General features: G+C 71.7%; 44 protein-coding genes, 1 tRNA gene, 3 pseudogenes and 1 riboswitch (2 of these 49 only partly in view). Of the genes and pseudogenes, 29 read left to right on the top strand and 19 right to left on the bottom strand.

Annotated features, from left to right (window positions below):
• On the bottom strand, positions 1–772 hold the beginning of the coding sequence (gene sftH, locus IE177_RS21345) for a DEAD/DEAH box helicase (protein ID WP_229816194.1). It extends 1,745 nt beyond the left edge of the window; the window shows 772 of its 2,517 coding nt (coding positions 1–772); the start codon lies at positions 770–772; the stop codon falls past the left edge of the window.
• A 79-nt stretch (positions 773–851) separates the two neighbouring features.
• Between sftH and bldG the strand changes: the two genes are divergently transcribed.
• From bldG to IE177_RS21290, 11 genes are all read left to right on the top strand, one after another.
• The gene (bldG, locus tag IE177_RS21340) at positions 852–1,193 is read left to right on the top strand and encodes an anti-sigma factor antagonist BldG (RefSeq protein WP_010986038.1); all 342 of its coding nucleotides are present in this window, start codon (positions 852–854) and stop codon (positions 1,191–1,193) included.
• Between the two features lie 166 nt (positions 1,194–1,359).
• Complete coding sequence (locus IE177_RS21335) at positions 1,360–1,791, top strand: ATP-binding protein (protein WP_190016968.1); 432 nt, start codon at positions 1,360–1,362, stop codon at positions 1,789–1,791.
• Between the two features lie 396 nt (positions 1,792–2,187).
• Complete coding sequence (locus tag IE177_RS21330; protein WP_190016967.1) at positions 2,188–4,593, top strand: sodium-translocating pyrophosphatase; 2,406 nt, start codon at positions 2,188–2,190, stop codon at positions 4,591–4,593.
• Between the two features lie 240 nt (positions 4,594–4,833).
• The gene (locus IE177_RS21325) at positions 4,834–5,472 is read left to right on the top strand and encodes a small secreted protein (RefSeq protein ID WP_190016966.1); all 639 of its coding nucleotides are present in this window, start codon (positions 4,834–4,836) and stop codon (positions 5,470–5,472) included.
• A 60-nt stretch (positions 5,473–5,532) separates the two neighbouring features.
• Positions 5,533–7,053 carry a DUF7059 domain-containing protein gene (locus IE177_RS21320; RefSeq protein WP_190016965.1) on the top strand — a complete coding sequence of 507 codons (1,521 nt, stop codon included), beginning with the start codon at positions 5,533–5,535 and terminating at the stop codon, positions 7,051–7,053.
• Between the two features lie 339 nt (positions 7,054–7,392).
• Complete coding sequence (locus IE177_RS21315) at positions 7,393–7,590, top strand: hypothetical protein (RefSeq protein ID WP_190016964.1); 198 nt, start codon at positions 7,393–7,395, stop codon at positions 7,588–7,590.
• Between the two features lie 267 nt (positions 7,591–7,857).
• Positions 7,858–10,725, top strand: a complete 2,868-nt coding sequence (topA, locus tag IE177_RS21310; RefSeq protein WP_190016963.1) for a type I DNA topoisomerase — start codon at positions 7,858–7,860, stop codon at positions 10,723–10,725.
• A 197-nt stretch (positions 10,726–10,922) separates the two neighbouring features.
• Complete coding sequence (tmk, locus tag IE177_RS21305; protein WP_190016962.1) at positions 10,923–14,276, top strand: dTMP kinase; 3,354 nt, start codon at positions 10,923–10,925, stop codon at positions 14,274–14,276.
• Positions 14,277–14,365: 89 nt separating this feature from the next.
• The gene (locus IE177_RS21300) at positions 14,366–15,571 is read left to right on the top strand and encodes a DNA polymerase III subunit delta' (protein WP_190016961.1); all 1,206 of its coding nucleotides are present in this window, start codon (positions 14,366–14,368) and stop codon (positions 15,569–15,571) included.
• A 149-nt stretch (positions 15,572–15,720) separates the two neighbouring features.
• Positions 15,721–17,334 carry an alpha/beta hydrolase gene (locus IE177_RS21295; RefSeq protein WP_190016960.1) on the top strand — a complete coding sequence of 538 codons (1,614 nt, stop codon included), beginning with the start codon at positions 15,721–15,723 and terminating at the stop codon, positions 17,332–17,334.
• A 108-nt stretch (positions 17,335–17,442) separates the two neighbouring features.
• Positions 17,443–17,516, top strand: a tRNA-Thr gene (locus IE177_RS21290).
• 45 nt (positions 17,517–17,561) lie between these two features.
• On the opposite strand, the pseudogene IE177_RS21285 reads toward IE177_RS21290, so the two are convergent.
• The 3 genes and pseudogenes from IE177_RS21285 to fxsT all read right to left on the bottom strand — a co-directional run.
• Positions 17,562–18,232, bottom strand: a pseudogene (locus IE177_RS21285) (tyrosine-type recombinase/integrase); the annotation flags it as partial.
• A 750-nt stretch (positions 18,233–18,982) separates the two neighbouring features.
• Positions 18,983–19,213, bottom strand: a complete 231-nt coding sequence (locus IE177_RS35810) for a toll/interleukin-1 receptor domain-containing protein (protein ID WP_190016959.1) — start codon at positions 19,211–19,213, stop codon at positions 18,983–18,985.
• A 351-nt stretch (positions 19,214–19,564) separates the two neighbouring features.
• Positions 19,565–22,255, bottom strand: a complete 2,691-nt coding sequence (gene fxsT / locus IE177_RS21275; protein ID WP_190016958.1) for an FxSxx-COOH system tetratricopeptide repeat protein — start codon at positions 22,253–22,255, stop codon at positions 19,565–19,567.
• 969 nt (positions 22,256–23,224) lie between these two features.
• Between fxsT and IE177_RS35105 the strand changes: the two genes are divergently transcribed.
• A complete protein-coding gene (locus IE177_RS35105; protein WP_229816193.1) occupies positions 23,225–23,515 on the top strand; it encodes a hypothetical protein in 291 nt (96 codons plus the stop codon).
• A gap of 44 nt (positions 23,516–23,559) precedes the next feature.
• Here the strand turns inward: IE177_RS35105 and IE177_RS21265 are convergent, their stop codons facing one another.
• Together IE177_RS21265 and IE177_RS21260 are read right to left on the bottom strand one after the other, a co-directional pair.
• Entirely contained in the window at positions 23,560–24,540 is a 981-nt protein-coding gene (locus tag IE177_RS21265; protein WP_190016957.1) for a GlxA family transcriptional regulator, read from the bottom strand.
• Entirely contained in the window at positions 24,537–25,076 is a 540-nt protein-coding gene (locus IE177_RS21260; RefSeq protein WP_190016956.1) for a cysteine hydrolase family protein, read from the bottom strand. The genes IE177_RS21265 and IE177_RS21260 overlap by 4 nt, the downstream gene beginning before the upstream one ends.
• 199 nt (positions 25,077–25,275) lie before the next feature.
• Between IE177_RS21260 and IE177_RS21255 the strand changes: the two genes are divergently transcribed.
• Positions 25,276–26,484, top strand: coding sequence for a phospholipase D-like domain-containing protein (locus IE177_RS21255; RefSeq protein WP_373305138.1), 1,209 nt, complete (start codon positions 25,276–25,278; stop codon positions 26,482–26,484).
• Between the two features lie 49 nt (positions 26,485–26,533).
• Here the strand turns inward: IE177_RS21255 and IE177_RS21250 are convergent, their stop codons facing one another.
• The gene (locus IE177_RS21250; protein ID WP_190016955.1) at positions 26,534–26,890 is read right to left on the bottom strand and encodes an ArsR/SmtB family transcription factor; all 357 of its coding nucleotides are present in this window, start codon (positions 26,888–26,890) and stop codon (positions 26,534–26,536) included.
• Positions 26,891–26,976: 86 nt separating this feature from the next.
• Positions 26,977–27,165, top strand: a riboswitch (cobalamin riboswitch).
• A gap of 27 nt (positions 27,166–27,192) precedes the next feature.
• On the opposite strand from IE177_RS21250, the gene nicT reads away from it, so the two are divergent.
• Positions 27,193–28,302, top strand: a complete 1,110-nt coding sequence (nicT, locus tag IE177_RS21245) for a Nickel transporter NicT (protein WP_190016954.1) — start codon at positions 27,193–27,195, stop codon at positions 28,300–28,302.
• 13 nt (positions 28,303–28,315) lie between these two features.
• On the opposite strand, the pseudogene IE177_RS35805 reads toward nicT, so the two are convergent.
• A pseudogene (locus tag IE177_RS35805) lies at positions 28,316–28,697 on the bottom strand (hypothetical protein); the annotation flags it as partial.
• A 352-nt stretch (positions 28,698–29,049) separates the two neighbouring features.
• On the opposite strand from IE177_RS35805, the gene IE177_RS21240 reads away from it, so the two are divergent.
• Entirely contained in the window at positions 29,050–32,250 is a 3,201-nt protein-coding gene (locus IE177_RS21240; RefSeq protein WP_190016953.1) for an AfsR/SARP family transcriptional regulator, read from the top strand.
• A gap of 212 nt (positions 32,251–32,462) precedes the next feature.
• On the opposite strand, the gene IE177_RS21235 is transcribed toward IE177_RS21240, so the two are convergent.
• On the bottom strand, positions 32,463–34,160 hold the full coding sequence (locus IE177_RS21235; protein ID WP_190016952.1) for a bifunctional 3'-5' exonuclease/DNA polymerase: 1,698 nt from the start codon (positions 34,158–34,160) through the stop codon (positions 32,463–32,465).
• Between the two features lie 48 nt (positions 34,161–34,208).
• Positions 34,209–34,988: a Clp protease N-terminal domain-containing protein gene (locus IE177_RS21230; protein ID WP_190016951.1), complete on the bottom strand. Its 780-nt coding sequence runs from the start codon at positions 34,986–34,988 to the stop codon at positions 34,209–34,211.
• Positions 34,989–35,139: 151 nt separating this feature from the next.
• On the opposite strand from IE177_RS21230, the gene IE177_RS21225 reads away from it, so the two are divergent.
• Complete coding sequence (locus IE177_RS21225; RefSeq protein WP_190016950.1) at positions 35,140–36,249, top strand: DUF2786 domain-containing protein; 1,110 nt, start codon at positions 35,140–35,142, stop codon at positions 36,247–36,249.
• 12 nt (positions 36,250–36,261) lie between these two features.
• On the opposite strand, the gene IE177_RS21220 is transcribed toward IE177_RS21225, so the two are convergent.
• Positions 36,262–36,771 carry a DUF4232 domain-containing protein gene (locus IE177_RS21220; RefSeq protein ID WP_190016949.1) on the bottom strand — a complete coding sequence of 170 codons (510 nt, stop codon included), beginning with the start codon at positions 36,769–36,771 and terminating at the stop codon, positions 36,262–36,264.
• A gap of 129 nt (positions 36,772–36,900) precedes the next feature.
• Positions 36,901–37,380 carry a hypothetical protein gene (locus tag IE177_RS21215; RefSeq protein ID WP_229816192.1) on the bottom strand — a complete coding sequence of 160 codons (480 nt, stop codon included), beginning with the start codon at positions 37,378–37,380 and terminating at the stop codon, positions 36,901–36,903.
• Positions 37,381–37,697: 317 nt separating this feature from the next.
• On the opposite strand from IE177_RS21215, the gene IE177_RS21210 reads away from it, so the two are divergent.
• Positions 37,698–37,967: a DUF397 domain-containing protein gene (locus tag IE177_RS21210; protein ID WP_190016948.1), complete on the top strand. Its 270-nt coding sequence runs from the start codon at positions 37,698–37,700 to the stop codon at positions 37,965–37,967.
• Between the two features lie 84 nt (positions 37,968–38,051).
• Here IE177_RS21210 and IE177_RS21205 read toward each other — a convergent pair whose 3' ends face one another.
• Positions 38,052–38,549 carry an ATP-binding protein gene (locus tag IE177_RS21205; protein ID WP_190016947.1) on the bottom strand — a complete coding sequence of 166 codons (498 nt, stop codon included), beginning with the start codon at positions 38,547–38,549 and terminating at the stop codon, positions 38,052–38,054.
• Between the two features lie 331 nt (positions 38,550–38,880).
• Here IE177_RS21205 and IE177_RS21200 point away from each other — a divergent pair, with 331 nt between their 5' ends.
• From IE177_RS21200 to IE177_RS21185, 4 genes and pseudogenes are all read left to right on the top strand, one after another.
• Positions 38,881–39,717 (top strand): Sco1979 family transcriptional regulator, encoded by an 837-nt coding sequence (locus tag IE177_RS21200; RefSeq protein ID WP_506005062.1) that lies wholly within the window; start codon positions 38,881–38,883, stop codon positions 39,715–39,717.
• Positions 39,718–39,809: 92 nt separating this feature from the next.
• Positions 39,810–41,270, top strand: coding sequence for an aldehyde dehydrogenase family protein (locus IE177_RS21195; RefSeq protein WP_190016946.1), 1,461 nt, complete (start codon positions 39,810–39,812; stop codon positions 41,268–41,270).
• A gap of 100 nt (positions 41,271–41,370) precedes the next feature.
• Positions 41,371–41,910 carry a DinB family protein gene (locus IE177_RS21190; protein WP_190016945.1) on the top strand — a complete coding sequence of 180 codons (540 nt, stop codon included), beginning with the start codon at positions 41,371–41,373 and terminating at the stop codon, positions 41,908–41,910.
• A gap of 70 nt (positions 41,911–41,980) precedes the next feature.
• Positions 41,981–42,154 (top strand): annotated as a pseudogene (locus IE177_RS21185) (PadR family transcriptional regulator); the annotation flags it as partial.
• Between the two features lie 67 nt (positions 42,155–42,221).
• On the opposite strand, the gene gad reads toward IE177_RS21185, so the two are convergent.
• Positions 42,222–43,625, bottom strand: a complete 1,404-nt coding sequence (gene gad, locus IE177_RS21180) for a glutamate decarboxylase (protein ID WP_190016944.1) — start codon at positions 43,623–43,625, stop codon at positions 42,222–42,224.
• Between the two features lie 26 nt (positions 43,626–43,651).
• Positions 43,652–44,938 (bottom strand): ion channel protein, encoded by a 1,287-nt coding sequence (locus IE177_RS21175; protein WP_190016943.1) that lies wholly within the window; start codon positions 44,936–44,938, stop codon positions 43,652–43,654.
• Between the two features lie 123 nt (positions 44,939–45,061).
• Here IE177_RS21175 and IE177_RS21170 point away from each other — a divergent pair, with 123 nt between their 5' ends.
• Entirely contained in the window at positions 45,062–45,829 is a 768-nt protein-coding gene (locus IE177_RS21170; protein ID WP_190016942.1) for a MerR family transcriptional regulator, read from the top strand.
• Positions 45,830–45,847: 18 nt separating this feature from the next.
• Here IE177_RS21170 and IE177_RS21165 read toward each other — a convergent pair whose 3' ends face one another.
• Positions 45,848–46,213: a YbjQ family protein gene (locus tag IE177_RS21165; RefSeq protein ID WP_073901121.1), complete on the bottom strand. Its 366-nt coding sequence runs from the start codon at positions 46,211–46,213 to the stop codon at positions 45,848–45,850.
• Positions 46,214–46,346: 133 nt separating this feature from the next.
• On the opposite strand from IE177_RS21165, the gene IE177_RS21160 reads away from it, so the two are divergent.
• A complete protein-coding gene (locus IE177_RS21160) occupies positions 46,347–47,441 on the top strand; it encodes a DedA family protein (RefSeq protein WP_190016941.1) in 1,095 nt (364 codons plus the stop codon).
• 30 nt (positions 47,442–47,471) lie between these two features.
• On the opposite strand, the gene IE177_RS21155 is transcribed toward IE177_RS21160, so the two are convergent.
• On the bottom strand, positions 47,472–49,127 hold the full coding sequence (locus IE177_RS21155) for a threonine/serine exporter family protein (protein ID WP_190016940.1): 1,656 nt from the start codon (positions 49,125–49,127) through the stop codon (positions 47,472–47,474).
• Positions 49,128–49,241: 114 nt separating this feature from the next.
• Positions 49,242–49,733 carry an inorganic diphosphatase gene (locus tag IE177_RS21150; RefSeq protein ID WP_055708033.1) on the bottom strand — a complete coding sequence of 164 codons (492 nt, stop codon included), beginning with the start codon at positions 49,731–49,733 and terminating at the stop codon, positions 49,242–49,244.
• Between the two features lie 124 nt (positions 49,734–49,857).
• Between IE177_RS21150 and dacB the strand changes: the two genes are divergently transcribed.
• From dacB to folE, 6 genes are all read left to right on the top strand, one after another.
• Positions 49,858–51,411, top strand: coding sequence for a D-alanyl-D-alanine carboxypeptidase/D-alanyl-D-alanine endopeptidase (gene dacB / locus IE177_RS21145; protein ID WP_229816191.1), 1,554 nt, complete (start codon positions 49,858–49,860; stop codon positions 51,409–51,411).
• A 168-nt stretch (positions 51,412–51,579) separates the two neighbouring features.
• Positions 51,580–52,713, top strand: coding sequence for an Rv3626c family coenzyme F420 biosynthesis-associated protein (locus tag IE177_RS21140; RefSeq protein WP_190016938.1), 1,134 nt, complete (start codon positions 51,580–51,582; stop codon positions 52,711–52,713).
• Between the two features lie 190 nt (positions 52,714–52,903).
• Positions 52,904–53,941, top strand: coding sequence for a tRNA lysidine(34) synthetase TilS (gene tilS / locus IE177_RS21135; RefSeq protein WP_190016937.1), 1,038 nt, complete (start codon positions 52,904–52,906; stop codon positions 53,939–53,941).
• Between the two features lie 77 nt (positions 53,942–54,018).
• Positions 54,019–54,579 (top strand): hypoxanthine phosphoribosyltransferase, encoded by a 561-nt coding sequence (gene hpt, locus IE177_RS21130; RefSeq protein WP_190016936.1) that lies wholly within the window; start codon positions 54,019–54,021, stop codon positions 54,577–54,579.
• A gap of 195 nt (positions 54,580–54,774) precedes the next feature.
• Positions 54,775–56,814 (top strand): ATP-dependent zinc metalloprotease FtsH, encoded by a 2,040-nt coding sequence (ftsH, locus tag IE177_RS21125; RefSeq protein ID WP_190016935.1) that lies wholly within the window; start codon positions 54,775–54,777, stop codon positions 56,812–56,814.
• Positions 56,815–56,924: 110 nt separating this feature from the next.
• Positions 56,925–57,530 (top strand): GTP cyclohydrolase I FolE, encoded by a 606-nt coding sequence (folE, locus tag IE177_RS21120; RefSeq protein ID WP_190016934.1) that lies wholly within the window; start codon positions 56,925–56,927, stop codon positions 57,528–57,530.
• A 56-nt stretch (positions 57,531–57,586) separates the two neighbouring features.
• Here the strand turns inward: folE and IE177_RS21115 are convergent, their stop codons facing one another.
• Positions 57,587–57,671, bottom strand: partial view of a DUF3180 domain-containing protein gene (locus IE177_RS21115; protein ID WP_190016933.1) — the end only. The gene runs 404 nt beyond the window's last position; the window shows 85 of its 489 coding nt (coding positions 405–489); its start codon lies beyond the right edge, outside the window — the gene reads right to left on this strand; its stop codon occupies positions 57,587–57,589.

Raw genomic sequence — 57,671 nt, 5'->3', positions numbered from 1 at the left:
GGCGCAGCCGGCGCAGCACCTGGGCGACGTGCGAGCCGAAGACGCCCCGGTAGGTGTGGCACTCGTCGACGACGACGTACCGGAGCGCTTTGAGGAAGGAGGACCAGCGCGGGTGGGCGGGGAGGATCCCGCGGTGCAGCATGTCGGGGTTGGTGAGGACGTAGTTGCCGTACTGGCGGATCCACTCGCGTTCCTCGAACGCGGTGTCGCCGTCGTACACGGCTGGGCGTACGGCGTTCCCCAAAGCGTGTGAAAGTTCCTTCACCGACCGGCACTGGTCCGCGGCGAGCGCCTTGGTGGGCGCCAGGTACAGGGCGGTGGCGCCACGGCCGTTGGGTGCCTTGGAGCCGGTCAGGAGGTCGGACAGGACGGGTACGAGGTAGGCGAGGGACTTGCCGGACGCGGTGCCGGTGGCGACGACCACGGAGTCGCCGTCGAGGGCGTGCTCGGCGACCAGCGCCTGGTGTGCCCACGGGTGCTCGATTCCGCACGCCTGAACGGCTGCGACCACTTCCGGGTGAATCCGGTGAGGCCAGACGGCATGGCGACCCGCACGCGGGGGCAAGTGCTCCGTATGAGTGATGCGCGCAGCCCGGCTCGGCCCGGAGGCGAGCCGGGCCAGGACCGTGCCCGGAGACGGGCGGGACGCCGGGTCGGCCGGGGGTTCATCGGATCGGTGATTCTTGGCCATCGGCACCGAGTGTGTCACCGGCGTGACGGACAATGGAGCCAAGGCGTCGTGCACGCCTGCCGGTAAGTGATTGAATGCCATGGCGGCTGGCGATGCGTCCGGGGCCCCAAGCTGGGATGCCCGAGGGGCGACCGCTCGATAGCAAGGTGCTGGAGGATCCGTGGACCTGTCCCTGTCGACCCGTACCGTCGGCGATCGTACGGTCGTCGAGGTCGGTGGCGAAATCGATGTATACACCGCGCCCAAGCTGCGCGAGCAGCTGGTCGAGCTGGTGAACGACGGCAATTTCCACCTCGTCGTCGACATGGAGGGCGTGGACTTCCTCGACTCCACCGGTCTCGGCGTGCTGGTCGGCGGCCTGAAGCGAGTGCGTGCCCACGAGGGCTCACTGCGCCTGGTCTGCAACCAGGAGCGCATTCTCAAGATTTTCCGGATCACCGGCCTCACCAAGGTGTTCCCGATTCACACCTCGGTCGAGGAAGCGGTGGCGGCCACCGACTGATTCAGGACCGGTCGCCGGCATCCGGGCTCCCGCAGGGGCCCGGACGTCGGCCGGTCCCGTCCTGGGCCGATGAGGACAAGGCGGCCCGGGGCACAGAAGTACACGAGGGGTCCGGAGTCTTCGCGGCCCCGCCCCGACCGCACGCCCGTAGTAGTCAGGGGGATGCATGGCCACCGTCGAACTCCGCTTCAGCGCGCTGCCCGAGCACGTCCGCACCGCCCGGTTGGTGGCGGCAGCGGTGGCACGCAGGGCCGGAGTGGACGAGGCGGTGCTGGACGAGGTCCGGCTCGCCGTGGGAGAGGCCTGCTCCCGTGCCGTCGGCCTGCATCGCAACCACGACATCACCGCACCGGTGAAGGTGGCGCTGATCGAGGATGAGAAACAGTTCTCCATCGAGGTCGGCGACGAGGCCCCGCACGCGATCGCGGGCGACACGCCCGGCGCCGCGCCGGACGGCGACGCGGACGCCGAGGAGGACGAGATGGGGCTCGCGGTCATCAGCGGCCTCGTCGACGACGTGGAGGTCAGCACGGGGCGGAACGGCGGCCTGATCCGGATGACCTGGCCGACCTCACCGCCGGCCGTCGCACTCGCCTGACGCCTCCCCCCGGGCGCTGACGCCGGACGCCTGGCGCCTGATCCGGGCGCTGACGCCGGACGCACAGTGCAACCCAGAGGGCCCTGCTGAGCAGGGCCCTTCTCGTATTTCCCGACATCTCGCGAGCACCTCACGAGCGCTCCGCCAGCACTCCACCGGCGTCAATCGGAATTCGTGAAGAAATTCACGATCAATAGCCCGATAATTCGATCAAGCGTCAATGCGGCCGTCAATGCTTTTAGGGCGTTACCGCTTTCGGGTTCCCTGATCCCGCCTCGATCATTTGCTGAAGAGCACAAGAAGGCCAATTCCGCTTGCCGTCCCCTGTTTAGATCACTCGGGGGTACCTACAATCCGTCCACATCTTGAGCTCAGCCCAAGCGTCAAGGAGGACGAATGGCGGGGCTTTCTACCCCTCATCAGTTGGGTCACCCCACGAACCTCGCAGCTGCGGTACTGACCGACGACAACCGGATCCTCGTGGCCGTCATCGCGGCGGTCGCCCTGGCCGCACTGGTGGTCGCCGGGATCCTGGTGCGTCAGGTGCTGGCCGCGGGCGAGGGCACCGACAGCATGAAGCGGATCGCCGAGGCGGTCCAGGAAGGCGCCAAGGCGTATCTCGCCCGGCAGCTGCGCACGCTCGGCGCATTCGCCGTGGTCGTCTTCTTCCTGCTCCTGCTGCTGCCCGCGGACGACTGGAATCAGCGTGCCGGCCGCTCGGTGTTCTTCCTGATCGGAGCCGCTTTCTCGGCGGCCACCGGTTATATCGGCATGTGGCTCGCCGTGCGCAGCAATGTGCGCGTCGCCGCCGCGGCCCGGGAAGCCACCCCGGCCGAAGGCGAACCGCAAAAGGATCTCACCACCGTCTCGCACACCGCGATGAAGATCGCATTTCGCACGGGCGGCGTCGTCGGCATGTTCACGGTGGGGCTCGGCCTGCTGGGCGCCTCCTGTGTGGTGCTGGTGTACGCGGCCGACGCGCCGAAGGTGCTGGAGGGCTTCGGCCTCGGCGCCGCCCTGATCGCGATGTTCATGCGAGTGGGCGGCGGCATCTTCACCAAGGCCGCCGACGTCGGCGCCGACCTGGTCGGCAAGGTCGAACAGGGCATTCCGGAGGACGACCCGCGCAATGCCGCGACCATCGCCGACAACGTGGGCGACAACGTCGGCGACTGCGCGGGCATGGCGGCCGACCTGTTCGAGTCGTACGCCGTCACCCTGGTGGCCGCGCTCATCCTCGGCAAGGCCGCCTTCGGCGACTCCGGACTGGCCTTCCCGCTGCTGGTGCCGGCCATCGGTGTGCTCACCGCGATGATCGGCATCTTCGCGGTCGCGCCGCGGCGCGCCGACCGCAGCGGCATGACCGCGATCAACCGCGGCTTCTTCATCTCCGCGGTGATCTCCCTGGTGCTGGTCGCGGTCGCGGTCTTCGTCTACCTGCCCTCGAACTACGCGGACCTGGACGGCGTCACCGACGCGGCGATCAAGGCCAAGGACGGCGACCCCCGGCTCCTCGCGCTGGTCGCGGTGGCCATCGGCATCCTGCTCGCCGCCGTCATCCAGCAGCTGACCGGCTACTTCACCGAGACCAACCGCCGTCCGGTCAGGGACATCGGCAAGACGTCCCTCACGGGCCCGGCCACCGTCATCCTGTCCGGCATCTCGCTGGGCCTGGAGTCGGCCGTGTACACCGCCCTGCTGATCGGGCTCAGCGTGTACGGCGCGTTCCTGCTCGGCGGCACGTCGATCATGCTGGCGCTGTTCGCGGTGGCGCTGGCCGGCACCGGCCTGCTCACCACGGTCGGCGTGATCGTCGCCATGGACACCTTCGGGCCGGTCTCCGACAACGCCCAGGGCATCGCCGAGATGTCCGGTGACGTCGAGGGCGCGGGCGCGCAGGTGCTCACCAACCTGGACGCGGTCGGCAACACGACCAAGGCCATCACCAAGGGCATCGCGATCGCCACCGCCGTACTCGCCGCGTCGGCGCTGTTCGGGTCGTACCGCGACGCGATCACCACCAACGCGCGGGACGTCGGGGCGAAGCTCAGCGGGCCGGGATCGCCGCTCAGCCTGTCACTGGACATCTCCCAGCCCAACAACCTCGTCGGGCTCGTCGCGGGCGCCGCGGTCGTCTTCCTCTTCTCCGGACTGGCCATCAACGCCGTCTCCCGGTCGGCGGGTTCCGTGGTGTTCGAGGTGCGGCGGCAGTTCCGGGAGAAGCCCGGGATCATGGACTACACGGAGAAGCCCGAGTACGGCAAGGTCGTCGACATCTGCACCAGGGACGCCCTGCGCGAGCTGGCCACACCGGGTCTGCTCGCCGTCATGGCGCCGATCTTCATCGGGTTCACCCTCGGAGTCGGCGCGCTCGGCGCCTACCTCGCGGGCGCGATCGGCGCGGGCACGCTGATGGCGGTGTTCCTCGCCAACTCCGGCGGTGCCTGGGACAACGCCAAGAAGCTGGTGGAGGACGGCCATCACGGCGGCAAGGGCAGCGAGGCCCACGCCGCCACGGTGATCGGCGACACGGTCGGTGACCCCTTCAAGGACACGGCCGGGCCGGCGATCAACCCGCTGCTGAAGGTCATGAACCTGGTGTCCCTGCTCATCGCGCCCGCGGTGATCAAGTTCTCGTACGGCGACGACAAGAACGTCGGCGTGCGGATCGGTATCGCGGTGCTCGCGCTCCTTGTGATCACCGTCGCCGTGTACATCTCCAAGCGGCGCGGGATCGCCGTCGGCGAGGACGACTCCGCCGAGCGGGTCGCCAACTCGCCGGACGCGGCGGTCGTTTCGTAGGCCTCCGTCGAGAAGGCCTGTTCACCGGCGGGCGGGTGGCGCGTGCTGACGCGCCGCCCGCCCGCTTTTCGCTGTGGTCAGTCGCGCCGTGAGCCATGCGTGAGCCGTGCGGCGGGCCATGTCATGGATCATGCCGTGAGCCTTCTCTCCAGGGTGCGAAGAGTCACAAAAGATGACGGATGGCCCTTCCGGTAAGGGGAGAGAGACGGTCCGCCGTGTAGATTCCGGGGGCCGAGAGCCATGGAAGGGACCGATCCGGTGAACAAGAAGCTCGCGGCCGCACTGTCCGGCGGTGCGGTACTGGTGGTGGCGCTGTCGGGATGCACCAGCAGCAACGAAGACAAGGGCCCCGACCCCAAGCTGGTCGCCTGGGCCAAGAAGGTGTGCGACGCCATACCCGCGCAGGACGGGAAGATCAGGTCGGCCAACGCCTCGATCGCGTCCATCGCCACGAACAGCAACCTCCCGCCGAAGAGCGCCCAGAAGACCTACGCGCAGGCCTTCCAGGACCTGGCCGACGGCTACAAGGCGCTGGCCGACGCCCTCGGTGACGCCGGGGCTCCCCCCGGCATCGACGACGGCGCCAAGCGCCAGCGCGACGCCGCCAAGAACCTCGACGGCCTGTCCGCGTCGTACGTCGCCCTGAAGAAGAAGGTCGACGGTCTCGACACCAAGGACCAGGGCAAGTTCGCCAAGGGCCTGAAGGACATCGCCGCCACCCAGGCCGAGGAGGTCGGCAAGCAGAGCGACAGCGGCACGGAAGCGCTGAAGCGGCTGGAGAAGGACGACGTCAAGGCGGCGATGGCCGAGCAGCCCAGCTGCAAGGCGGCCGCGGCGTCCGCCACGTCGTCCCCGGCGCCGCAGGGGACGGCCGGCTGACGTCGGCGCACGGGCCGCGCGAGTCGGCCCCGTGCGGCCGCCCCGGGCCACAATGGGGGCGTGACTGACTCCGGACTCGCCTCCCTGCCCGCTGCCGACCGGCCCGAGACCGCCGCGCGGCTGCGGGACGCGCTCCTGGCCGCCTCCTTCACCGCCGACGGGCTGCTCGATCTGCTCGGCGCCCCCGCGTACGCGGCGCTGGCCCGCAGCGAGACCGTGCCCGCCCTGCGGGCGACCCGTGGCGACACGCCGCTGGAGACGCTCGTGCGGCTGTTCCTGCTCCAGCAACCGGTGCCGCACGCGCGCGTGGCGGCCGTGCTGCCGGCCGACGCGGCCCTGGAGGCCGGCTGGCTCACGCGCGTGGGCGGCGACGAGGTGGCCGCGACCGTGGACGTACGGCCCTACGGCGGTCCCGGTGGCGAGGACTGGTTCATCGTCTCCGACCTGGGCTGCGCGGTCGGCGGCGCGGGCGGCATCGGACAGCGCGACGAGGGCGTGGTCCTGGGCGTCGGCGGCGCCTCCACGACGCTGGCCGGCATCACCGTCCGCACGCCCGTGGACTCCGCCCTCGATCTCGGTACCGGCTCCGGCATCCAGGCGCTGCACGCCGCCCAGCACGCCACACGCGTGACCGCGACCGACGTCAACCCGCGCGCCCTGCACATCACCGCGCTCACGCTCGCCCTCTCCGGCGCGCCCACCGCGGACCTGCGCGAGGGCTCGCTGTTCCAGCCGGTCGCGGACGACGAGACGTTCGACCTCATCGTCTCCAACCCGCCCTTCGTGATCTCCCCGGGCGCCCGGCTGACGTACCGGGACGGTGGCATGGGCGGGGACGATCTGTGCCGCTCGCTCGTTCAGCGGGCGGGAGAACGGCTGAACGAGGGCGGGTTCGCGCAGTTCCTCGCCAACTGGCAGCACGTCGCGGGGGAGGACTGGCAGGACAGACTCAGGTCGTGGGTGCCGCGCGGGTGCGATGCCTGGATCGTGCAGCGCGAGGTGCAGGACGTCACGCAGTACGCGGAGCTGTGGCTGAGGGACGCCGGGGACCACCGCGGGGACGCGGCGGACTACCAGGCGCGCTACGACGCCTGGCTCGACGAGTTCGAGGCGCGCAAGGTCAAGGCGGTCGGCTTCGGCTGGATCACCCTGCGCCGGACCGGGTCCGCCGAACCCGTCGTCACCGTGGAGGAGTGGGCGCACCCGGTCGAGCAGCCCCTGGGCGACACGATCCGGGCGCACTTCGAGCGCCTCGACTACCTGCGCGCGCACGACGACGCGGCGCTGCTGGACAGCCACTTCCGGCTCACCGCCGAGGTGGTCCAGGAGCAGGTCGGGCTGCCCGGCGCCGAGGACCCGGAGCACGTGGTGCTCCGCCAGCACCGCGGTATGCGCCGGGCCACCAAGGTGGACACGGTCGGCGCCGGATTCGCGGGCGTGTGCGACGGCACGTTGAGCGCGGGCCGGATCCTGGACGCCATCGCCCAGCTCATGGGCGAGGATCCGGTGGTGCTTCGCGACCGGACCCCGGCCCAGATCCGGCTGCTGGTGGAGCAGGGCTACCTGGAGCCGGCGCGCTGAGACCGGGCGCACCGGCTGGTCCGGCTGCCGTACCCCGGGTACCGGAGCGGTCGTAGACGTCCTCCGGAGGCCGGAGCGGTCCGCCCGGATCATCGTCGTACGCCGGCGGCAGGGGGCGGGGCGCGGCGGCGGTCGCGGGCGGGGCGCGCCGCCGGCGGGAAAACGGCCGGAAAAATACGGGTGCGAAACGCGCCGCAGGTCGTGATCCCGGTCCGGTCGGGCCCTGTGTCCGGCGGCGCGTCAACCTTCCGTTCATCCCGTCGCCGCCCGCCGGCCGTCCGCGCGTGCCACCCTCCCGGCGCTGGGCAGAGCCGGACGGGACGGAAGGGCGGGCGGGGGATGGAGAGCGTCCCGATGATCTTCGCGAGTGTGGTGTTCGCCCTGTTCGGGGGCGCTCTGCTCGCCTGGACCGGCGTCCGCGTGCGGCGCCGTGAGCCGGTGGCCCATGGTGTGAACCGCGTCGCTTCGGCCACCGTCGCGAGTGCGGCCGGCACGGTCGCCCTGGCACTGGGCGCGTACTGCCTGAGCCGCCTCTGACGTCGGCGGGGGCGGCCGGCCGAGGTGCCGCCAGGGTAAGAGGAGCGTCACGCTCCGGACATGGGCCGCGGGACCGCCGGACAGTCCGGGCGGCAGGAATGGCGGTAGTCGGGTTACCGTTCGAGTGGCCGTTGTGGGCTTTTCCCGTTTGACACGGGAGCGGGATGTACCGTCACACTCCGCAGCGTCACACGAGCCAGAAGCACGCCGCGACCCCGGGACGAAGGCCTGGGGAGGCTGAAGCGTCGACCGGAGAGAAGAGCCAAGTTGTCCCCGACCAGCGAGACCGCACAGGGCGGCCGCCGACTCGTCATCGTCGAGTCGCCTGCCAAGGCGAAGACGATCAAGGGCTACCTGGGCCCCGGCTACGTAGTCGAAGCGAGCGTCGGGCACATCCGTGACCTTCCCAACGGCGCCGCAGAGGTGCCCGAGAAGTACACCGGCGAGGTCCGCCGCCTCGGTGTGGACGTCGAGCACGACTTCCAGCCGATCTACGTGGTCAATGCCGACAAGAAGGCGCAGGTCAAGAAGCTCAAGGATCTGCTGAAGGATTCCGACGAGCTCTTCCTCGCCACCGATGAGGACCGGGAGGGCGAGGCGATCGCCTGGCACCTCCAGGAGGTCCTCAAGCCGAAGATCCCCGTCAAGCGGATGGTCTTCCACGAGATCACCAAGGACGCGATCCGCGAGGCCGTCGCGAACCCGCGCCAGCTCAACCAGAAGCTGGTCGACGCCCAGGAGACCCGCCGCATCCTCGACCGCCTCTACGGCTACGAGGTCTCGCCGGTCCTGTGGAAGAAGGTCATGCCGCGCCTGTCGGCCGGCCGTGTCCAGTCCGTCGCGACGCGTCTCGTCGTCGAGCGGGAACGCGAGCGCATCGCCTTCCGCTCCGCCGAGTACTGGGACCTGACGGGCACCTTCGCGACCGGCCGCGCGGGAGACCCGTCGGACCCGTCGTCGCTGGTCGCCCGCCTGCAGACCGTCGACGGCAGGCGGGTCGCGCAGGGTCGCGACTTCGACTCCCTGGGACAGCTCAAGGGCGCGAACACCCTTCACCTCGACGAGGCGAACGCCCGCGCCCTCGCCGCCGCGCTGGAGGACACCCGCTTCTCCGTGCGCTCGGTCGAGTCCAAGCCGTACCGCCGCTCGCCGTATGCCCCGTTCCGTACGACGACGCTGCAGCAGGAGGCCAGCCGCAAGCTCGGCTTCGGCGCGAAGGCGACGATGCAGATCGCACAGAAGCTGTACGAGAACGGCTACATCACGTACATGCGTACGGACTCCACGACGCTGAGCGAAACCGCCATCTCGGCCGCTCGCGCCCAGGTCACGCAGCTGTACGGCGCCGACTACCTGCCGCCGCAGCCGCGTACCTACGCCGCCAAGGTCAAGAACGCCCAGGAGGCGCACGAGGCGATCCGCCCCTCGGGTGATCGTTTCCGCACGCCGGCGGAGACCGGCCTGACCGGCGACCAGTTCCGGCTGTACGAGCTGATCTGGAAGCGGACCGTCGCCTCGCAGATGAAGGACGCGACCGGCAACAGCGTGACCGTGAAGATCGGCGGCACCGCCGCCGACGGCCGGGACGTCGAGTTCAGCGCCTCCGGCAAGACGATCACCTTCCACGGCTTCCTGAAGGCGTACGTCGAGGGTGCCGACGACCCGAACGCCGAGCTGGACGACCGCGAGCGCCGCCTGCCGCAGGTGGGCGAGGGCGACGCGCTGTCCGCCGAGCAGATCACGGTCGACGGCCACGCCACCAAGCCCCCGGCCCGCTACACCGAGGCCTCCCTGGTCAAGGAGCTGGAGGAGCGCGAGATCGGCCGCCCGTCGACGTACGCGTCGATCATCGGCACGATCCTGGACCGCGGCTACGTCTTCAAGAAGGGCACGGCACTCGTCCCGTCCTTCCTGTCCTTCGCCGTGGTCAACCTCCTGGAGAAGCACTTCGGGCGTCTCGTCGACTACGACTTCACCGCGAGGATGGAGGACGACCTCGACCGGATCGCCGCCGGCGAGGCGCAGGCCGTGCCGTGGCTGAAGCGCTTCTACTTCGGCGAGACGGTGCCGGACAGCGGCTTCGCCGCGGGCGCCCCGGGTGGTGCGGCCGACGCCGGCAACGGCGACGGCGACCACCTCGGCGGCCTCAAGGAGCTGGTGACCGACCTGGGCGCGATCGACGCGCGCGAGGTGTCGTCGTTCCCGGTGGGCAACGACATCGTGCTCCGCGTCGGCCGCTACGGCCCCTACATCGAGCGCGGCGAGAAGGACACCGAGCAGCACCAGCGCGCCGACATCCCGGACGACCTCGCGCCGGACGAGCTGACCGTCGAGCTGGCCGAGGAACTGCTGGCCAAGCCGAGCGGCGACTTCGAGCTGGGCGCCGACCCCGTGACCGGCCACCAGATCGTCGCCAAGGACGGCCGCTACGGCCCGTACGTCACGGAGATCCTCCCCGAGGGCACCCCGAAGACGGGCAAGAACGCGGTCAAGCCGCGCACGGCCTCGCTGTTCAAGTCCATGTCGCTCGACACGGTGACCCTCGACGACGCGCTGAAGCTGATGTCGCTGCCGCGGACCGTCGGCACCGACGCCGACGGCGTGGAGATCACCGCGCAGAACGGCCGCTACGGCCCGTACCTGAAGAAGGGCACGGACTCGCGCTCGTTGCAGTCCGAGGACCAGATCTTCACGATCACGCTGGAAGAGGCGCAGGCGATCTACGCCCAGCCCAAGCAGCGGGGGCGCGCCGCCGCCAAGCCGCCGCTGAAGGAGCTGGGCGATGACCCGGTCTCCGGCAAGCCGGTGGTGGTGAAGGACGGCCGCTTCGGCCCGTACGTCACCGACGGCGAGACCAACGCCACCCTGCGCTCCGGCGACAGTGTGGAGTCGATCACCCCGGAGCGCGGCTTCGAGCTGCTCGCCGAGAAGCGCGCGAAGGGGCCCGCCAAGAAGACCGCGAAGAAGGCGGCGGCCAAGAAGACCGCCCCGGCGAAGAAGACCGCGGCCAAGAAGACGGCGGCGAAGAAGACGACCGCCGCGAAGAAGACGGCCACGAAGAAGGCCACCGCCGCGAAGAGCACCGCGAAGAAGGCGACGGCTTCCCGGTCGACGGCCTCCGGCACGGAGGACTGAGCCTCATGCGGTCCGGCACGGAGGACTGAGCCTCATGCGGTCCGGCACGGAGGACTGAGCCTCATGCGGTCCGGCACGGAGGACTGAGCCCCTCGCGCCTTCGCGGAGCGAACGCCCCGGCATCACTTCGATGTCGGGGCGTGCTCATGCCAGGAGAGGCGAGGTGTGGTGTCCGCGGCTGCGGATAGGCTGAACGCATGACGCGAGCCGAGCAGCCAACGGCCCCCACCACAGCACCGGACGACGCACTGGTCGCGGACTCCCGCGAACGCGCCGTCCGTTCCCTGCTGCGCCGACCGCAGCTGCGGCGCCTGTGGAGCGCGCAGCTGGTGAGCGGAGTGGGCGACACCCTCGCCCTCCTGGTCCTGGTCGTCCTCGCCCTCCAGGCGGCGATCGTCGAAGGCACCTTCGGCGGCGGCTACCGGGGCGTGGCGTTCGCAGTGGCGACGGTCTTCGCCGCCCGCGTCCTCGCCACCCTGCTCTTCGGTGCGGTCCTCCTCGGCCCGGTGACCGCGCTCACCGGCCAGGACGGCCCGCTCGACCGTCGCTGGACGATGGTCGGCGCCGACGGCCTGCGCGCCGCGCTGCTGATCGTCGCGCCCCTGTGGATCGACTGGACCCCGGACAACGCGCTCGCCTTCCTGCTGGTCACCGCCTTCGTCACCGGTGTCGCCGAGCGGCTGTGGACGGTGTGCCGGGAGAGCGCGGCCCCGGCCCTGCTGCCCGCACCGCCGCTGGAGGGCGCCACCGTACGGCCGCTGCCGGACCACCTGGACGCCCTGCGCCGTCTCGCGCTGCGCACCAGCTTCCTGGTGGTCCCGCTCGCCGCCGCCGTGCTCGTCGTCGCATCCCTGCTGAACAACCTGCTCGGCACCGTCGTGGCCTGGTTCGACCAGCACCAGGCGGCGCTCGGGGCGTACGTGGCGGCGGGCCTGTTCGCCGGTTCCCTGTCCGTGCTGACCGCCCTGGAGCTGCCCGCCACGCGCACCCCGCGCCCGCGCTCGCCGCTGGAGGGCCTGCGCCGCCCGCGCACCGGCACCGGCGTCGACAAGGGCCGTACGGGTGCCGTTCCGCTGCTCGTCACGGCCTGCGCCGCTGTGGCCGGGGCCATCTCCGCCGCGGTCGGGGTGTGCGTGCTGCACGCCAAGGACCTGGGCGGCGGCCCGGTCCTGTACGGCCTGCTGGTGCTCGGCCTGACCGGCGGCGTCGCCGTCGGCATCCGTACGGCCCCGGCCCTGCTGCCCTCGCTCTCGCGGCGCAGGCTGCTGGCCCTCGCGATCGCCTTCACCGGCGTCGCGCTGCTGGCCGCCGGGCTCGTCCCGGACGTCACCACGGTCCTGCTGATCGTCACGCTGGCGGGCATCGGCGCGGGCGTGGCCGCCAACACCGGGCACGCCCTGCTCGACCAGGAGACGGAGGAGTACCGCCGGGCCCGTACCACCGAACACCTGCACGCGGTCGTACGCGTCTTCACGGCGCTCGGCGTGCTGATCGCCCCCCTGGTCGCGGCGCTGATCGGCCCGCACCGGCTGGAGAACGGCAGGTTCGTCTTCGCGCACGGCGGCGCGGCCTTCACGCTGATGCTGGTCGGGGCGCTGCTGCTGCCGGTGGCGGCGCTGGTGCTGGCCAAGGTCGACGACCGGTCCGGGGTGCCGCTGCGCCACGACCTCAGGGACGCGCTGCTCGGCGGCGACGACCCGGTGCAGGCACCGGCGGCGAACGGCTTCTTCATCGCCCTGGAAGGCGGTGACGGCGCGGGCAAGTCCACCCAGGCCGAGGCCCTCGCCGAGTGGATCCGCGCCAAGGGCCACGAGGTCGTGCTCACCCGCGAGCCGGGGGCCACCCCGGTCGGCAAGCGGCTGCGCTCCATCCTGCTCGACGTGTCCTCGGCGGGCCTCTCGCACCGCGCGGAGGCGCTGCTGTACGCGGCCGACCGCGCCGAGCACGTGGACACCGTCGTACGCCCCGCCCTGGAGCGCGGCGCGGTGGTGATCTCCGACCGCTACACCGACTCGTCCGTGGCCTACCAGGGCGCCGGCCGGGACCTGTCCCCGACCGAGATCGCCCGCATCAACCGCTGGGCTACGAACGGGCTCGTCCCGCACCTGACCGTCCTGCTGGACGTCTCGCCGGAGGCCGCCCGCGAGCGGTTCACCGAGGCGCCGGACCGGCTGGAGTCGGAGCCGGCCGAGTTCCACGCGCGCGTGCGGGCCGGTTTCCTCACGCTGGCCGCCTCCGACCCCGGCCGTTATCTCGTCGTGGACGCGGCCCAGGAGCCCGAGGCCGTCACCACCGTGATCCGGCACCGGCTGGACACCGTCCTGCCGCTGTCCGAGGCCGAGATCAAGGCCCAGGAGGAAGCGCGCAGGAAGGCCGAGGAGGAGGCCCGCCGCAAGGCCGAGGAAGAGGCCGCCCGCAAGGCCGAGGAGGAGCGCCTGGAGCGTGAGCGCCAGGAGCAGCTGGCCCGGCTGCGCGCCGAGGAGGAGGAGCGCAAGCGCCGCGAGCTGGAGGAGGCGCAGCGCCGCGAGGCCGAACGGCAGGCGGAGGAGGCCCGGCTGCGGGCGGAGGAAGCGGCCCGGCGTGCCGAGGAGGAGCGGCAGCGGCTGCTCGCGGAGGAGAAGGCCCGCGCCGAGGAGGAGGCCCGTCGCAGGGCAGAGGAGGAGCGGCGGCGCCGGCAGGCCGAGGAGGAGGCCCGGCTGCGCGCCGAGGAAGAGGCCCGGCAGGCCGCGCTGCGCGCCGAGGAGGAGGCGCGGCGCGTCGAGAAGCAGCGCAAGGCCGAGGAGGCGTTGCTGCGTGCCGAGCGGGCGCGACGGCAGGCGGCCGAGGCCGCCGCGGCCGCCGACGCGGTGGCCCGCAGGCCCAGCGCGCCGCTGCCGCCCGTACCCGGTGTGACCCCGGACGCGGCGACGGTCGCTACGCCGGTGGTCTCCCCGCAGCCGCGCGGCGCCGAGGAAACGGTGCCCACGCCGGTCTTCCCGCCCGGCGCGGGTGAGGCCGGTGCCCGTGACGGGGACGGGCCGGCGCCGGGCACGGACGAGACGGCGGTGCTGCGTCCCGTGCGCGAGGAGCGCGGCGGCTCCGCCGAGGGCGCGCGGGGTTCCCACTCCGACGCCGAGGTGACCACCGAGCTGCCGCAGCCGCCCGTCGCCGCGGGTGCGGCGGACGAGACCGCGGTCCTTCCACCGGTGTCCGCCGAGCGGGCCGAGGAGACCGCGGTACTGCCGCCGGTGCCCGCGGGCGCGGCGGACGAGACGGCCGTCCTGCCGCCCGTGCGGGACGAAGGCCCGGCGGGCCGGGTGCCGTCCGGCTACTTCCGGGACGAGCGGCCCGCCGCGGGTGCGGACGGGTCCGCGGACCGTACGCGCGAGATGCCGCAGATCGGCGCGGACGGCACGCCCCGCCGGCCGCGCCCCGACTGGGCCGAGGAGACTCCGCTGGACGACCTGCCGTCGCTGGCGGACGAGCTGCTGGGCTCGTATGACGGAGCGGCGTACGACGAAGCCGACGAGGACCAGGGCCGCCGGGGCCGGGGGCGGGGCCGCCGCGGCTGAGGCCGCCTCCCCCGCGAGCGCGCGGTGTCAGTGCTCACCCGCACAATGGAGTGCGGAACGCGGAGTGTGACGGAAGGGCGGCGTGACCCATGACCGTGTGGGACGACCTCGTCGGGCAGGACAAGGTGAGCGCGGTGCTCGGTGCGGCCGCGCGGGACGCCGACGCCCTCGTCACCGCCGCCGCGGCCGGCCAGCCGCTGCCCGAGGCGTCGAAGATGACGCACGCGTGGCTGTTCACCGGCCCGCCCGGAGCGGGCCGGAACCAGACGGCCCGGGCCTTCGCTGCGGCCCTGCAGTGCGTGAGCCCCGACCGCGCTCTCGGCGGAACCCCCGGCTGCGGTTTCTGCGACGGCTGCCACACCGCCCTGCTCGGCACCCACGCGGACGTCAACACCGTCGCCGCCGTCGGCTCCGAGATCCTGGTCAAGGACATGCGGGACACGGTCCGCAAGTCGTACACCGCCCCGGCGACCGGCCGCTGGCAGATCATCCTCGTCGAGGACGCCGAGCGGCTGAACGAGAAGTCGGCCAACGCGGTCCTCAAGGCCGTCGAGGAGCCCGCCCCGCGCACCGTCTGGCTGCTGTGCGCCCCCTCCGTCGAGGACGTCCTGCCGACCATCCGCTCCCGCTGCCGCCACCTGAACCTGCGCACGCCCTCCGTGGAGGCGGTCGCCGACACGCTCGTGCGCCGCGACGGCATCGAACCGGACGTCGCCGCGGCGGCCGCCCGCGCCACCCAGGGACACGTCGACCGTGCCCGCCGGCTCGCCACCGACCCGGCCGCCCGTGAACGCCGGGCCGCAGTGCTCAAGCTGCCGCTGCGGCTGGACGAGGTCGGCGCCTGCCTCAGGGCGGCCCAGGAGCTGGTCGACGCGGCCGCCGAGGACGCGAAGCAGCTCGCCGAGGAGATGGACGGCAAGGAGGCCGAGGAACTGAAGGCGGCGCTCGGCGCCGCTCAGGGCGGCCGGCTGCCGCGCGGTACGGCGGGCGTGATGAAGGATCTGGAGGACATGCAGAAGCGCCGCAGAACCAGGACGCAGCGCGACAGCCTCGACGTCGCCCTCGGCGATCTCACCGCCTTCTACCGGGACGTCCTGGCCCTGCAGCTCGGCTCCCGGGTGGCCATCGCAAACGCCGACGCCGGGGACGCCCTGGAGCGGCTGGCCCGGGGCAGCGGCCCGGAGGCCACGCTCCGCCGCATCGAGGCGATCGCCGCGTGCCGGGAGGCACTGGACCGCAACGTGGCCCCGCTGCTGGCCGTGGAGGCGATGACCATGGCCCTGCGAGCGGGATGACGAGCCAGGGGTCCGACCGGGGGGGGCGAGAGCCGACAGGGGGCGAGAGGAGTGAACGGCGCGCTCCGCGTTGACGGCGCGGATCACCCGTAAGAGCCACGGTCGACGCGCTCCGCGTTCGGACGGCCGCACAGCGTTAGGCTCGCACGATGGACAACTGGCCATCCCTTCGCCGCCCACGGAACCGGACCGGGAGCACCCGTCGGAACGAGACGGGCCGGCGTGCCCCCCTCCTCGCGGCAGCCGCCCTGCTCGTGTCCGCGTGCACCGCCGGGAGTCCGACCGCCTCGGCCGGCGGGACGGTGGAGGCGGCCCTGGCCGCGCTGCCGCGTGCGACGCCCTCGGCGCTGGCGCCGTACTACTCGCAGCACCTGCGCTGGCACAGCTGCGGTGCCCCCGGTTTCCAGTGCGCGACGATCAGGGCCCCGCTGGACTACGCCGCGCCGGGTGCGGGTGACGTCCGGCTCGCCGTCGCCCGCAAGAAGGCCACCGGCAAGGGCCGGCCGCTCGGTTCGCTGCTGGTCAACCCGGGCGGCCCGGGCGGCTCGGCGATCGGATACCTCCAGCAGTACGCGGGCGTCGGCTACCCGGCCGCAGTCCGCGCCCGGTACGACATGGTCGCCGTCGACCCGCGGGGCGTCGCCCGCAGCGAGCCCGTGGAGTGCCTCGACGGCCGCCGGATGGACGCGTACACCCAGACGGACCTGACGCCCGACACCCGCAAGGAGGAGGACGCGCTGGTAGCGGCGGACAAGAGGTTCGCGGAGAGCTGCGGAGCGCACTCGGCGCGGCTGCTGCGGCACGTCTCCACCGTCGAGGCGGCACGGGATATGGACATCGTGCGGGCGGCGCTCGGCGACCGGAAGCTGAACTACGTGGGCGCGTCGTACGGCACGTTCCTCGGGGCGACGTACGCCGGTCTGTTCCCGGAGCGGGCCGGCCGGCTGGTCCTGGACGGCGCGATGGACCCCGCCCTCGACGCGCGCCGCCTGAACCTCGACCAGACGGCGGGCTTCGAGACGGCGTTCCAGGCGTTCGCGAAGGACTGCGTACGGCACTCCGACTGCCCGCTCGGCGGCAGGCGCACGACGCCCGCGCAGGTCGGCGACCACCTCAAGGCGTTCTTCCGCAGGCTGGACGCCCATCCCGTCCCGGCGGGCGACAAGGACGGCCGCCGGCTCGGCGAGTCGCTGGCCACCATGGGCGTCATCGCGGCGATGTACGACGAGAGCACGTGGCAGGAGCTGCGCGAGGCGCTGACCTCGGCGATGAGGGAGAACGACGGCGCCCGCCTGCTCGCGCTTGCCGACAGCTACTACGAACGAGACGCGAGCGGCAGCTACAGCAATCTGATGATGGCGAACGCCGCCGTGAACTGCCTGGACCTGCCGCCGGCCTTCACCGGCCCCGAGCAGGTCGAGAAGGCGCTCCCCGCGTTCGAGAAGGCGTCCCCGGTCTTCGGCGCGGGCCTGGCCTGGGCCTCGCTGAACTGCACCTACTGGCCGGTGCGGGCCACGGGCGAACCCCACCGCATCGAGGCGCGGGGCGCGGAACCGATCGTGGTGGTCGGCACCACCCGGGACCCGGCCACCCCGTACCGCTGGGCGCGTTCCCTGGCCGGCCAGCTCGTCTCGGCCCGCCTGCTGACGTACGCCGGCGACGGCCACACCGCCTACGGCCGCGGCAGCGCCTGCATCGACACCGCGATCAACACCTACCTGCTCCACGGCACCCCGCCGGCCGCGGGAAAGCGCTGCTCGTAACCCCTCGCCCCCACCCCGGAGCCCTCCCCTCCGGGGCGGGTACGAAGCACCCCCGGAAACTGTGTAGACTTACCGACGTTGCTGATCGCACCATGGTGCGGACAGCGCGCCGCTTTAGCTCAGATGGCCAGAGCAACGCACTCGTAATGCGTAGGTCTCGGGTTCGAATCCCGAAAGCGGCTCTTTCTAAGCCCAGCCCAGACACTGTCTGAGCTGGGCTTTTTCGTTCAGCGGATAGGGCGGCGGCGCAGGGAGCGTGCCGCACGGGTGTCGGTGGTCTCATTTCTGGTCTCAGTGGGGCCCGGCGCCGGGGCCGACGGAGTTGACTGCGGCGGTACGAAGAACTCGCCCATCCGCCGCATGGCGTCCTTGGACAGGTGGGACCGGCCCTTGACGTACCGCCGGGTCTGACTGATCTGCGTGTGCCGCAGGATTTCCATGATCGTGGGCATGTCGACGCCCAGCTCGTTAAGGATCGTGCCGGCGGTGTGGCGGCTTCCGTCGTACAGGCGGCGGTCATCGATCCCGGCCTCCCTGAGCAGTTCCTTGAACTCCTCGTAGTCGGCGCGCGGATCCAGTGGCCGGCCGTCCGGACGAGAGAACACGACATCGTGCTCCTGCCACAGTTCCCCGGCGGCCTCCCGTGCCGCTTGCTGCTGGGCCCTGTGGTCGTGCAGGAAGGGAACGAAGACGGGCGGGATCGGTACGGCGTTCCGGCTCTTTTTGTTCTTGGGCCGGGTGAAGGGGAGCCCGCCCTCCTTGCGCCCGGGCATGCGCTCGCGTGCTTCGTGCATGTCTTGGCGCACGGCTTAGGACAGCCACGCTTGTAGCCCTTGTGTGCGGTGCAGTGCGGCGGGTACGGCTCAAAGCGGTGCAGACGCATCCCGCAGGCGGGCGGTCGTAGTAGCGGGAGCAGCCGCAGGCGCTGTTTCCCAGGCGTCCACCAGCGGCGCCGGAGCCAATGAAGGCCGCAGGTCACCACAAGTGAATGGGGCCCGCTGTAAAGCTGCCGCAGCGTCATGGCGCCGGTGTCCAATTGCTAGTACCCAGGTCAGTGCGCATGGCTTCCAACAGGCGCTGCTGGCAGGTCCGGAACCTCTCGCGTCGAGCCTCGCAACCCTGTGTGTCCCAGCGGCTCCCGGATGCGACCTCGTTCCGGTAGTCGAGCAAGGCAGCGAGGGCGGTTCGCGTCGCTTCTCGTACGAGATGACTTGCCATCAGCTCCATTTGGTAGCGGCGGGCGTAGACGTCATGCTCACGGACCGCCATGGCTGCCATGTTCCTGCGAGCGGAAGCGCTCCGCGGCCATTGGCTCGCGGCGAAGATCTGCTCTCTTGCGCCGAACAGGGCAGTTAGGAACGCCGCGTAGACAACCTCTTGGCGATCTCTAACACGCGCCTGTTCCTCGCGGCGCCAGCGTCCGCGGTCTGTGAGGTAGGTAGCGGCGACGGCGACCAGGCCGCCGATCACAGCGCTCACTGGTGCAGTCCAGTCGATGCGCCAAGTTTCCGTGTCGGCCTGGCACATGCGGTAGGGGACGTCAGCCTGTGGTGGTTGACCGGCAGTGCTCGCAGCGGGATGCGGTGGGTTGCTGACACCCCATTGGGGCAGGCGTGGGGCAGAGATCCAACCGTGCGGCGAACAGCAGCTAGGAGAATGTCTCCTGCGCGTTCCGTAATGCTGGGCGTGCTGGATGGGGTCGTCTCTGGGCAGTCCGGGCGCGGCTGGGCGGTCTCGAAGGTTCACCCCAGTCCCAGTAGTCCAACTCCACCTGGAAACCGGCATCGACCAACTGCCACGCCGCCCACTCCGCCCAGGCCCGATCCGCCCCCGCATGACTGACGAACCACGCCCCGTCATGCACTTCAACGCCGCCCATCCCCATCCCCCGAGACCAGCCACCGCACTGAACCTCCGAGCCTAGAACCCCCCACCCCCACCCGACCCGCGTTCACCCACACCCACCCACACAGCCATCAAACAGGCCAGCCTCGGGACCGCACCGACCACCGCTGAACGCTCTACTAAGGAGAACCGTGGGTGGCCCGCAAGGGCCCTGAGGTCTCAGTTGCAGTCTCAGTTGGCGCTGAATGCGGGACGGTTCGCTCTCGTCCATGGTCGTCCGGGAAGTTAGCTGACCAGGTGCTCAACTCTCCTAGCTGACACGCGTGGACGCCTCCCGACCAAGATCGGACAACTCGTAATTCGGGGATCTTCGGTGCGCTGCACATCACTGCCCGATGCCAGGGCCCTCTCGCCCTTCATCCAACTGCTCCAAGAACCTCATGGTGATCAGGGTGTCGGGGTGGTCTTTGCCCAGCACCTGCTGCTGCCGGGTCAGGGTGTCCTCGCCTAGGGTGCGGGCCTCCTGCGTGTGCCCTAGTTCCGCCAGCCGGGTGGCCAGGAGGTACGCGGTGATCAGGGTGTCGGGGTGGTCTTTGCCCAGCACCTGCTGCTGCCGGGTCAGGGTGTCCTCCTCCAGGGTGCGGGCCTCCTCTGTTCGTCCCAGTTCCGCCAGCCGGATGGCCAGGTTGGAGGCGGTGATCAGGGTGTCGGGGTGGTCTTTGCCCAGCACCTGCTGCTGCCGGGTCAGGGTGTCCTCCTCCAGGGTGCGGGCCTCCTCTGTTCGCCCCAGATCCGCCAGCCGGACGGCCACGTTGGAGGCGGTGATCAGGGTGTAGGGGTGATCTTCGCTCAGCGCCTGCCGCTGCCGAGTCAGGGTGTCCTCGTCCAGGATGCGGGCCTCCTCGATTTGCCCCAACTCCGCGAGCCGGTTGGCCAGGTTGGAGGCGCTGCGCAGGGTGTCGGGGTGGTCGTCGCCCAGAACGCGGCGGCGGCGCTGGAGGGTGTCCTCGTCCAAGGCGCGGGCCTCCTCTGTTCGCCCCAGTTCCGCCAGCCGAGCGGCCAGGTTGGAGGCGGTGATCAGGGTGTCGGGGTGGTCTTTGCCCAGCACCTGCTGCTGCCGGGTCAGGGTGTCCTCCTCCAGGATGCGGGCCTCCTCTGTTCGCCTCAGCGCTGCCAGCCGGATGGCCAGGTTGGAGGCGCTGTTCAGGGTGTCGGGGTGGTCGTCGCCCAGGAGGCGGCGGTGGCGCTGGAGGGTGTCCTCGTCCAGGGCGCGGGCACTGGCGTGGTCCTGGGTGTCGTCGTGGGCGCGGGCGAGGTATTGGGCGGTCGAGAGGGTGTCTTCGTGGTCCGGGCCGAGTTGCCGTAACCAAGTGTCGTACAGCTGCTGGAGGCGGTCTCGGGCGGTGCGGGCCTGGCCGCGGTCCAGCAGGTACCAGCAGGCGTTGCGGACCACATCCCGTCCCGCCTCGCTGGTGATGAGCGATGGGTCCACCGCGAGGAGGTGGGGAAGCAGCGCACGCCAGCCGGGCCACGTCGAGGGCTGTCCGGTGTCCCCGGGAGTAGCCGCGGTCAGGAGGGCTTCGGCGTCCCGGCCCGCCTGCTGACGCTGGCCGGGAGTGAGTTGGTCGCGCAGCACGGTCTGGGTGAGCCGGTGGAGCTGGATGGTGCCGTCCTGGACCCTCGCCAGGCTGTGCCGGGTGATGGCACGCAGCGCTGCACTGCCGGACAGGCGGGTGGCCAGGGCCTTGGCCAGGGGTGTGGAGGCGGTGTCGGGGAGGTGGCCGGCGCAGGTGGTGACGGGGAAGGGTTCGGGAGCCAGTACGGTCAGAGCGGAGAGCAGGGTGGCTGCGCCGAGGTGATCGGCTTGCAGGCGGGTGGCGGTGAGACGGACCTGCGCAGCCAGGGAGACGGGATAGCTGATGGGGCGGCCCTCTGCAAGAACCTTAGCCGTGCTCCGGGCCAGTTCGGCGGTCAGGTCGGCAGCGGATAGGCCGTAGGTAAGTAGGGCGGCGGCCTGAGCGAGGGCGAGCGGGAGGTCATCGAGAGTCCGGGCAAGGTCGTCGGCGTCGGTGTCGTCCAGGGCTGCGCCGTGGGCGTGGAGCAGGGCGATGGATTCGGCACGGGTGAAGACGTCGACATTCAGCGGGCTGGCGTGGGTTCGCCAGTGCGGGTTGCGGGAGGTGATGAGCACATGGCCGCCACCGCCCGGCAAATAGGGAAGCAGGGCGGCGGGGTCTTCGATGTTGTCGAAGACCAGCAGCCAGCGAGAGCGGGTGCGCAGCTCACCCAACAGCGCGTCCACGACGTCGGCGGAGGGTGCGCCGGCAGGCGCGGCGCCAATACGGGTGGCGAGCTGAGCCAGCTGATCAGGAATGAGGGCGGGGTCCTCGGCGGCGATCCACCAGGCCAGTTCGTACTCGCCGGCGAAGCGGTGCGCGTATTCGACGGCGAGCTGGGTCTTACCGACCCCGCCCCGTCCGTGCAGGGCCTGGACGGCCACGCGACTGCTGGCCGCCAAGGTCTCACGCAACTGGACGAGGAGGGTGTCGCGGCCGGTGAAGGAGGCGTTGCGGGCGGGCAGGTTCCACACTCGCGGCAGCGATCCGGGCAGGCGTGGCCCGCTTCCACCCAGCTGCCGCAACGCCCCGGGAAAGACCGGGGCAGCGGTCGGCCGACGCGGGCCGCTGACCGCGTCCAGCAGCACCCGGCGCGCGGCTTCCTCACTCAAATCGAACAGTTCCGGGGCATGCAGGGGGCGCAGGATCGCGGGCGAGACGACCTCGGCCACACAAACGGGAGTGATCTTCTTCTTCATCGCCACCATCGCGGTCCACTCCGGCGTGGTGAACCGCTCCGGCTCGAAGTAGGCCGGGGAGAACAACGCCAGGAACCGCCCCGCTTCCAAAGCGGCGTTCATCTTCAGGACGAAGTTGTCACCCGCACCCCAGTCCCAGTAGTCCAACTCCACCTGGAAACCGGCATCGACCAACTGCCACGCCGCCCACTCCGCCCAGGCCCGATCCGCCCCCGCATGACTGACGAACCACGCCCCGCCGGACACCCCAACTTCGCCCATCCCCATCCCCCGAGACCAGCCACCGCACTGAACCTCCGAGCCTAGAACCCCCCACCCCCACCCGGCCCGCGTTCACCCACACAAGCCCGGAAACCGGCAAGATTCGGGACCACACCGACCACGGATGACGACGGCAGGGGTTTGTGTCGTTCGCGGCTCCACTCGTCTTGTGGCTCTGCTGGCAGGGCCACACGGCGAGGTGGTGCCTGACGGGAGTGCCGGCGGGCGGCCCAGTCTCAGTTGCGGTCTCAGTTGCCGCTCGTTCCAGGGGTGTCCGCCAACGTCCATCGGGGTTGGGAAGCGCCTCCGACCAGGGGCGAACGTCGATTCGCGGACGCCGATGGACGCTCACGGAGCAAGATCGGACAACTCGTAATGCGTAGGTCTCGGGTTCGAATCCCGAAAGCGGCTCCATCCGAACCCCGGGCCGGGCGTCAGCTGGCCTGGGGTTTTGTTGTTCACCCCATACGGCGGCGACGCTGGGAACGGGCCGCGCCGCGTGGCGTCCTCGAACAGGTGGGACCGGCCCTTGACGGACCGCCGGGTCGCGCTGCCGCACCGGCGGGTACGTGGGATGACGGCTCGGGCGGCGCCACTGTCCGCGGATAGGGTGTCCGCGCATGTCGCACGACGGCCGGGGGGCCGGAGCCTCCGTGCGATGCGGGAGGGGCGCTCATGAGGATCAGGATTGTCGGGGCGGGCTGCGTCGCCCTGGCGCTGGCTGCATGTCTGGGATGTGGGAGCAGGGCGACACAAGAGCAAGCCTCGTCCGGAGACCTGCAGGGCCGGTGGTGGACGTGGGCGTCGACGGAGCCTGAACCGACGAACCCGGTCGCTGATCAGGACGGGAGCGCATGCGAGCGGAACCAGCCGCGAGACGTGTGGTTCCTGGCCGGCACTTTCGGCACCCGGGTCCAGCGGGCGTGCAGCATCCCCGAGGGGAGGCCCCTTGCCTTCCCCCTCGTGAACATGATCGGTTCGACGGCGGACTGCGCGGCCTTCATGGAAACAGCCGGGGGATCCGCCGTCCTGGACGGCACGGAAGTCGACTCGGACGCCCACCAAGCGGAGACGATCGAGATCCGAAGCGCTGCCGGCAACCCGGTCACGGGCACGCGGGGGCACTTCACCGCTACCGGATGCGGACTGTGGGTCCAGCTGCCCGGTTTGGAGGCGGGGGAGCACACCCTGACGATTCGCGGCCAGTCGGACGACTTCTCGGTCGGCGTCGACTACACGCTGACGGTGGAGGCAGCGTAGGTCTCGGGCTCGAATCCCGGAAGCGGCTCTCTGCGAGGACCAGGTCAGAAGTAGCTGGCCTGGGTTTTCTCATGCCGGTCCGGGGCGGTGCCGTGATCGTTCGCCGGGTGCTGGGCCGGGGGCCGGGAGCGCAGGCGGCGGAGCATGCGGGCGTCCTCGAAGCCGACCTCGCGGGCCGCGGACTCCACGGTCGCGCCGTGGCCGAGGAGGTGCTCGGCGCGTTCGAGGCGCAGGGCCTGCTGGTAGCGCAGGGGAGTGAGGCCGCCGGTGGCCCGGGTGAACTGGCGGGTGAGCGTGCGGGCGCTGACGCCGGCGTGCGCTGCCAGGCGGGCGAGGGGCAGGGGCTCGGCGTAGCGGGCTTCGATCAGGTCCTGGACCCGGTGGACCGTGTCGTCCACGTGGGAGCGGTGGCGGAGCATCACGCTGGCCTGGGCTTCGTTGCCGTTGCGGCGGGCGTAGATCACCATCTCCCTCGCCACCCGGGCGGCGAGGGACGGGCCGTGGCGTGCGGCCAGCAGGTGAAGGGCCAGGTCGATGCCGCTGGCGATGCCCGCGGACGTGACCACCCGGTCGTCGGTGGTGAACAGCACGTCGCGGACCACGGTCGCCCGGGGATGGCGGGCGGCCAGCTCGTCCTGGAGCTGGTGGTGCGTGGTGCAGCGGCGGCCGTCGAGCAGGCCGGCCTGGCCCAGGGCCTCCGCCCCGGCGCAGACGCTGGCGACCGTGCCGCCCGCGGCGTGGTGCGCGCGCAGCCGGTCGGCGGTGGCCGGGCTCAGCCTGACGCCGCCGCGCAGGGCGGGCGCCCGCCACCCCGGGACGACGACCAGGTCGTCGCGGCCCAGAGCGGGCCAGTCGGTCCGGGCGGCGAGCGGAAGACCCTGGGCGCTGCGCACCTGCTCCCGCTCGGCGACGTAGTCGAGGGTGTACGACGGCCCGAAGGCCGCCGCCGTGGAGAAGACCTGGGCAGGACCGGCCAGGTCGAGCAGGTGGACCTCGGGCAGCAGGACGAAGACGACGCGGGTCATGCCTCCGATGCTGCCAGCTCGGCCACGGTGGCGATCCGGGCGAAGCGGTCCCGCAGCACGGCCTTCGTGCGCTCGATGATCGCCTCGGCCCCGAGGTCGCCGATCGGGTCGGTCGTGGTCGCGTCCGCCACGAAGACGACTTCGTATCCGAGGTCGCTGCCGACCCGGGCGGTGGTCTCGACGCACTGCTCGGTACGGATGCCGCACACCCACAGTTCGCCGATGCCGGCCTCGGTCAGCCGCTGCTGGAGGTTGGTGGTGGTGAACGCGTTGTGCGAGGTCTTGTGCACCACCGGCTCCCCCGGCAGCGGCTGCTCCAGCTCCTCCAGCAGCCGCACGTGCCCCAGGGCGGGGTCGAAGACGCCCCCGCTGCCGGGCTCGGTGTGCAGCACCCAGATCACCTGGTCACCGTTGTCCCGTGCCAGGCGCACCAGCCGGTTCACCGGCTCGGCGATGTGCGGATTGGCGATCCGGTCCCACAGGGGCCGGGCACGGAACGACTCCTGGACATCTATGACGATCAGTGCTCGCTTCATGTCCCCCATTCTGACCAGCGGTTCCGCCGTCCGACAGGCATGAACGGGGCCGTAGCCGGAACGATCCGGTCAGCTGGTTCGGTGGTCGCCCGGGCGATCCGCCGACGTCCGGGAGTGCGGAAGTGACCGCCGGGCATGTTGCTCCTCGGGGCTCCGACGGCCCGCAACGATCCGTCCTCATGGTCCAACGGGAGACACGGTGATCCTCGACGGCATACCGGCGGCGCCCGGTCGTGGCATCGCACCCGACGCGGCGGCCCGCAAGCAGCGGCTGCGCCGCCGCCTGGAGCGGCTGATCGGCGTGGCCGCTACCGAGGGCAACGAGCTGGTCCCGCTGCGCAACGGCGACGAGATCTTCCCCGCGATGCTCGGGGCCATCCGCTCGGCCCGGTACACGATCGACATGATGACGTTCGTGTACTGGCGGGGTCAGATCGCCCGGGACTTCGCCCACGCCCTCGCGGACCGCGCGCGGGCGGGGGTGCGGGTCCGGCTGCTGCTGGACGGGTTCGGCGCCAAGGAGATCGAGCGGGGGCTGCTGGACGTCATGGACGCCGCGGGTGTGCAGGTGGCCTGGTTCCGCAAGCCCGTCTGGCTGTCGCCGTTCAAGCAGAACCACCGCTGCCACCGCAAGGCCCTCGTCGTCGACGAGCACACCGCGTTCACGGGCGGCGTCGGCATCGCGGAGGAATGGTGCGGCGACGCCCGCAGGCCCGAGGAGTGGCGCGACACCCACGTCCAGGTCCGCGGGCCCGCCGTGGACGGCATAGCCGCCGCGTTCGCCCAGAACTGGGCCGAGTGCCACGACGAACTCTTCGACGACCGCGACCGTTTCACCGAGCACGCGCAGGCCGGTTCGTCGGTCGTCCAGGTCGTGCGCGGCTCGGCCAGCATCGGCTGGCAGGACATGCAGACCCTCATCCGGGTCATGCTCACCTCCGCCGAGGAGCGCTTCCGCCTCGCCACCGCCTACTTCGCCCCCGACGACTACTTCATCGACCTGCTGTGCCGCACCGCCCGGCGAGGGGTGCGCGTGGAGATCCTGCTCCCCGGTCCGCACACCGACCAGCGGGCCTGCCAGCTCGCGGGCCAGCAGCACTACACGCGGCTGCTGGAGGCGGGCGTGCACATCCGCCAGTACCAGCCCACCATGATGCACGCCAAGATCATCACCGTGGACTCGGTCGCCGCCCTGATCGGCTCCACCAACTTCAACCGCCGCTCCATGGACCACGACGAAGAGGTCATGCTCGCCGTCCTGGACGAGGACTTCACCGGCGCCCTCGACCGCGACTACGACGCGGACCTCGAACGCAGCGTGGACATCGACCTCGCCCGCTGGAGACGGCGGGCGCTGTTCCAGCGCGTCAAGGAAGCCGCCGTCACCCCCATCCGGCGGTTCCTGTAGGCGCCGAGCACGGGGAACCGGAACACGGGATGGGGCCGCACGAACCGCGTCAGCGCGGCGGCACGCAGTGTCTCAGCAGCTCGGAGACCGACGCGTCGACGAGCCGGTAGCGCACCACCCGGCCCTCCTTCTCGCCCTCGACGACGCCCGCCGTGCGCAGCAGGCGCAGCGCCTGGGAGACCGCCGTGTCCCGCATCCCGGTGGCCACGGCGAGGTCGGAGACGGCGATGGGTCCGGCCTCGTGGAGGGCCAGCAGCAGTGACAGGCGCCCGGGGTCGGAGAGCAGGGAGAAGCGGTCCGCCCAGGCGCGTACCCGCTCGGGTTCGCCTACGGCGGCGATGGCGTCACACACCCGGTGGCCGTCGATGGTGCGCTGCCCGGCACGTTCCGCGGGAACGAGATGCATGGCCCCATCATCGCAGCCGGCACCCGCGGGCTCCATACCTGTTCAGCTGTGCAGCCTTGCAACCTTGCAGCCGAGGGTCGCGCCTTCTAGGGTGGACGGGCCGTGGTGTTCGGGAAGACCGGTGAAAGCCCTCGAAGGGTTCAGTCCGGAGCGGCCCTCGCCACTGTGATCGGGAAGTTCCCGCCCCCTGAACGCCACTGGCCGCACGGCCGGGAAGGCAGGGGCGGGCGCGTCGACCCGTCAGCCAGGAGACCGGCCACGGCATCACGAAGCTGATCCACGAGGTGCTGGAGCGTGACCGTATGACCGTGTCCGAAGGCGTGCCCGAGACCGCCGCCGCGCCGCCCTTCCGCTGGCGCCGCGAGGACACCGTACGGACCGCCGGTCTCCTGGCCGTGATCGTCGCCCTGCACGTGGTCGCGTTCGGGATCCTCTTCCTGCTGGTGATACCGCGTCACTACGAGGTCGGCACCAAGGCGTTCGGCATCGGCCTCGGGGTCACGGCGTACACGCTCGGCATGCGGCACGCCTTCGACGCGGACCACATAGCGGCGATCGACAACACGACCCGCAAGCTGATGGCCGACGGGCAGCGGCCGGTGTCGGTGGGCTTCTGGTTCGCGCTGGGGCACTCCAGCGTGGTGGTCGTCATGGCCGCGCTGGTCGCCGGCGGCGCGAAGCTCGCCGGCACCCTGATGGACGACGGCTCCCGCACCCACCAGGTCCTGGGCACCGTCGGCACCACGGTCTCCGGCAGCTTCCTGTACCTCATCGCCGCCCTCAACCTCGTCGCGCTCTTCGGCATCCTGCGCGTCTTCAGGGCGATGCGCGCCGGCCGTTTCGACGAGGCGGAGCTGGAGGCCCACCTCGACTCGCGCGGCTTCATGAACCGTGTCCTCGGCCGGCTCACCAGGTCCGTCCGCCGGCCCGGCCAGATGTTCCCCCTCGGATTCCTCTTCGGCATCGGCTTCGACACCACGACGGAGGTCCTGCTCCTCGCCCTGGCCGGCAACGGCGCCGCCGCCGGGCTGCCGTGGTACGCGGTGCTGTGCCTGCCGCTGCTGTTCGCGGCCGGCATGAGCCTGTTCGACACCCTCGACGGCACGTTCATGAACTTCGCCTACCAGTGGGCCTTCTCCAACCCGGTGCGGAAGGTGTTCTACAACCTCACCATCACCGGACTGTCCATCGCCGTCGCGTTCTTCGTCGGCACGATCGAGCTGGTCGGCGTCCTGCACGACAAGCTCGGCCTGCACGACGGGGTCACCGACCGGATCGCGGCCCTGGACCTGGACAACGTCGGTTACGTGATCGTCGGCCTGTTCGTGGTCGTCTGGGCCGTGGCCGTGGGGTACTGGCGCCTCGCCAGGGTCGAGGAGCGCTGGACCGCCCGCGCCGCGGACACCGGATGAGGAAGGCGCGGACCTCGGCGGGCCAGTCACCGGCCTCGGCCAGCATCACCATGCGCAGCGCGTGCCCGCCGCCGAGGAACCCGGTGACCCGTCCGCCGCGCAGGGGATCGGACTTCCCGACCCGGGGCACGCTGCACGACGACGTCCACGTCGCCGTACTCCCGCAGCCGCGCGAGGGCGACGTTCCGGCCGCCCGGGCAGCCCAGGTTCTCGTCGACGTCGACGGTGGTGACCTTGCCGGGCCGTGGGAGGACAGACGTCGAAAGGATGGCGGGACGAAGTGCCGGAAGGTGCGAAGTCGGGAGGGGTTCCCGGAAGGGGGAGGCGTTGAAGGCGGGACGGGACCCCGGCGAGGGAGGTGCCGAAGGAGGCGGGACAGAGCCCCGGTCGTTCACCTCCGCCGACCGGGGCCCCTCTGTGCCCCCGGATCTGGCCTGCGGCGACACTCCCCCGAGTTACGCGACATGCGCGCGCGCCGTCGAGCCAGATCCGATGGAATGATCAGATCAGGATCCGCCAACGAATCGCTAACATGTGGCCAACGGTTCGACGGCGGACCGTGGACCGGTTGGCCGGAAGTCGCCCGGCGGTCACGGGAACAGGCCGCCGCGCGGGCGGGTTCCCGGTCCGGACCGGCAAGCAGAAGGTGGCGGGAAACCGTTGTGTGCAGGGCGGGAATCCGCCAGAGAACGGCGGGTGGACACTCACCGCGGAGCGGGTTCGGCAAGGGAAGGCAGTGGTAGCGGCGTGAAGCAGCGGTACGAGCTGCGGTTCGGACTGCTGGGGCCGCCGGTCCTCTACGATCGACCGCCGTACGGTATTTCGTACGAATCCGGGGGCGACGTTCCCGCGAAGACCTCCGCCGGCACATCCGACGACACCTCCGACGACGGGGTGCACGCCATCGGCAGCCCCAAGGTGCGTGCCCTGCTCGCCGCCCTTCTGCTGGAGCACGGCCGGATCGTGTCGGTGGACTCGCTGAAGGACGCCCTGTGGGGCGGAGCGCCGCCCGTCTCCGCGCAGGCCTCACTGCACAACCATGTCACCCGGCTGCGCCGGCTCCTCGACGACCCCGAGCGGCTCAGGACCGTGCCGCCGGGCTACGCCCTCCGCGTCGACCAGGGCGAGCTGGACGTGCACGTGTTCGACGAGCGGGTGGCCGAGGCGCGCGCCGCGCACGCCCGCGGGGACTGGCCGGACGTCGTACGGGCCTGTACGGCCGCGCTCTCGCTGTGGCGCGGCACGCCGCTCGGCGGGCTCCCGGCCGACTTCGGCGGCTACGCCCTCGTGCAACGGCTGGAGGAGGCGAGGCTGTTCGCGCTGGAGTGGCGATACGACGCCGAACTCGCCCTCGGTGGAGCCCGGGTGGCCGCGCTCGTGCCCGAACTGACGGCCCTTGTCGCCGAGTTCCCGCTGCGGGAGGCCTTCCACCGCCAGCTCATGCTCGCCCTGCACCGCACCGGCCGCCAGGCCGAGGCCCTGGCCGTCCACCGCGACCTGCGCGTCCGCCTGGTCGAGGAACTCGGCATCGAGCCCGGACCCGCGGTCCGGGAAGCGCATGTCGAGGTGCTGCGGGGGAGCGGCGAGGGGCGGCAGCAGGAGGAGGAGACGCACCGCGACCAGCGGCGAGCCGCCGGGGACGAGGCGCCACGACGGCCCGGCGCCGGCGGGCACGGGGACGCCGCCGGTGCGACGGCACCCTCCGCGTCCCCGGAGGACGGCGGGCCGGCTCCGCGGTGGGCCCCGCGCCCTGCCCAGCTCCCCGCTCCTCCGGCCCACTTCACCGGCCGCGCCGACGCACGCCGGGAGCTGCGCGGCGTGCTGACCGAACCGCCCGCACCGGCCCCCGCCGTCGCCGTCATCAGCGGCATGGCGGGTGTCGGCAAGAGCGCGCTGGCCCTGCACGCCGCCCACGAACTGCGGGACCGGTTCCCCGACGGCCAGCTCTACGTCGACCTGCACGGCGCCACCCCCTGCATGGCCCCGCTCACCGCCGCGCAGGCACTGACCGCGCTGCTGCGGGACCTCGGCACCGACGCCCGCAGCATCCCCGAACACCCGGACGCCGCCGCCGCGTTGCTGCGCTCGCTGCTGGCCCCGGCCCGCGTCCTGCTGGTGCTGGACGACGCCGCCAGCGCGGCGCAGGTACGTCCCCTGCTCCCGGCCGGACCCGGCTGCGCGGTGATCGTCACCAGCCGCTCACCGCTGACCGCCCTTGACGGCGCCCGGCGCTTTCCGCTCGACCCGCTGACGAGCGAGGACAGCGCGGCCCTGCTGCGCGCCGTGAGCGGCCGCGAGGGGCTGGACGCCGACCACGCCCTGGTCGAGCTGACCGGCAGGCTCCCGCTCGCCCTGCGCGTCGTCGCCGCCCGGCTGGCGGCCCGCCGCGCGCTCACCCCGGAGGTGCTGGCCGGGCAACTGGCCGACACCGGGAGCCGGCTGCACCACCTGGAGTACGACGACCTGAGCGTCCGGCGCTCCCTGGCCGTCGCCCACGACGCGCTCGCCGCCGCCGACCGCCAGGCCGACCGGGACGCGGCCCTCGCCCTGCGCCGGATCGGCGCGCTCGACCTGCCGACCTACGGGTCCATGCTCATCGCCCGCCTCAGCGGCATCGACGAGCACCGGGCCGAGGCGGCCCTGGACCGCCTGGTCGACGTGGCCCTGCTGGAGGAGACGGCGTACGGCCGGTACGCCCCCCACGACCTGGTCCGCGACTTCGCCCGCGAACTGGCCGAGCGCGCCCCGGGCCCCGCCGCGGGCGAGGACCCCGGCGGCGCCGCCACGGACCGCGGCCAGGCCGCTTCCGCCGCCGGCGTCCCGGAGCTGATCGCCCTGCGCTGGTACGCCGCCGTCGCCGAGCGCGTGATGCTGGCGGTCGTCGAGCCGGGGCTCGACCAGGAGGACCGGCGCCGGCCCACCTCCGCGCAGCCCGCGGAGCACGCCGAGGAGGTGGTGGCCCTGCCGGTCTTCGAGTCCGCCGAGCAGGCCTTCGCGTGGGGCGACATGGAGCTGGAGAACGTCGTCGCCCTGGTGGCCCGGAACGCCGGCACGGACGACATGCGCCGGTCCGCCCATCTCTCGGTGCTCGTACGGCTGCTCTTCCCGTACGCGCAGCGCGGCGGACGGGTCGCCGAGATGGAGGTCCTGGGGCAGGCCGGGCTGCTGGCGGCGCGCCGGCTCGGCGACGCGGCGGCCGAGGCGTACGCGCTCGGCGACCTGGCGGGCCTGCACTTCCTGACCGGCCGGCACAACCACGCGCTGGCCCTGTCCGACCAGGCCCTGGAGATCTGGCGGCGGCTGGACAGGGTGTCCCGGATCCGGCGCTGCCTGAACAACCGCGGGCTGCTGCTGGAAGGGCTGGGCCGGTACGAGGAGTCGGGGGAGGCGCTGCGGCAGAGCCTCGGGTATTCGCGGCAGCTGAACGACCCCTACGGCGAGGCCGTCACCCACAGCCATCTCGGCAACCTGTACGAGCACACCGACCCGCGCGCCGCCATCGAGCAGCACCGGCGTTCGCTGGCGATCGGGGACGCGATCGGCGCCGTCATCGTGCAGCACTCGGCGCACTGCAACATCGGCTACGCCCAGCTCACCCTCGGCGAACCGGCCGCCGCCGCCCGGCACTTCGAGGAGAGCCTGCGGATCCTGGGCGACCACGGCGACTGGCACGGCGAGGCCCAGACCCGGCTCGGTCTGGTCCGCGCGCTGCGGGCCCTCGGGGAGCGGGAGCGAGCGACCGGGGAGTGCGTGGAGCTGCTGCGCCGGGCGGACGCCCGCGCCGACCGGTACATGGGCGGCCTCGCCCGGCACCAGCACGGGCTGCTGCTGCGCGAACAGGGCCGGCCGGCGCAGGCGTACGACACCTGGCGCGCGGCCCTCGCGGCGCTGGACGGCACGGACGCGCAGGTGGTGATGGAGGAGCTGCGGGCCCTCCTGGACAGCTAGTGCTGTGACCGGAAAGGTTCACCGGCTCGCGACGCCCGGCACGGCACCTCGCCGCGTTGTCGCATCACCCGAGTACATCCAGTGCGCGCATGATGCTCCGCCTTGCGACGCTCCCCCACTGCCCGAAAGGCGTGGGAGGTACCCCCAGCACCGGACGCCGCGAGCTTCCCGGCAAACCTTCCCGGCCACAGCACTAGCCGGGCGCCCCCGGCTCACTTGGCGTCGGCGTAGCACTCGACCACGGCCGTCGTGAACGGGAACCGCACCGGAGTGTCGCCGAAGGTCAGCCGTCCGGCGAGGCCGGCGCAGTCGCGGATGGCCTGGACTACGGTGTCGGCCTCCTCGGCGGGACAGTGCACGATCACCTCGTCGTGCTGGAAGAAGACCAGCTCGGCCCTGAGCCCCGCGCAGGCCTGGCGCAGCGCGGCGAGCAGCAGCAGGGCCCAGTCGGCGGCGCTGCCCTGGACGACGAAGTTCCGCGCGAAACGGCCCCGCGCGCGGGAGTCGGTGGAGGCGTAGCCGGGGACCCAGCCCTGGCCGTCGGCCTGCGTGCCGGTGTCGTCCTCGCCGAGGGGGATGCCCGCCTCCTCCGTGGCGTCCTCTGCGGCGCCGGCGGCCGGCGGACAGGTCCGGCCCAGCCAGGTGCGCACCAGGCGCCCCTCCTCACCGGCTCGCGCCGCCTCGTCGACGTAGGCCACCGCCTTGGGGAAGCGGCGGCGCAGTGCCGCGAGGTTCTTCAGGCCGTCGCCGGAGGTCTGGCCGTAGACCGCGCCGAGCACGGCGAGCTTGGCCTGGTCGCGGTCGCCGGAGAAGGCCCGGTCGGAGACGGCCTGGTACAGGTCGCTCGCCCGGCCGGCCACCTCCATCAGGCCGGGATCGCGGGAGATGGCGGCCAGTACGCGGGGCTCCATCTGGTCGGCGTCGGCCACCACCAGCCGCCAGCCGGGGTCGGCGACGACGGCCCGCCGGATCACCTTGGGGATCTGCAGGGCGCCCCCGCCGTTGGTCACCCAGCGGCCGGTGACCGTACCGCCGGCGAGGAACTCGGGCCGGAAGCGGCCGTCGCGCACCCAGTCCTGCAGCCAGGACCAGCCGTGCGCCACCCAGATGCGGTACAGCTTCTTGTACTCGAGCAGCGGCGCGACGGCCGGGTGGTCGACGGACCGGAGCTCCCAGCGGCGGGTCGACCGCACCTTGATGCCGGCCTGCGCGAAGGCCTTGACGACGTCGGCGGGCAGGTCCGGGCGCACCCGGCGGCCGAAGGCGGCGGACACCTCGTCGGCCAGCTCGGCGAGGCGGCGCGGCTCGCCCCCGCCCGCGTACCGCTCGCCGAGCAGGTCGTGCAGCAGCTCGCGGTGGACCCCCGAGCTCCAGGGCAGGCCCGCGCGGTTCATCTCGGCGGCCACCAGCATGCCGGCGGACTCGGCGGCGGTCAGCAGCCGCATGCGGTCCGGGTGCGCGGTCAGCCGGTGCCGTCGCTGCTGGTCGGCGTAGACCTCGAGGAGGTCGCCGAGCGGCACATGGGCGCCGGCCGGTTCGAACAGCGGGGACTGGGCGCCCGGCGCGGCCGGGCGCTGCGGCGGGTCGGGCGGTACGGGGCCGCCGCGGAGGCGGGCCAGGGCGGCGGCGGCCGAGCGCGGCTCGCCGTACCGGCCCTCGTGGCCCAGCAGGAGTGTCTCGGCGTCCTCGATGTCGTAGCACCGCTCCACTCGCACCCCCGTGGCGAGCAGACGCGGATAGACATCGGGGGTCGACCGCCACACCCAGCGCGTCACCTCCGGGCGGCTCCGCACCGCCCCGGCGAGATCGCTCTCCCGCCGCACCGGCCCGGCGGGCAGCCCGTCCGGGCCGAGGGGGGCGACGTCCACGCCACCGTCCTCGGCCGGTGCGAGTGCCCACCGGTCGGTCATGACTGCGAGTGTGGCAGGGGGGTCTGACAATGCGCCCGACCTGCGGATTCACTCTCCGGTGGGCTCGGTGGGGGCCGTCGCCGACTCCGCGGCCGCCGCCGCTTCGCGCTTCTGCTCCAGCAGCAGGGCCAGCACCCTGCCGACGTACTCCTCGGTCGCCGCCTTGGTGATGCCGAGGCCGCTGAGGACGCCCTGGCCGTTCTCGTGCTCCAGCAGGGCCAGCAGGACGTGCTCGGTGCCGATGTAGTTGTGACCGAGCCTGAGGGCCTCGCGGAAGGTGAGCTCCAGGACCTTCTTCGCCTCGGTCCCGTAGGGGATCAGGTCGGGGACGTCGTCGGCCGCGGGCGGGAGCGCGGCGGTGGCGGCCTGCCGGACGGTGTCCAGGACGGTGCCCTGCGCGGTGATCGCCTTCGCCGCCAGTCCCTCCGGCTCGGCCAGCAGCCCGAGGACCAGGTGTTCTGGCCGGCCCTCGGGGTTGCGGGCGGCCACCGCCTCGCTGTGCGCGGCCATGACCACGTTGCGCGCGCGGGGTGTGTAGCGGCTGAAGCCCTGGCTGAGGTCGAGGTCGGCGGACTCCTTCGGCACGAACCGCTTCTGGGCCGCCTGCCGGGTGACGCCCATGCTCCTGCCGATGTCGGTCCAGGAAGCGCCCGACCGGCGGGCCTGGTCCACGAAGTGGCCGATCAGGTGGTCGGCCACGTCTCCGAGGTGGTCGGCCGCGATGACCGCGTCCTGGAGCTGGTCGAGCGGTTCGGTGTGAACCTTCTTGATCGCCTCGATGAGGTCGTCGAGGCGCACGGATGCCGTGATGTTCCCGTTGGTCGCCATGTGTCAACCGTAGGTTGCGCCCTCCCTACTGTCAACCATCGGTTGACAATAGGGAGGGCGCAGCGAGCCCGGGCCCCTGCGGAAGGCTCGTTGTCCACAGCCTGTGGACACCCTTCGCGAGCTGTCAGCGGGTCGTGGCACGATCGACGGCGTGACCAGCACCGCCAGTACCGTCGAGCGGGCCTTCGGGGCCGCCCTCTACGACGACACCGACACCGGCCTCGACACGGGCGCCTCCCTGCTCGCCGCCGACGCCGCGGCGGACGCCGAACTCGCACGGCGCGGGGAGGATTTCATCGCGACGGCGTGGCGGCGCGGCTGGCAGCCGGCGGACGTCGTACGGCTGGTGCGGCGCGAGCTGGACGAGGCGCACGCGTGCCTGGCCGCGGCGCTGATCCGGGCGCAGGCCGGACGGGACCGCGCGCGCGGGCGCCGCTGGGCCGCCCAGCTGGAGGCGCTGCCCCAGGGGGCCGCGCGCGGCGCCGACCGGTTCACGCACGCCACCACCGTCCTGGAGCTGTACCGCCTGCTGCTGCGCCTGCCGGCCCTGGAGCCGCTGGAGGACGAGCCGGGCCGCGCGCCCGCTCCCGCCGCCTCCCGCATGCTCACCCGCATCCGCGCGCTGCTCGCCAAGGCCGAGGCGACCGGCTATCCCGAGGAGGCGGAGGCGCTCAGCGCCAAGGCGCAGGAGCTGATGGCGCGGCACAGCGTCGACGAGGCGCTGCTCGCCGCGCGGGCGCCCGCACCGGACGCCCCCGGCGCCTGCCGGATCGGGATCGAGCCGCCGTACGAACACGCCAAGGCGGTGCTGCTGGACGCCGTGGCGGGCGCCAACCACTGCCGCGCGGTGTGGAACGAAGCGCTCGGCTTCTCCACGGTCGTCGGCTTCGAGGCGGACCTGGAGGCGGTCGAGCTGCTCCACACCTCGCTGCTGGTGCAGGCGACGCACGCGATGACCAGGGCGGAAGCGGCCCAGAGAGCCGGCGGGCGGAAGCGGACCAAGACCTTCCGCCAGTCGTTCCTTGCGGCCTACGCCCACCGCGTGGGCGACCGGCTCGCCACCGCCGCCGGCACCCAGGCCACCGAGGACCTGCTGCCGGTGCTGGCCACCCGGGCCATAGCCGTGACCGGCCGCCTGGAGCGCATGTTCCCGCAGACCACCACCACCCGGCTGCGCGGCGTGACCGACGCGGCGGGGTGGGCGGAGGGCGCGGCGGCGGCCGACCGGGCCCAGGTCGAGAACCGGCACCGGCTGCCCTGAGGCCGCTCCGCCTCAGTCCCCGACCTGCTGGAAGGCGCTGACGGCGGCGTCGGGTCCGGTGCCCTTGAGGGCGACGGGGCCGTACGACCACGGGAAGCTGCGGATGTCGTCCGAGCCGGGCAGGCCGACCTTCACCGTCTTCGCCGCCAGGCTCCCCTTGTCGCCCTCCTTGCCGCGCACGTAGCTGATGGTGAAGGACGCCGAGTCGCCCTTGGCGAGCCTCAGCTTCTGGGCCTTGGCGCCGTGGAGCACGGGCACCTTGTGCGCGCCGCCGCCGTCGTTCATCACGACGCCCGGGAAGTGGTCCAGCGTGCACGGGGCGCTCTGGTTGGTGATGCTGACGGGCACCTCGCCGGTGTCGCCGGCGGCCGGGGCCACGCTCGCCGACCCGATCTGCACCGATACACCGCCGATCTCACAGGCCGAGCTGTTCTTGCCGGTGCTCTTGCCCCCGCCGCCGCCGCAGGCGGCGAGGAGCAGGGTGGCGGCGAGGGCGGTGACGGTGAGCGGAAGAGCGCGCATGAGCTGGTCCCCATCGAGGTCGTGACGGTGCCCCTGCATCATGGCGCGTGCGCGGCGGCCGTGCCCGCGCGGCCCTCCCGGTTCACCGCTTCCGGTGTACCCGTCGTGAGTCCGGCGGCCGCCGGGACGTCACCGCTTCAGCTGTGTGGGCAGTCCCGACGGGACCCTGCCGCCCTCCGCCTTGGTGTACGTCTCCTGGCCGAGCTTGCCCGTCCAGGTCACCTTCAGGGCCTTGGCGCCGACCGAGTCGACCATGCCGGTGGTCCGGTCCTTGCCGCCGCCGGTGCAGGTCAGGTGGATCATCCTCATGCCGGCCTCGGTGCCCGCCGTGCCGCTGCACACGGTTCCGCCGGTCGCGAAGAGCCCGGCTTCCTTCCCGTTGACGACCAGGGCCACGATCTTGCCGTCCGCGGTGGTGACCCAGCTGCCCTGGAGGCCGGCGGAGGCGCCGGTCACCGCCGGGGACGCCGTGGCCGAGGCCGTGTCCTCGCTCCGGGGGGACGGGGAGCCGTCCTCGGAGTCGTCGCCGCCGCACGCGGTCAGCGTCAGCGCGCCCGCCAGTACCGCGACCAGGGCCGCGCTCCGCACTCTCGCCGTCGCAGAAGTCACCGGAAAGCTCCCAAGCTGTAGCGGCCGGCCGTCCTCGGCCGGAGGGCCCGCAGCAAGCTACCAGCAGTTACCGAGCGGACTCCTGAATGCTGGAACAGAAAGCGCACGCTACGCGTCTCAGAAAGGGACATGCCCTGCCCACTCCGGGGCAGGAGCCGGACAGCTCGGGTAAAGCGCACGTCAAAGCTGTAACCGCAGGAGCACCCCGCGTGCACGTGCATCTGCTCATGCATATGCAGGTGAACAGGGTTATGATCCGGGTCAGTTGACCACAGCATCCATGGCCACACAGCCAGTGCACGACCGGGGAGCGACCTGTGGACCGCGACGTTGACGGCGTTTACGGGGGGTTTGACGTGTACAACGGCATGGCTGCCACACAGCTGGACGGTGTGGCGTGGCAGAAGAGCAGGCACAGCAATTCGCAGGGATCCTGCGTGGAGTTCGCCCGGCTGCCGGGCGGCGAGGTCGCCGTACGCAATTCGCGCTTCCCGGACGGCCCCGCGCTCGTCTACACCCGCGCGGAGATCGAGGCCATGCTCCTCGGCGTCAAGGACGGCGAGTTCGACCATCTGATAGCGAGCTGATCGCCCCTCGCACGCCGGGCCCGGTGGCAACGATGTCGGCCCGGCCGGGCGCGCGCCCTGGGCGGGCCCGGCCGCCGCGGTGCGTCAGCCGGCCTGCTTGAGCCGGAACAGCGCCCAGACGACCTTGCCGTCGAGGGCGCCCGCGAGCGGGTGCCAGCCCCAGCTGTCGGCGAAGGAGTCGACCAGGAACAGCCCGCGGCCCGACTCGGCCGAGAAGTCGTCCGAGTCGCCCGGCACCGGCGTCTCGTGGCTCGGGTCGCGTACCGCGCACACCAGCCGCTCGGTCCAGCGCATCAGATGCAGTCGCACGGGCGGACAGCGGTCGTCGCAGCGGCCCTGGTCGGCCGGGAGGGCGTGACGCAGGGCATTGGTGACGAGTTCGGACACGACCAGGCATATGTCGTCGAAGCGGTCGCCCGCGTCCCAGCGGTCGAGGGTGCGGCGGGTGAAGTGCCGGGCCTCGCGCACCGCTTCGTAACGGGCGGGCAGGGCACAGGAGGCTGCGTCGGACACGGCTGCGGGGTCCAGCGGCGGAAGGCCCTGCCGTAACGGCTTGAGCATGGTCGATCCATTCGTCCCCATGCGAGGCACTCCCGGGAATTCGCGGTCATAGCGATGCAGCGGTGGTGCGGCACCATGGTTTCGGAAGCGCAGAGCAGATGCAAGGGCAGATGCACGTGCACGCGACCGAAATGGGCATGCCCGTACCGCTTCTTGGCCATTTTTTCTGCCATCTTCACAGAGCTCCCGTCCGGAACCCCCGCCCGGTCCTGTTCGTGAGCAGGCGGAAACGGCCGACGTCTTTCCGTTTCCGTAACCGTACGAGTACTGCTCGAAGTGTTTTAGTGGCAGACTGCGGCCCCTGAAGACGGTTGGGGAGGCTGGCGAAGTGAGCGCGCAAGAGCCCGGATCGGTGGTGCGGCGGATGCTGCTCGGCTCGCAACTCAGGCGACTGCGTGAGGCACGGGGGATCACGCGTGAGGCGGCGGGGTACTCGATCCGTGCGTCCGAGTCGAAGATCAGCCGGATGGAACTGGGCCGGGTCAGCTTCAAGACCAGGGACGTCGAGGACCTGCTGACGCTGTACGGCATCACGGACGAGGCCGAGCGCGAGTCGCTGCTCTCCCTCGCCCGGGAGGCCAACGTCGCGGGCTGGTGGCACAGCTACAGCGACGTCCTGCCCAGCTGGTTCCCCACCTACGTGGGCCTGGAGGGCGCCGCCTCCCTGATCCGCGCCTACGAGGTGCAGTTCGTGCACGGCCTGCTGCAGACCGAGGAGTACGCCCGCGCGGTGGTCCGGCGCGGCATGAAGGGCGCGAGCGCCGCCGACGTGGAGCGGCGGGTCGCGCTGCGCCTGGAACGGCAGAAGTGCCTGCTCTCCGAGAACGCCCCCGAGTTCCACATCGTCCTGGACGAGGCCGCACTGCGCCGGCCCTACGGCGACCGCGAGGTCATGCGCGGGCAGCTCCAGCACCTGATCGACCTCTCCGGGCGCCCCAACGTGCGGCTGCAGATAATGCCGTTCAGCTTCGGCGGGCACTCCGGCGAGAGCGGCGCCTTCACGCTCCTCAGCTTCCCCGACGCCGACCTGTCCGACGTGGTCTACCTGGAGCAGCTGACCAGCGCCCTCTACCTGGACAAGCGCGAGGACGTCGCCCAGTACGAGCAGGCCCTGAAGGAGCTGCAGCAGGACAGCCCGGGCCCGGACGAGAGCCGCGACCTGCTCCGGGGGCTGCTTCAGCTGTCTTGAGCGGACACCCTCAACTCACTTGTGACACAAGTACGATGACACGCGATCAGATACGGCGTAGCTCAGGTGTCAGCTAGCGATTGAGGGATCACATGTCGTCCTACTTCACCGACCTGGCCCAGCAGTACATCGACGGCGAGTGGCGTCCGGGCACCGGCTCCTGGGACGTGATCGACTTCAACCCGTACGACGACGAGAAGCTGGCCTCGATCACGGTGGCCACCGTCGACGAGGTGGACGAGGCCTACCGGGCCGCCGCCCGTGCCCAGAAGCAGTGGGCCGAGACCAACCCCTACAGCCGGCGCGCGGTCTTCGAGCGGGCCCTGAGGCTGATAGAGGACCGCGAGCAGGAGATAGCCGACCTCATCATCGCGGAACTGGGTGGCACCCGCGTGAAGGCCGGCTTCGAACTGCACCTCGCCAAGGAGTTCCTGCGCGAGTCGATCCACCTCGCGCTGCGCCCCGAGGGCCGGATCCTGCCCTCCCCGGCCGACGGCAAGGAGAACCGCGTCTACCGGGTGCCGGTGGGGGTGGTGGGCGTGATCAGCCCCTTCAACTTCCCCTTCCTGCTGTCGCTGAAGTCGGTCGCCCCGGCCCTCGCGCTCGGCAACGCCGTCGTCCTCAAGCCGCACCAGAACACCCCGATCGCCGGCGGCACCCTGCTCGCGAAGATCTTCGAGGACGCCGGGCTGCCCGGCGGCCTGCTGAACGTCGTCGTCACCGACATCGCCGAGATCGGCGACGCGTTCATCGAGCACCCGGTCCCCAAGGTCATCTCCTTCACCGGTTCCGACAAGATCGGCCGGCACGTCGCCACCGTCTGCGCCAAGCACTTCAAGCGCGCGGTGCTCGAACTGGGCGGCAACAGCGCCCTGGTGGTGCTGGACGACGCCGACCTCGACTACGCGGTGGACGCGGCGGTCTTCAGCCGGTTCGTGCACCAGGGCCAGGTCTGCATGGCCGCCAACCGGGTCCTCGTGGACCGCTCGGTCGCCGACGAGTTCACCGAGAAGTTCGTCGCCAAGGTCAGGACGCTCAAGGTCGGCGACCCGCGCGACCCGGGGACCGTCATCGGCCCGGTGATCAACTCCGCGCAGGCCAACGCGCTCGCGGGCACCGTCGAGCAGGCGCTCGCCGAGGGCGCCACGGCCCTCGTGCGCGGCGCCACGACCAACAACCTGGTCGAGCCCAGCGTGCTCACCGGCGTCCCCGCCGACTCCGATCTGCTCCAGCAGGAGGTCTTCGGCCCGGTCGTCTTCCTCATCCCGTTCGACGGCGAGGAGGAGGCGGTCCGCATCGTCAACGACACCCCCTACGGCCTCAGCGGCGCCGTCCACACGGGTGACGTCGAGCGGGGCGTGGCCTTCGCCAAGCAGATCGACACGGGCATGTTCCACGTGAACGACGGCACCGTCCACGACGAGCCGCTCGTGCCCTTCGGCGGCGAGAAGCACTCCGGTATCGGACGGCTGAACGGCGACACCACGCTGGAGGCCTTCACCACCGTCAAGTGGATCTCGGTCCAGCACGGCCGCAGCGGCTTCCCGTTCTGATTCCTCCTCGCGTGGCGGGCCCTTGCGGACAGAAACTGACCGCAAGGGCCCGTAGCGTCGTCTGTGCCAGGCAAGGGAACCCAGTGAGAGGCGGACGGTCATGGTCACGCACGTGGCGGCGGAAGCGCGGGGCGACGAGCGCGGGGCGCTGCTCGCGTTCCTGGAGGAGCAGCGCGGCGGCATCCGCCGGGCGCTGCTGGGGCTGACGGAGGAGCAGGCCCGTTCCCGCCCGACCGCCGGCGAGCTGTCGCTGGGCGGCCTGCTCAAGCACGTCGCCGAGGTCGAGCAGAGCTGGCTGGCCCGGGCCCGGCAGGAGCCGCCGGCCGTCCACCGCGACGAGTCGAACTGGCACGAGTGCTTCCGGCTCACCGACGAGGAGACGGTCGCCGGGCAGCTGGCGTACTGGGAGCAGGTCGCCGCCGAGACGGAGAAGTTCATCCGTTCCGCGCCCAGCCTGGACGACACCTTCCCGCTGCCGCCCGACCCCTGGTTCCCGCCGGAGGGCCGGGTCTCCCTGCGCTGGCTGTGCCTGCACCTGATCCGCGAGACCGCCCGGCACGCCGGTCACGCCGACATCCTCCGCGAGTCCCTGGACGGGAAGACGGCCTTCGAACTGGTGGCCCTGGAGCAGCGGGGCTGAGCCGCGGCGATAACCTGGACGGCATGTCAGCGACCCGTCTCCTCGTGCTGGGCGAGGTCGGCCGGCACGGGTGTGGGTCCACACGGCCGACTCCGAGGCCGAGTGGACCCGCGGCCTCGTCCAGCGCCTCGAGAACGGCGCCTGCACCTTCGCCGGCGAGGGCGAGCCGTTCAGCGGCATCCTGGTCGAGGGCGAGCCGAACCCGTACGCGACGCGGGAGCGGCACCCGGAGGACGACCTCTGAACCGGCCGCGCCGGCGAGGCCGCGGGGCCAGGCCGGTGGCCATGACAGCGTCGGTGACGGAGAACCGTCAGTGATGGAAGCTGGTGGCCGTCTCCCGGTCCTTCGTCAGGGGATGCGGCTGCCGGCGCAGTTCCGGCAGCAGGCGGCCCAGGTCGTCGACGAAGAGGTCGGCCAGGTCGTGGGAGAAGCCGTTGCGGCACACGACCCGCAACACGGCCAGGTCCTCGCGGTTCGGCGGGAAGGTGTACGCGGGCACCAGCCAGCCGCTCTCGCGCAGCCGCCGGGAGACGTCGAAGACGTCGTAGGGCAGGTCGCCGTCCGTGGTGAACGCGAAGACCGGCAGCTCGTCCCCGCGGGTGAGCAGCCGGAAGTCGCCGAGCGCCTCGATCTTGTCCGCGAGTGAGCGGGCCACGTCCCGCGTGGTCTGCTGCACCGCCCGGTAGCCCTCGCGGCCCAGCCGCAGGAACGTGTAGTACTGCGCCACGACCTGGGCGCCGGGGCGGGAGAAGTTCAGGGCGAACGTCGGCATGTCGCCGCCCAGGTAGTTCACACGGAAGACCAGCTCCTCCGGCAGCGCCTCCTTGTCCCGCCACAGGGCCCAGCCGACGCCGGGGTAGACCAGGCCGTACTTGTGCCCGGACGTGTTGACCGACGCCACGCGCGGCAGCCGGAAGTCCCACACCAGGTCCTCGTCCAGGAAGGGCGCGATCATCGCCCCGGAGGCGCCGTCCACATGCACCGGGACGTCCAGCCCCGTGCGTTCCTGGAGGGCGTCCAGGGCCGCGCACAGGTCCGCGACAGGCTCGTACGACCCGTCGAAGGTGGAACCGAGGACGGCGACGACCCCGATGGTGTTCTCGTCGCACAGCTCGGCCGCCGCCTGCGGGTCCAGGTGGTACCGGTCGCCCTCCATGGGGACCAGCCGGGCCTCCACCTCCCAGAAGTTGCAGAACTTCTCCCAGCAGACCTGGACGTTGACGCCCATGACCAGGTTGGGCCGCGCCCCCGGGTACCGGTCGGCGTTGCGCTGCGCCCAGCGCCGCTTGAGCGCCATCCCGGCCAGCATGCACGCCTCGCTGGACCCGGTCGTCGAACAGCCCACCGCGGCCGACGGGTCCGGGGCGTTCCACAGGTCGGCGAGCATCGCCACGCAGCGCCGCTCCAGCTCGGCCGTGCGCGGGTACTCGTCCTTGTCGATCATGTTCTTGTCCCGGCACTCGCCCATCAGCACCCCGGCCTGCGGCTCCATCCAGGTGGTGACGAAAGTGGCCAGGTTCAGCCGCGAGTTGCCGTCCAGCATCAGCTCGTCGTGCACCAGCTGGTACGCCGTCGACGGCGGCAGCGGGGTGTCCGGCAGCCGGTGCGTGGGCGGGGCCTCGGTCATGCCGCCGACCGGGTTGGCCTCCCCGTAGAAGGGGTTGACCGACATCAGGCGTTCCTGGTGCTTACCGGGACCTTTGTGCAGAGCCATGGATGTGCCTCCAGAGGGGGATGGGATCAGCGGACCGAGCTGCCGTCCTCGCGCAGCTGCATCTGCGGCCGCCCGGTCACCAGCAGCCACGCGGGCAGCGAGGCGATGCACAGCAGGGCGATGATGGCCGGGGAGGCCACCAGGACGGCGGCCGTGAACAGGCTCACCCAGCCCTGCCGGGTGATCGCCAGGAGCATGCCCAGCACGCTCGTCGCCACGCCCAGTGCGGTGGGCACGGCCGGCACGAGGGCGTGCGCGCACAGGCCCAGCGCGGTGCCGACGAAGACGGCGGGGAAGATGCGGCCGCCGCGGAAGCCGCAGGAGGCCGCGACCAGCAGCGCGGCCAGCTTCACCACGGCCATCACGGCGAACTGCCCCGCCGACCAGCCGGTGGGGTCGTGTGCCAGCTCGGCCGTCTCCGCCAGGCCCTTGAAGAGCGTCAGATGACCGCCGACGGCCGCCAGGGCGCCCAGCACCAGCCCGCCGGCCGGGAGCATCAGCATCGGGTGCCGCAGCCGCTGGAAGGCCGCGTGCACGTAGGGGAAGGCCCGCACGGCGCACATGCCGAGCAGCGCGGCCACCGGGGCGATCACCAGGGCCGCGAGCAGGTCCGTCCAGCGCGGGTGGCCGAGGGCGGGCAGGCCCAGGTCGAAGGCGGGGCGGAACAGCAGCGTGGTGGTCATGGCCCCGACCGCCGCCGCGGTCAGCGGTGCGAACAGCTTGTCCCACAGCAGCCCCGGGGCCGGTCGCCCGGCCAGCGCCTCGGAGATGACCAGCGCCGCCGCCACCGGCGTGCCGAACAGCGCGCCGATCGTCGCCGCCTCCGCCAGCAGCGGCCACAGGGCGCCCGGCGCCCGGGGCAGCAGGCGCCCGCCGAGCCAGACCGCCAGGCCGACGTTCACGGCGATGATCGGGTTCTCCGGGCCCAGGCTCGGGCCGCCCGCCAGCATCAGCCCGGTCGCCAGCAGCAGACCCGGCAGCACCACGGGCGGCAGGACCGGGGCGTCCAGGCCGGTGGTGGCCGGATCGGGCCCGGCGTGCCCCGGCACCTTCCAGACCACCAGTCCGACGGCGAGGCCGGTCGCCACGAGCACGACGAACATCCACAGCACCGAGTAGCGGCCCACGCCCAGCGCTTCCGGCAACGGCCCCCACAGCACGTGCTGCAATTGCTCCGCCGTCGCGCTCAGCCCGATGTAGACGAGGCTCGCGGCCACGCCCACGGCGACGGCGGGGAGGATCAGGGGCAGCAGGGCCCGGGCCGGGCTCGCCGGCCGGGTCGAGCGAGCCTGCTGCTCGGTGTCCTGGCGCACGGGCTCACCATAAGCGGACAGAACGCGCGGAACATCCGGAAAGGATCCGGAGCGCGACCGGCTTGCACCTCACGTGGCGTGAGGCGTCAGCGTGGAGGCCGTACCGACGACAAGGAGCGGAAAGTGAGCTACTCCGTGGGACGGGTCGCGGGGTTCGCCGGGGTCACGGTGCGCACCCTGCACCACTACGACGAGATCGGCCTGCTGGTGCCCGGCGAGCGCACCCACGCCGGACACCGGCGCTACGGCGACGCCGACCTCGACCGGCTCCAGCGGATCCTGTTCTACCGGGAGCTCGGCTTCCCGCTCGAGGAGGTCGCGGCCCTGCTCGACGACCCGGACGCGGACCCGCGCGCCCACCTGCGCCGCCAGCACGAACTGCTGACCGCCCGGATCGAGAAGCTGCAGAGGATGGCCGCGGCCGTGGAGCACGCCATGGAGGCACGCAAGATGGGCATCAACCTCACCCCGGAGGAGCGCTTCGAGGTGTTCGGGGACAAGGACCCCTTCAACGAGGAGTACGCCGAGGAGGCGGAGCAGCGCTGGGGCGACACCGAGGCCTGGGCCGAGTCCCGGCGCCGCGCCGCGAGCTACACCAAGGAGGACTGGCAGCGGATCAAGGACGAGGTCGACGACTGGCAGGAGCGGTACACCGCCCTCATGGCCGCGGGGGAGGAGCCGTCCGGCGAGCCGGCCATGGACATGGCGGAGGAACACCGGCAGCACATGAACAGGTGGTTCTTCGAGGTCCCCTACGAGATGCACCGGTGCTTCGGGGAGATGTACGTCTCCGACGAGCGCTTCAGGGCGTACTACGACGCCATGCGGCCGGGCCTGGCCGAGCACCTGCGCGACGCCATCCTCGCGAACGCCGACCGGCACCCGGCGTGAGCCCGCGGCCCGGGAGGCCTACTCCCGGGCCAGCACCACGGCCGTGCCGTAGGCGCACACCTCCGTGCCGACGTCCGCCGCCTCGGTCACGTCGAAGCGGAACATCAGCACCCCGTTGGCCCCACGCGCGCGTGCCTGCTCCACCAGCCGTTCCATGGCCTGGTTGCGGGTCTGCACGAGCGTCTTGGTGAGCCCTTTCAGCTCGCCGCCGATCATCGACTTGAGTCCGGCGCCGATCTGGCTGCCGAGGTGCCGGGAGCGCACGGTGAGCCCGAAGACCTCGCCGAGCACCTGCTGCACCCGGTAGCCGGGCACGTCGTTCGTCGTCACGACCAGTACGTCCGGCTGGGGCCCCTGGCCGCCGCCGTAGTCATCGAGTCCCATGGGTCACAGCTTTCTCCCGGCGCACCCGCGGCGCATCCCGGAGGCGCCGGTGGAACCCGGGGCGGTCGCATCACGTTGATAGCTTTGTGCGGCCCCCCCCGTAGCCGCCTTCACCCCTCAGGAGCCCGGACCCGTGACGACACTCGCCCTCGGCCCGAGCTGGCTGGACCCCGAACACCTGCTGAACACCTACAGCATCTGGGGCCTGCTGCTCGTCGTCTTCGCCGAGTCCGGCCTGCTCATCGGCTTCTTCCTGCCGGGTGACTCGCTGCTGTTCACCTGCGGTCTGCTGATCACCACGGACGCGCTGGACTTCCCGCTCTGGGCCGCGATCGCCCTCATCTGCCTCGCCGCGATCCTGGGCGACCAGGCGGGCTACATGTTCGGCAAGAAGGTCGGACCGTCCCTGTTCAACCGCCCGGACTCGAAGCTGTTCAAGCAGGAGAACGTCACCAAGGCGCACGAGTTCTTCGAGAAGTACGGCGCGAAGTCCCTGGTCCTGGCCCGCTTCGTGCCCATCGTGCGCACGTTCACGCCGATCGTCGCGGGCGTCAGCGGCATGCGGTACCGCTCGTTCCTGACCTTCAACGTCATCGGTGGCGTGCTGTGGGGCGCGGGCGTCACCCTGCTCGGTTCCTGGCTCGGCAAGCACGCCCTGGTCAGGGACAACATCGAGGCGATGCTCATCCTGATCGTCCTCGTGTCGGTGGTCCCGATCGTGATCGAGTACCTCCGTGCGCGCGGCAAGAGCAGGAAGGCCCAGCCGGCCGAGCCGCAGGCGCCGCAGCGGCCCGAGGCGCTCCAGCGGCCCCAGGCACCCCAGTACCGGCAGCAGCCGGTCATGGACGACGCGACGACCCGCCTGCGCCGCATCGAGCCGGAGGAGCCCTACCAGCAGTCCTATCAGCAGCCCCATGGCCGGCAGCCCCATGTCGGGCAGTCCCAGCAGGAGCAGCAGCACTGGAACCAGGGCGGTCACGACGACCCGTACTACGACCAGCGGCAGTACCCCCAGCAGCAGTCCCCGCAGGATCAGTACTCCCAGCAGCAGTACGGCCGGGATCAGTACTCCCAGCAGCAGTACGACCAGCAGCAGCACGACCAGCAGCAGTACGGCCAGGAGCAGTACGGCCAGGAGCAGTACGACCAGCAGCAGTACGACCAGGAGCAGTACGGGCAGCAGCAGTACGACCAGGAGCAGTACCCCTACGACCACCGTCGGCAGTAGCGCCATGGGCGCCGGGAGGGGGGTCCGCGGCTAGAAGCCCCTGGTCCGCTTCGCGGCCCTCCGCTTGCCGGCGGAGCCGACCCGGAGGGTGATGCGGGAGATCTCCGACCCCAGGTTGACGCCGATCGCGATCGCCATGGCCAGCGAGGCCGCCTTGGCGAGCGACACCAGCCCCTTGTCCACCTCGTTCTGCGCCATGTTCAGCAGCCCGAAGTAGGTCGCCGAACCGGGCAGCAGCGGCCCGATCGCGGCGGTCGTGTACGGCAGGGCCGACGCGAACCGGAACCGCGACAGCAGCTGCCCGAACAGGCCCACGAGGCCCGCCGCCACGGCCGTGGACGCCACCGGCGAGATACCTCCGGTGTAGTGCATCGCCCCGTACACCGACCACGCGACGCCCCCGTTGAGCGTCACCCACAGCACGGTGGACCGCTCCTGCTGGAGCAGCACCGCGAAGGTCAGCGACAGCACCATGGACGCCGCGATCTGGATCAGCGGCCGGTCGGAGATGCCCAGCGTGGCGTCCGGGTTCAGCTCGCCGCCCACCTTCACGCCGAAGTACAGGACGACCAGCACCCCGGCGACGATGCCGACGAAGAAGTACATGACCTCCAGCAGGCGGGCCGAGGCGGTGATGTAGAACCCGGTCAGGCCGTCCTGCACGCCCGCCACCAGCGCCCGCCCGGGCAGCAGGGCGAACAGCCCACCGGTGACCACGGCGGACGCCTTCACGTCCACGTGGGCCAGCGCGAACGCCACCCCGATCGCCGCCGGCGGCATCGCGGCCACCGTGAACTGGTAGAACTCCGGCAGCCCGCGCCCCGCGCACCACCAGGCCAGCCGGTCGCCCAGCATCGCGCCCACCGCCGCCGCGACGAACACGATCGGGTCACCGCCGACCAGCACCGAGGCCGCGCCGGCCAGCAGCCCGCTCGCCAGGGTGAGCGCCCAGCCCGGATAGGGGTGCCGGTTGCGGCGGATCTCCGCCAGGCGCCGGTACGCCTCCTCCAGGGAGACATGGGCCTCCGGGTCGGTCAGATCGTCCACCAGCCGGAACACGGCCGCCAAGCGCGTGTAGTCGGTGCCCCGCCGCCGTACCGTCCGCGACGCCGTCACCGGGTCCTCCACCAGCGACGGCTGGTGCGAGATCGACAGCAGCGTGAAGGTCACGTTCGGTTCGCAGCGGTCCAGGCCGTAGGACCGGCACACCGCGAACATCGCGGCCTCGACGTCCTCAGCGCCCTCGCCGCCCGCCAGCAGCAGCTCCCCGATACGCAGGGTCAGGTCCAGCACGCGCGGGACGGCCGGGCCGCCCTCCTCGACGCGCTGCACCGGCTCCGGCGCGGGCCGCTCGGCCACCGGCATGCGCAGCATCGTGCGCATCCGGTCCTGCCACGGCGCGTCCTTGACCAGACTGACCAGCGGCACCCCGGTGGCGGGCGTGAACGCGGCCGGTGCCTGCTTCGCGTGGTACGTGCTCGGCGTGCTGAACGCCGACCCCTCCGTCTCCGGGCCCGCCGGCTGCGGCACCTCCAGCCCCTTCGGCACCGCGAACTCGGAGGTCGTCTCCGGCTCGTCGGGCGCCTTGAGAACGTCGAGACCGCTGGGGATGGCGAACTCGGACGTGATCTCCGGGTCGTACCGCGCCTCGTCCGACCGGGCCTTGCGGTCGTCCGCCTCCGTCACCTCGCACCGCTCCCTGAACGACACATTCCGTAGGCCTCAGTATGCGCACACCACGCAGACGGGCCGCGTCACCCCTCACAGGGTGCCGCGGCCCGCGAATGGCAAACCGGCCGGTCAGTGGCCGCCCTGCTCCTCGAAGCGCTTGTACGACCGCTCGATCTCCGCCTCGGCGTCCGTGCGGCCCACCCAGTTGGCGCCCTCGACCGACTTGCCGGGCTCCAGGTCCTTGTACACCTCGAAGAAGTGCTGGATCTCCAGGCGGTCGAACTCGGACACGTGGTGGATGTCGCGCAGGTGCTCCACGCGCGGGTCGGTGGCCGGAACGCACAGCAGCTTGTCGTCGCCGCCCGCCTCGTCCGTCATCCGGAACATGCCGATCGCACGGCACTTGATCAGGCAGCCCGGGAAGGTCGGCTCGTCAAGAATGACCAGCGCGTCCAGCGGGTCGCCGTCCTCGCCGAGGGTGTTCTCGACGAAGCCGTAGTCGGTCGGGTAGGCGGTCGAGGTGAAGAGGCGACGGTCCAGGCGGATCCGACCGGTCTCGTGGTCCACCTCGTACTTGTTGCGCGAACCCTTCGGGATCTCGATCGTGACGTCGAACTCCACCGGTGGCTCCTCCATGATCAGCACATAGTTCTGGTGATTAAGTGTCCCTCACGCAGGTGTGTGATCGCGAAAGGGGCTGGTGGTCGTGCCAGAGCTGAGGCCTTGGCGAGCCGCGAGACCGCAGGTGGTGCGGATCGCGAACGCCGTACGACCGCGTCTGGCGCGGGCCGTGACGGCGGCGGGACCGCGGATCGCGCGTCTGGCGAAGGCCGTACGACCCCGGTCGTCGCACCTCCCCCGTCCGCGGACCGTCAGGACCTGGCAGTACACCGCGGGCGCCGCAACCGCGGGCCTGGCACTGGCCGCCGGTGTGGTGACCGTGGCAGGACCCTGGGACGCCAACGGTCAGCGTACGGCCGAGGGGGACCGGGCCGCCGCCCTGGAGCGATCAGGTGGCGCAGATCACGGCCGCCCCGGCACGGAGGCCGGGGCCCGGCCCGCGCCGAGCGCCCCTCCCGTGCTGACCGGCCTGGGCGGCGTCACGAGCGCCGTCGGCCCCCGCAAGGGCGCCGGGGGCGGGCAGGCCCTCCCGGACGTCCTGGCGCCGTTCCTCGACGCCTCCGCGCTGGGCGACGGCCACGCCGCCGCCGTCGTCGACCTGACGACCGGCGAGCGCCTCTACGGCACCGGCGCCGGCCAGGCCCTCACCCCCGCCTCCACCACCAAGATCGCCACCGCCGTCGCCGCCCTGTCCGCCCTCGGCGCCGACCACCGCCTCACCACCCGCGCCGCCCTGGAACCCGACACCGGAGAGGTCGTCCTCGTCGGCGGCGGCGACCCCACGCTCACCGCCCGCAAGGGCGCCGACGGCTGGGCGAGCCTGCGCACCCTCGCCGCCGGCACCGTGAAGGCCCTCCGCGCGCGTGACGTCCACGAGGTCACGCTCTCCTACGACACGACGCTCTACGCCGGCACCGCACAGCACCCCATCGGCGTCAACGAGAACATCGCCCCCGTCACCGCCCTGACCGCCGACGAGGGCCGCACCGACGGCTCGGCCAAGGGCCCGGCGGTCCGTGTCGACGACCCGGCACGGGACGCCGCCGCGAAGTTCGCGGCCCTCCTGGAGGACGCGGGCGTCAAGACCACGGCCCCCGGCCCCTCCAAGGCCACCACCCGCGCCGAGACCCTCGCCACCGTCTCCTCGCCCCCGCTGTCCGCCCTGGTCGAGCGCATGCTGACCAACAGCGACAACGACATCGCCGAGGCCCTGGCCCGCCAGACCGCACTCGCGAGCGGCGAACCCGCGACCTTCGAGGGCGGCGCCAGGGCCATCGCCACGCAACTGAGGAAACTCGGCCTGCCGCTGTCCGGCGCCTCCTTCCACGACGGCAGCGGCCTCGACCGCGACGACAGGCTGACGGCCGACCTCCTCACCGCCCTCCTGGTCAAAGCCGCCGACCCCGGCCACCCCGGCCTGCGCCCCGTCCTCACCGGCCTGCCCGTGGCCGGCTTCACCGGCACCCTGACCGACCGCTACACCGACGGCGCGGCCGGCGTCGTCCGGGCCAAGACCGGCACCCTGACCGGCGTGAACACCCTGGCGGGCACCGTCGTCGACACCGACGGCCACCTCCTGGCCTTCGCCTTCCTGGCCTCCGGCACGACGGACGCCCAGCAGGCCCAGTCGACCCTGGACGACGCGGCGACGGCACTGGCGGCCTGCGGCTGCGACTAGGGCCTCTCGTTCGGGCCTTCTGCGGTCACGGGCGACGAGGAGGGCGGACGGGTGGGGGAGGGGGCGGCCCAGGGTGCCGGGTGGCCGCCCGACCCGCCCGACCCGTCCGGCCCCCGCCGGTCCCGCACGGTCTGCCCCAAGCGGAGACGCTCACGTACGGTTGACAGCATGACTGGCTTCGGTGGCACCGCATCTCCCGGGATGGTCGACTGGAACCTCGCGGTGGCGACCGCGACACGGCTCGTACGGCCGGGCCCCGACGTCAGCCGCGACGAGGCCCGGGCCGTCGTCGCGGAACTGCGCCGGCACGCCAAAGCCTCGGAGGAACACGTCCGGGGCTTCACTCGTATGGGCACCGACGAGACCCACGACACCCCCGTCCTCGTCGTCGACCGCCCTGGCTGGGTGCGCGCCAACGTCGCCGGGTTCCGCGAGATCCTCAAGCCGCTCCTGGAGAAGATGCAGGAACGGCGCGGGGGCAACCCGGGCAGCGCCGTCCTCGGCACCGTCGGCGGCAAGGTCACCGGCGTCGAACTCGGGATGCTCCTGTCGTTCCTGTCCTCCCGCGTCCTCGGCCAGTACGAGACCTTCGCCCCGGCCGCCCGCGACCTGCCGGCCGGCGAGAACGGCGGCGGACGCCTCCTCCTCGTCGCCCCCAACATCGTCCACGTCGAGCGCGAACTCGACGTCGAGCCGCACGACTTCCGGCTCTGGGTGTGCCTGCACGAGGAGACCCACCGCACCCAGTTCTCCGCCGTGCCCTGGCTCCGCGACCACCTCGAGGGCGAAATCCAGTCGTTCTTGGCGGAGACCGACGTCGACCCGATGACGTTCCTGGAGCGCATCCGCGACGCCGCCCAGTCCCTCGCCGGCGGCCGCCCCGAGGGCGAGGAGGAGGACGGCGGCCGCTCCTTCGTGGAACTGGTGCAGACCCCCGCCCAGCGCGAGATCCTCGGCCGCCTCACCGCCGTGATGTCCCTGCTGGAGGGGCACGCCGACTACGTCATGGACGGCGTCGGACCCAGCGTCGTCCCCACCGTCTCCGAGATCCGCGAGAAGTTCCAGCAGCGCCGCGCCAAGGGCGCCTCCCGCCTCGACCAGGCCCTGCGCAGGCTGCTGGGCCTGGACGCCAAGCTCAGGCAGTACCGCGACGGCGAACGCTTCGTGCGGGCGGTCGTCGGCGAGACCGGCATCGAGGGCTTCAACCGCGTGTGGACCTCCCCCAACACCCTGCCCACCAAGGCGGAGATCGCCAAACCGGCGGACTGGGTCGCGCGGGTGCACCGCAGGCCCGAGTCGTGAGCCTTGCCGGCAGGGCGTGAAAGGAATCCGGCCGACGGCAGGCGAACGCCCCTCCAATCACCCGTCCGAGGGACCGTGAGCCACGCGTAGGCGTGCAATGCTCGGGGAACGGCCCGCTTCTGTCACCATCTACACACTCAGAGTGACCGAACTCGGGCTCACCCCCGAACCTTCATGAAGGGAACCGGACATGGGTCCCCATCCTGCGGTCGCGGCGATACGCCTGGCGGTCCGCCGCGTCCTGAACGACATCCTCGACGAACACAGGCCCTCCGGCGCCGAGCCGGACGAGAACCGCACGGCCGAGCGGCTCCCCTCCCCGCTCGTCCTCGTCGCGTGCTCCGGCGGCGCCGACTCCATGGCGCTCGCCTCCGCCCTCGCCTTCGAAGCCCCCAGACTCGGCGTCCGCGCCGGCGGCATCACCGTCGACCACGGCCTCCAGCCCGGCTCCGGCCTCCGCGCCGACGAGGTCGTGCTGCGCCTGCGGGAACTCGGCCTCGAACCGGCCGAGGCCGTCGCCGTGACCGTCGGCCGCGAGGGAGGCCCCGAGGCCGCCGCCCGCGACGCCCGCTACGCCGCCCTCGACGCCGCCGCCGAACGCCACGGCGCCGCGGCGGTCCTGCTCGGCCACACCCGCGACGACCAGGCCGAGACCGTCCTGCTGGGCCTCGCCCGCGGCTCCGGCATCCGCTCCCTGTCCGGAATGGCCGCGGTCTCGGGGGCCGGCGGCCGCTACCGGCGCCCGTTCCTGCGCATCGACCGGCAGACCGCCCGCAAGGCGTGCATGGTCCAGTCGCTGCCCGTCTGGGACGACCCGCACAACGCCGACCCCGCCTACACCCGTTCCCGGCTCCGGCACGAGGGCCTGCCCGCCCTGGAGAAAGCTCTCGGCAAGGGCGTCGTCGAGGCGCTCGCCCGCACCGCCCAGCTCTCCCGCGACGACGCCGACGCCCTCGACACCTGGGCCGGCCAGGCCGAGGCCTCCGTGCGCGACGACACCGGACTGCTGGAGTGCGCGAAGCTCAACGCCCTGCCGCCGGCCGTGCGCCGCCGGATCCTGCGCAGGGCCGCCATCGAGGCCGGCGCCCCGGCCGGTTCCCTGTTCGCCCGGCACATCGAGGAAGTCGACCGCCTGATCACCGGCTGGCGCGGCCAGGGAGCCATCAATCTCCCGGGCAGGGTCGTCGCCCAGCGGCAGGGTGGCAGACTGGTGATTCGGCAGGGCTGAATCCCGGCCTCCGAAAGGACACCTCCGGCGGCCGGACCGGGCTGCCGGAGGCCGTAAGTGCGGGACGACCGAAAGTGATGCGGGTGGACGCGAAAGACATGGGTGCCGACCTCCAGCAGGTGCTCATCACCAAGGAAGAGATCGACGCGAAGCTGGCCGAGCTGGCCGCGAAGATCGACGCGGAGTACGCGGGCAAGGACCTCCTCATCGTCGGTGTGCTCAAGGGTGCCGTGATGGTCATGGCCGACCTCGCCCGTGCACTGTCCACCGCCGTCACCATGGACTGGATGGCCGTGTCCTCCTACGGCGCGGGCACCCAGTCCTCCGGTGTCGTCCGCATCCTCAAGGACCTCGACACCGACATCAAGGGCCGGCACGTCCTGATCGTCGAGGACATCATCGACTCCGGCCTGACCCTGTCCTGGCTGATCAACAACCTCGGCTCCCGCGAGCCCGCCTCCCTGAAGGTGTGCACCCTGCTGCGCAAGCCGGACGCCGCCAAGGTCGCCATCGACGTGGAGTGGGTCGGCTTCGACATCCCGAACGAGTTCGTCGTCGGCTACGGACTCGACTACGCCGAGAAGTACCGCAACCTGCCGTTCGTCGGTACGCTCGCGCCCCACGTCTACGGCGGCTGAGCCAGTCGGCCCAAGCCGGGCCGGACGATCGGGAACCCCGGCGGGTCCCCTGCCGTTGAAGCTTGCAGAGACGGGTTTCCCAGCCGTCGAAACGACTTCGTGCGGCTTCGGGCAACGATGCTGGGGTACCGTCAGAAGAACTGTCTTATCAAACTCACTATGGCAGGAGGGACGGGGCGGCACCGCTCCGTATGGATGGACGTGAAGCGATACTTCCGTGGGCCGGTCATGTGGATCGTGCTGGCCGTCCTTGCCGTGGTCGTGTTGATGCAGGTCGTCGGCTCGTCCGGCGGCTACAAGACGGTGGACACCGGCCAGGTCGTGGCAGCGATCAACGACAACAAGGTCGAGTCGGCCAAGCTCACCACCGGTGACGAGCAGAGCATCAAGGTCACGCTCAAGGACGGCGTCAAGGTCGAGGGCAGCTCGAAGATCCAGGCGAGCTACATCGGCGACCAGGGCGTCACCCTTGCCGGCACCCTGCAGACCAAGTACCAGGACAAGCAGATCCCGGACGGCTACACGGTCTCGCCGTCCAAGCAGAACCCGTTCCTCGGCGTGCTGCTCTCCCTGCTGCCGTTCGTCCTGATCGTGGTCGTCTTCCTGTTCCTGATGAATCAGATGCAGGGCGGCGGCTCCCGGGTCATGAACTTCGGCAAGTCCAAGGCCAAGCTCATCACCAAGGACACCCCCAAGACGACCTTCTCCGACGTCGCCGGCTGTGACGAGGCCGTCGAGGAGCTCCAGGAGATCAAGGAGTTCCTCCAGGAGCCCGCCAAGTTCCAGGCCGTCGGCGCCAAGATCCCCAAGGGCGTGCTGCTCTACGGCCGCCCCGGTACCGGCAAGACGCTCCTCGCGCGCGCCGTCGCCGGCGAGGCGGGCGTCCCCTTCTACTCGATCTCCGGCTCCGACTTCGTCGAGATGTTCGTCGGCGTCGGCGCCTCCCGGGTCCGCGACCTCTTCGAGCAGGCCAAGGCGAACGCCCCGGCGATCGTCTTCGTCGACGAGATCGACGCGGTGGGCCGCCACCGCGGCGCCGGCCTCGGCGGCGGACACGACGAGCGCGAGCAGACGCTGAACCAGCTGCTCGTCGAGATGGACGGCTTCGACGTCAAGGGCGGCGTCATCCTCATCGCCGCCACCAACCGTCCCGACATCCTCGACCCGGCCCTGCTGCGCCCCGGCCGCTTCGACCGCCAGATCGCCGTCGACCCGCCGGACCTGCAGGGCCGCATGGAGATCCTCAAGGTCCACCAGAAGGGCAAGCCGGTCGCGTCCGACGTCGACCTGGCCGCCGTCGCCCGCCGCACCCCCGGCATGACCGGTGCCGACCTGGCGAACGTCCTCAACGAGGCGGCCCTGCTGACCGCCCGCGGCGACCAGAAGCTGATCGACAACCGGGCACTGGACGAGGCGATCGACCGCGTGGTCGCGGGCCCGCAGAAGCGGACCCGGATCATGTCGGACAAGGAGAAGAAGATCACCGCGTACCACGAGGGCGGCCACGCCCTGGTAGCGGCGGCTTCCCCGAACTCCGACCCGGTCCACAAGATCACGATCCTGTCCCGCGGCCGCGCCCTCGGCTACACGATGGTCCTGCCGGACGAGGACAAGTACTCGACCACGCGCAACGAGATGCTCGACCAGCTCGCCTACATGCTGGGCGGCCGCGCGGCCGAGGAACTGGTCTTCCACGACCCGACCACAGGTGCCGCCAACGACATCGAGAAGGCCACCAACCTGGCCCGCGCGATGGTCACGCAGTACGGCATGACCGAGCGGCTCGGCGCGATCAAGTTCGGCGGCGACAACAGCGAGCCCTTCCTCGGCCGTGAGATGGCTCACCAGCGCGACTACTCCGAGGAGGTCGCCGCGCTGGTCGACGAGGAGGTCAAGAAGCTCATCGAGACGGCGCACAACGAGGCCTGGGAGATCCTGGTCGAGAACCGCGACGTCCTCGACCAGCTCGTCCTGCAGCTGCTGGAGAAGGAGACGCTGGGCAAGGAGGAGATCGCCGAGGTCTTCGCCCCGATCGTCAAGCGCCCGCCCCGGCCCGCCTGGACCGGCTCCTCCCGCCGCACCCCGTCCACCCGCCCGCCGGTGCTCTCCCCCAAGGAGCTGGCACTGACCAACGGTGCGAACGGCGCGACGGCCGCGATCAGCACGGTCAAGTCCACGGCGTCCGGCTCCGCCCCCGTGACGGACCAGACCCCCGAGGACCGGCCCGAGAGCTGACCGTTCCGGCCGACAGGGCCGGAATGAACGCCGCGCCCCCCAGGTTCTAGCCTGGGGGGCGCGGCATTTCCGTATGCCCGCGGGCAAGACGTACAGGAACGAGGCATCAGATGACCGACCCCGTGACGCTGGCCGGTGACGGCTTCATCGGCGAGTTCGACGAGAAGCGCGCCGAGAACGCCGTACGCGAACTGCTGATCGCGGTGGGCGAGGACCCGGACCGCGAGGGTCTCAGGGACACGCCGGGGCGGGTGGCCCGGGCGTACCGGGAACTGCTGGCGGGGCTGTGGCAGGAGCCCGAAGACGTCCTCACGACCACGTTCGACCTCGGGCACGACGAGATGGTCCTGGTGAAGGACATCGAGATCGTGAGCCTCTGCGAGCATCATCTGCTGCCGTTCCACGGCGTGGCGCACATCGGCTACATCCCGGCCGAGACGGGCAAGATCACGGGCCTGTCGAAGCTGGCGCGGCTGGTCGAGGTGTTCGCCCGCCGTCCGCAGGTGCAGGAACGACTCACCACCCAGATCGCGGACTCCCTCATGCGGATCCTGGAGGCGCGGGGAGCCATCGTCGTCATCGAGGCCGAGCACATGTGCATGTCGGTCCGCGGCATCCGCAAGCCGGGCGCCAAGACCACCACGTCGGCCGTGCGCGGCCAGCTGCGGGACGCCACCACCCGCGCCGAGGCGATGAGCCTGATACTCGCGCGCTGATCCCGCCGGGCCGCGCCTGGCCGCACTGGGCCGGGCCTGGCGGCGCGGCCGGGCGGTCAGGCCACCGGTTCCGCGCCCGGGTGGTTCTGGTCCTCGTCCTCGGGGAGTTTGCAGACCCGCTCCAGGAACATGGCCGCCGCT

The organism is Streptomyces lucensis JCM 4490 (genome assembly GCF_014650035.1).
In the GTDB taxonomy this organism is placed as follows: domain Bacteria; phylum Actinomycetota; class Actinomycetes; order Streptomycetales; family Streptomycetaceae; genus Streptomyces; species Streptomyces lucensis.
The sequence above is the reverse complement of the archived record's forward strand: the minus strand, read 5'-3'. Positions and strand labels throughout refer to the sequence as shown.

Coding starts and splice junctions, on each gene's coding strand:
- IE177_RS21335 (WP_190016968.1), top strand. CDS start 1,360: ATGGCCACCGTCGAACTCCGCTTCAGCGCGCTGCCCGAGCACGTCCGC.
- IE177_RS21330 (WP_190016967.1), top strand. CDS start 2,188: ATGGCGGGGCTTTCTACCCCTCATCAGTTGGGTCACCCCACGAACCTC.
- IE177_RS21325 (WP_190016966.1), top strand. CDS start 4,834: ATGGAAGGGACCGATCCGGTGAACAAGAAGCTCGCGGCCGCACTGTCC.
- IE177_RS21315 (WP_190016964.1), top strand. CDS start 7,393: ATGGAGAGCGTCCCGATGATCTTCGCGAGTGTGGTGTTCGCCCTGTTC.
- tmk (WP_190016962.1), top strand. CDS start 10,923: ATGACGCGAGCCGAGCAGCCAACGGCCCCCACCACAGCACCGGACGAC.
- IE177_RS21300 (WP_190016961.1), top strand. CDS start 14,366: ATGACCGTGTGGGACGACCTCGTCGGGCAGGACAAGGTGAGCGCGGTG.
- IE177_RS21295 (WP_190016960.1), top strand. CDS start 15,721: ATGGACAACTGGCCATCCCTTCGCCGCCCACGGAACCGGACCGGGAGC.
- IE177_RS35810 (WP_190016959.1), bottom strand. CDS start 19,213: ATGGGCGGCGTTGAAGTGCATGACGGGGCGTGGTTCGTCAGTCATGCG.
- fxsT (WP_190016958.1), bottom strand. CDS start 22,255: ATGGGCGAAGTTGGGGTGTCCGGCGGGGCGTGGTTCGTCAGTCATGCG.
- IE177_RS35105 (WP_229816193.1), top strand. CDS start 23,225: ATGATCGGTTCGACGGCGGACTGCGCGGCCTTCATGGAAACAGCCGGG.
- IE177_RS21265 (WP_190016957.1), bottom strand. CDS start 24,540: ATGACCCGCGTCGTCTTCGTCCTGCTGCCCGAGGTCCACCTGCTCGAC.
- IE177_RS21260 (WP_190016956.1), bottom strand. CDS start 25,076: ATGAAGCGAGCACTGATCGTCATAGATGTCCAGGAGTCGTTCCGTGCC.
- IE177_RS21250 (WP_190016955.1), bottom strand. CDS start 26,890: ATGCATCTCGTTCCCGCGGAACGTGCCGGGCAGCGCACCATCGACGGC.
- nicT (WP_190016954.1), top strand. CDS start 27,193: ATGACCGTGTCCGAAGGCGTGCCCGAGACCGCCGCCGCGCCGCCCTTC.
- IE177_RS21235 (WP_190016952.1), bottom strand. CDS start 34,160: ATGACCGACCGGTGGGCACTCGCACCGGCCGAGGACGGTGGCGTGGAC.
- IE177_RS21230 (WP_190016951.1), bottom strand. CDS start 34,988: ATGGCGACCAACGGGAACATCACGGCATCCGTGCGCCTCGACGACCTC.
- IE177_RS21220 (WP_190016949.1), bottom strand. CDS start 36,771: ATGCGCGCTCTTCCGCTCACCGTCACCGCCCTCGCCGCCACCCTGCTC.
- IE177_RS21205 (WP_190016947.1), bottom strand. CDS start 38,549: ATGGGGACGAATGGATCGACCATGCTCAAGCCGTTACGGCAGGGCCTT.
- IE177_RS21195 (WP_190016946.1), top strand. CDS start 39,810: ATGTCGTCCTACTTCACCGACCTGGCCCAGCAGTACATCGACGGCGAG.
- IE177_RS21190 (WP_190016945.1), top strand. CDS start 41,371: ATGGTCACGCACGTGGCGGCGGAAGCGCGGGGCGACGAGCGCGGGGCG.
- gad (WP_190016944.1), bottom strand. CDS start 43,625: ATGGCTCTGCACAAAGGTCCCGGTAAGCACCAGGAACGCCTGATGTCG.
- IE177_RS21165 (WP_073901121.1), bottom strand. CDS start 46,213: ATGGGACTCGATGACTACGGCGGCGGCCAGGGGCCCCAGCCGGACGTA.
- IE177_RS21140 (WP_190016938.1), top strand. CDS start 51,580: ATGACTGGCTTCGGTGGCACCGCATCTCCCGGGATGGTCGACTGGAAC.
- tilS (WP_190016937.1), top strand. CDS start 52,904: ATGGGTCCCCATCCTGCGGTCGCGGCGATACGCCTGGCGGTCCGCCGC.
- hpt (WP_190016936.1), top strand. CDS start 54,019: ATGCGGGTGGACGCGAAAGACATGGGTGCCGACCTCCAGCAGGTGCTC.
- ftsH (WP_190016935.1), top strand. CDS start 54,775: ATGGACGTGAAGCGATACTTCCGTGGGCCGGTCATGTGGATCGTGCTG.
- folE (WP_190016934.1), top strand. CDS start 56,925: ATGACCGACCCCGTGACGCTGGCCGGTGACGGCTTCATCGGCGAGTTC.